This is a genomic window from Metabacillus sp. YM-086, from assembly GCF_048059995.1.
GTDB classification, from domain to species: domain Bacteria; phylum Bacillota; class Bacilli; order Bacillales; family Bacillaceae; genus Metabacillus; species Metabacillus litoralis_B.
This window is the reverse complement of record NZ_JBLUOI010000030.1, coordinates 1-41169: the sequence shown is the minus strand read 5'-3', so window position 1 is coordinate 41169 and position 41169 is coordinate 1. Positions and strand designations below refer to the sequence as shown.

At 34.9% G+C, this 41169-nt stretch carries 37 protein-coding genes and 1 pseudogene; 8 read left to right on the top strand and 30 right to left on the bottom strand.

The annotated features are described in order from the left end of the window. Window positions 1-317: 317 nt before the first annotated feature. On the bottom strand, window positions 318-2087 hold the full coding sequence (locus tag ACEWK1_RS14220; RefSeq protein ID WP_416636412.1) for a sensor histidine kinase: 1770 nt from the start codon (window positions 2085-2087) through the stop codon (window positions 318-320). Further along, window positions 2084-2806 carry a response regulator transcription factor gene (locus tag ACEWK1_RS14215; RefSeq protein ID WP_416636411.1) on the bottom strand — a complete coding sequence of 241 codons (723 nt, stop codon included), beginning with the start codon at window positions 2804-2806 and terminating at the stop codon, window positions 2084-2086. The genes ACEWK1_RS14220 and ACEWK1_RS14215 overlap by 4 nt, the downstream gene beginning before the upstream one ends. Window positions 2807-2965: 159 nt before the next feature. On the opposite strand from ACEWK1_RS14215, the gene ACEWK1_RS14210 reads away from it, so the two are divergent. Next, complete coding sequence (locus ACEWK1_RS14210; protein WP_416636410.1) at window positions 2966-4141, top strand: DUF418 domain-containing protein; 1176 nt, start codon at window positions 2966-2968, stop codon at window positions 4139-4141. A 44-nt stretch (window positions 4142-4185) separates the two neighbouring features. Here the strand turns inward: ACEWK1_RS14210 and ACEWK1_RS14205 are convergent, their stop codons facing one another. From ACEWK1_RS14205 to ACEWK1_RS14185, 5 genes are all read right to left on the bottom strand, one after another. Beyond that, window positions 4186-5697 (bottom strand): DEAD/DEAH box helicase, encoded by a 1512-nt coding sequence (locus ACEWK1_RS14205; RefSeq protein ID WP_416636409.1) that lies wholly within the window; start codon window positions 5695-5697, stop codon window positions 4186-4188. A 383-nt stretch (window positions 5698-6080) separates the two neighbouring features. Continuing rightward, window positions 6081-6794, bottom strand: a complete 714-nt coding sequence (locus ACEWK1_RS14200) for an alpha/beta hydrolase (protein WP_416636408.1) — start codon at window positions 6792-6794, stop codon at window positions 6081-6083. 63 nt (window positions 6795-6857) lie between these two features. After that, the gene (locus tag ACEWK1_RS14195; protein WP_416636407.1) at window positions 6858-8222 is read right to left on the bottom strand and encodes a UDP-N-acetylmuramoyl-tripeptide--D-alanyl-D-alanine ligase; all 1365 of its coding nucleotides are present in this window, start codon (window positions 8220-8222) and stop codon (window positions 6858-6860) included. 114 nt (window positions 8223-8336) lie between these two features. Further along, the gene (locus ACEWK1_RS14190) at window positions 8337-9419 is read right to left on the bottom strand and encodes a D-alanine--D-alanine ligase (RefSeq protein ID WP_416636406.1); all 1083 of its coding nucleotides are present in this window, start codon (window positions 9417-9419) and stop codon (window positions 8337-8339) included. A gap of 221 nt (window positions 9420-9640) precedes the next feature. Next, window positions 9641-10393 carry a hypothetical protein gene (locus ACEWK1_RS14185; RefSeq protein ID WP_416636405.1) on the bottom strand — a complete coding sequence of 251 codons (753 nt, stop codon included), beginning with the start codon at window positions 10391-10393 and terminating at the stop codon, window positions 9641-9643. A gap of 272 nt (window positions 10394-10665) precedes the next feature. Between ACEWK1_RS14185 and ACEWK1_RS14180 the strand changes: the two genes are divergently transcribed. Further along, window positions 10666-11247 (top strand): TIGR00730 family Rossman fold protein, encoded by a 582-nt coding sequence (locus ACEWK1_RS14180; protein WP_416636404.1) that lies wholly within the window; start codon window positions 10666-10668, stop codon window positions 11245-11247. 140 nt (window positions 11248-11387) lie between these two features. Further along, a complete protein-coding gene (locus ACEWK1_RS14175) occupies window positions 11388-11843 on the top strand; it encodes a divergent PAP2 family protein (protein WP_285842994.1) in 456 nt (151 codons plus the stop codon). Window positions 11844-11901: 58 nt separating this feature from the next. Here ACEWK1_RS14175 and ACEWK1_RS14170 read toward each other — a convergent pair whose 3' ends face one another. The 3 genes from ACEWK1_RS14170 to ACEWK1_RS14160 form a co-directional block, all read right to left on the bottom strand. Continuing rightward, entirely contained in the window at window positions 11902-12507 is a 606-nt protein-coding gene (locus ACEWK1_RS14170) for a class I SAM-dependent methyltransferase (protein WP_416636403.1), read from the bottom strand. Window positions 12508-12585: 78 nt separating this feature from the next. After that, the gene (locus ACEWK1_RS14165; RefSeq protein ID WP_416636402.1) at window positions 12586-13209 is read right to left on the bottom strand and encodes a LysE family transporter; all 624 of its coding nucleotides are present in this window, start codon (window positions 13207-13209) and stop codon (window positions 12586-12588) included. Between the two features lie 146 nt (window positions 13210-13355). Beyond that, entirely contained in the window at window positions 13356-13874 is a 519-nt protein-coding gene (locus ACEWK1_RS14160; RefSeq protein ID WP_416636401.1) for a YfiT family bacillithiol transferase, read from the bottom strand. 181 nt (window positions 13875-14055) lie between these two features. Between ACEWK1_RS14160 and ACEWK1_RS14155 the strand changes: the two genes are divergently transcribed. Next, window positions 14056-15039 (top strand): multidrug resistance efflux transporter family protein, encoded by a 984-nt coding sequence (locus ACEWK1_RS14155; RefSeq protein WP_416636400.1) that lies wholly within the window; start codon window positions 14056-14058, stop codon window positions 15037-15039. 107 nt (window positions 15040-15146) lie between these two features. Here ACEWK1_RS14155 and ACEWK1_RS14150 read toward each other — a convergent pair whose 3' ends face one another. The 4 genes from ACEWK1_RS14150 to ACEWK1_RS14135 form a co-directional block, all read right to left on the bottom strand. Beyond that, entirely contained in the window at window positions 15147-15632 is a 486-nt protein-coding gene (locus ACEWK1_RS14150; protein WP_416636399.1) for a GNAT family N-acetyltransferase, read from the bottom strand. A 232-nt stretch (window positions 15633-15864) separates the two neighbouring features. Next, on the bottom strand, window positions 15865-16641 hold the full coding sequence (locus ACEWK1_RS14145) for an alpha/beta hydrolase (protein WP_416636398.1): 777 nt from the start codon (window positions 16639-16641) through the stop codon (window positions 15865-15867). 158 nt (window positions 16642-16799) lie between these two features. Next, window positions 16800-17897 carry a bifunctional diaminohydroxyphosphoribosylaminopyrimidine deaminase/5-amino-6-(5-phosphoribosylamino)uracil reductase RibD gene (gene ribD / locus ACEWK1_RS14140; RefSeq protein ID WP_416636397.1) on the bottom strand — a complete coding sequence of 366 codons (1098 nt, stop codon included), beginning with the start codon at window positions 17895-17897 and terminating at the stop codon, window positions 16800-16802. Continuing rightward, on the bottom strand, window positions 17890-18645 hold the full coding sequence (locus ACEWK1_RS14135; protein WP_416636396.1) for a GTP cyclohydrolase II: 756 nt from the start codon (window positions 18643-18645) through the stop codon (window positions 17890-17892). The genes ribD and ACEWK1_RS14135 overlap by 8 nt, the downstream gene beginning before the upstream one ends. A gap of 253 nt (window positions 18646-18898) precedes the next feature. Between ACEWK1_RS14135 and ACEWK1_RS14130 the strand changes: the two genes are divergently transcribed. Then, complete coding sequence (locus ACEWK1_RS14130) at window positions 18899-19222, top strand: thioredoxin family protein (RefSeq protein WP_416636395.1); 324 nt, start codon at window positions 18899-18901, stop codon at window positions 19220-19222. 585 nt (window positions 19223-19807) lie between these two features. On the opposite strand, the gene ACEWK1_RS14125 is transcribed toward ACEWK1_RS14130, so the two are convergent. From ACEWK1_RS14125 to ACEWK1_RS14100, 6 genes are all read right to left on the bottom strand, one after another. Next, complete coding sequence (locus tag ACEWK1_RS14125; protein WP_416636417.1) at window positions 19808-20359, bottom strand: glycerol-3-phosphate responsive antiterminator; 552 nt, start codon at window positions 20357-20359, stop codon at window positions 19808-19810. Between the two features lie 15 nt (window positions 20360-20374). Continuing rightward, window positions 20375-22060, bottom strand: a complete 1686-nt coding sequence (locus ACEWK1_RS14120) for a glycerol-3-phosphate dehydrogenase/oxidase (protein WP_416636394.1) — start codon at window positions 22058-22060, stop codon at window positions 20375-20377. A 171-nt stretch (window positions 22061-22231) separates the two neighbouring features. Further along, window positions 22232-23755: a glycerol kinase GlpK gene (gene glpK / locus ACEWK1_RS14115; RefSeq protein WP_416636393.1), complete on the bottom strand. Its 1524-nt coding sequence runs from the start codon at window positions 23753-23755 to the stop codon at window positions 22232-22234. A 32-nt stretch (window positions 23756-23787) separates the two neighbouring features. After that, a complete protein-coding gene (locus tag ACEWK1_RS14110; RefSeq protein ID WP_416636392.1) occupies window positions 23788-24609 on the bottom strand; it encodes an MIP/aquaporin family protein in 822 nt (273 codons plus the stop codon). A 723-nt stretch (window positions 24610-25332) separates the two neighbouring features. Continuing rightward, on the bottom strand, window positions 25333-25788 hold the full coding sequence (locus ACEWK1_RS14105; protein WP_416636391.1) for a hypothetical protein: 456 nt from the start codon (window positions 25786-25788) through the stop codon (window positions 25333-25335). A 26-nt stretch (window positions 25789-25814) separates the two neighbouring features. Continuing rightward, the gene (locus tag ACEWK1_RS14100; protein WP_416636390.1) at window positions 25815-26819 is read right to left on the bottom strand and encodes a DUF3231 family protein; all 1005 of its coding nucleotides are present in this window, start codon (window positions 26817-26819) and stop codon (window positions 25815-25817) included. A gap of 324 nt (window positions 26820-27143) precedes the next feature. Between ACEWK1_RS14100 and ACEWK1_RS14095 the strand changes: the two genes are divergently transcribed. After that, window positions 27144-28154 (top strand): DUF3231 family protein, encoded by a 1011-nt coding sequence (locus ACEWK1_RS14095; protein ID WP_416636389.1) that lies wholly within the window; start codon window positions 27144-27146, stop codon window positions 28152-28154. Window positions 28155-28660: 506 nt separating this feature from the next. Here ACEWK1_RS14095 and ACEWK1_RS14090 read toward each other — a convergent pair. The 7 genes and pseudogenes from ACEWK1_RS14090 to recJ all read right to left on the bottom strand — a co-directional run bounded on the left by ACEWK1_RS14090 (window position 28661) and on the right by recJ (window position 37282). Further along, window positions 28661-28801 (bottom strand): hypothetical protein, encoded by a 141-nt coding sequence (locus ACEWK1_RS14090; protein WP_416636388.1) that lies wholly within the window; start codon window positions 28799-28801, stop codon window positions 28661-28663. 39 nt (window positions 28802-28840) lie between these two features. Beyond that, window positions 28841-30253: a TnsD family Tn7-like transposition protein gene (locus ACEWK1_RS14085; RefSeq protein ID WP_416636416.1), complete on the bottom strand. Its 1413-nt coding sequence runs from the start codon at window positions 30251-30253 to the stop codon at window positions 28841-28843. A gap of 36 nt (window positions 30254-30289) precedes the next feature. Continuing rightward, window positions 30290-30754, bottom strand: a pseudogene (locus ACEWK1_RS14080) (TniQ family protein); the annotation flags it as partial. 14 nt (window positions 30755-30768) lie between these two features. Further along, window positions 30769-32451 carry an ATP-binding protein gene (locus ACEWK1_RS14075; protein ID WP_416636387.1) on the bottom strand — a complete coding sequence of 561 codons (1683 nt, stop codon included), beginning with the start codon at window positions 32449-32451 and terminating at the stop codon, window positions 30769-30771. Next, entirely contained in the window at window positions 32432-34630 is a 2199-nt protein-coding gene (locus tag ACEWK1_RS14070) for a Mu transposase C-terminal domain-containing protein (RefSeq protein ID WP_416636386.1), read from the bottom strand. The genes ACEWK1_RS14075 and ACEWK1_RS14070 overlap by 20 nt, the downstream gene beginning before the upstream one ends. Beyond that, on the bottom strand, window positions 34627-35457 hold the full coding sequence (locus tag ACEWK1_RS14065) for a TnsA endonuclease N-terminal domain-containing protein (protein WP_416636385.1): 831 nt from the start codon (window positions 35455-35457) through the stop codon (window positions 34627-34629). Before ACEWK1_RS14065 ends, ACEWK1_RS14070 begins: the two co-directional genes overlap by 4 nt. Before the next feature lie 184 nt (window positions 35458-35641). Then, window positions 35642-37282 carry a single-stranded-DNA-specific exonuclease RecJ gene (gene recJ / locus ACEWK1_RS14060; protein WP_416636384.1) on the bottom strand — a complete coding sequence of 547 codons (1641 nt, stop codon included), beginning with the start codon at window positions 37280-37282 and terminating at the stop codon, window positions 35642-35644. A 129-nt stretch (window positions 37283-37411) separates the two neighbouring features. Between recJ and ACEWK1_RS14055 the strand changes: the two genes are divergently transcribed. Both ACEWK1_RS14055 and ACEWK1_RS14050 read left to right on the top strand, forming a co-directional pair. Further along, a complete protein-coding gene (locus tag ACEWK1_RS14055) occupies window positions 37412-37756 on the top strand; it encodes a helix-turn-helix domain-containing protein (protein WP_416636383.1) in 345 nt (114 codons plus the stop codon). Between the two features lie 200 nt (window positions 37757-37956). Continuing rightward, entirely contained in the window at window positions 37957-38163 is a 207-nt protein-coding gene (locus ACEWK1_RS14050; RefSeq protein WP_416636382.1) for a hypothetical protein, read from the top strand. Between the two features lie 249 nt (window positions 38164-38412). On the opposite strand, the gene ACEWK1_RS14045 is transcribed toward ACEWK1_RS14050, so the two are convergent. From ACEWK1_RS14045 to ACEWK1_RS14035, 3 genes are read right to left on the bottom strand one after another with little or no spacing between them, the layout of a single operon-like run. Then, window positions 38413-39420: a hypothetical protein gene (locus ACEWK1_RS14045; protein ID WP_416636381.1), complete on the bottom strand. Its 1008-nt coding sequence runs from the start codon at window positions 39418-39420 to the stop codon at window positions 38413-38415. After that, the gene (locus tag ACEWK1_RS14040; RefSeq protein WP_416636380.1) at window positions 39404-39865 is read right to left on the bottom strand and encodes a hypothetical protein; all 462 of its coding nucleotides are present in this window, start codon (window positions 39863-39865) and stop codon (window positions 39404-39406) included. The genes ACEWK1_RS14045 and ACEWK1_RS14040 overlap by 17 nt, the downstream gene beginning before the upstream one ends. A gap of 6 nt (window positions 39866-39871) precedes the next feature. Next, on the bottom strand, window positions 39872-41131 hold the full coding sequence (locus ACEWK1_RS14035) for a hypothetical protein (protein WP_416636379.1): 1260 nt from the start codon (window positions 41129-41131) through the stop codon (window positions 39872-39874). Window positions 41132-41169: the final 38 nt, after the last annotated feature.

The following is a 41169-nucleotide window of genomic DNA, read 5'->3' as shown; positions in this document are numbered from 1 at the left end:
GTTCATCCCCCTCATGAACGACACTACCCGCTCTTTCCTTACCTCTTTTGTCGTTCATCCCCCTCATGAACGACACTACCCGCTCTCTCCTTACCTCTTTTGTCGTTCATCCCCCTCATGAACGACACTACCCGCTCTTTCCTTACCCCCTTTGTCGTTCATCCCCCTCATGAACGACACTACCCGCTCTTTCCTTACCTCTTTTGTCGTTCATCCCCCTCATGAACGACACTACTCTCTCCCCACTTACCCACTTACCGCATATGTCGTTCATCAAACTCATACCATCCCAATTCCAGCCCAAACGAAACAATATACTACTCATCCTGCTCAACATGCTTAGCCTGAACAGGAAATCTAAGCTTAATAACCGTTCCTTCCCCAACGGCCGAGGTTACATGAATCTCACCATTGTGCAATTTGACGATTTCTTTTGCGATACTCATCCCTAGGCCTGCTCCATCGACTTTTTCCTCTGTGTTAGTTCCTCTAAAGTAACGGTCAAAAAGATTTTCTTGCATCTCTTCGTTCATACCAACACCCTGGTCTTCAACAGCTATTTCTACAAATTTTGGATCAATTGCTTTTTTGAGTGTCACAAAAATAGCTGTATCAGAAGGGTTATGTTTTATTGCATTCATAATTAAATTATCAAAAATACGTTCAAACCATTTTCTTGAAATCTCAAGTTCTATGTTTTTAACCTCTTCAACAAAAGAAATGTTAACATTCCCAAGCATTCGATCATTCTTATATTTCTGAACAACATCCTTAAGGAAGTCATTAAGCAGTATTCTTTCCTTTAAATAATATAGAGAATTGTTTTTTAATTGAAAGGCTAATGAAAAGTCCTCCACAAGCCCAAGCATATATTCCCCTTTTTCTCTGATGACCTTGCCCATATCTTTTATTTCTTCATTGGACCAATCATATTTATCACTTTCAAGTAAATGACCATAACCTTGAACAGATGCTAAAGGTGTTCTTAAATCATGAGATATTCCTGTCATCCACTCTTCCCTTGTTTGATCCAGTCGTTTTCTTTCTTTTTCTGTTGAACTTAGTGTTTCTGCCATATTGTAGAAGGCTTGAAAAACTTCCTGATAAAGACGATAACGCACCTTAACTTTTCCATTTTTACGAAAAATTCTTTTCCTTTCATCTTCTGTAAGAACTTCCTGATATTGACCATGTTCCATTCGTTCTAGCCAACTAGTAAAAATGATAATTGGGCGACCGTATCTAAACCCGTGCCACACAGCGATACTAATCGTAATTAGTAGTATAATGACCCCAACTATAATAAACGCAATTAAGATGTCACGATAAAATGTTTGTTCAGCATAAGCTTCTTTCATATTATTTTTGGAGTGAAGTACCCAAGTTCGATTTGTCTTCTGATCATGGATAACCGATACCCTTGTTTTATATAAACCTGGAGCCGTTTCTCTTGAGAGGATTTCAATTGGATTATAGTATTCAATGTTAAGATCTTTCCCAAAAGATTGGACTACTTTTCCTTCCTCATTCACTAAGTGAAGAGTATTGGATTTACCCATTTCCTTCTCTAATAAGCTTGCTTTGCTTATATCCACTTCTCCATTTTGACTGTATTTATCAATAAGAATCTGTAACTGTTCATATGTCATGTCCCTAAAACCTAATAAATAATAATAAGGCTCATTATAGCTAATCGTATCTAATTCAGTGTATACTGAGTATCCTTTAAAACGCTGGTCTTCTTCTATTTTTAATATTTCACTTAATGTATAGGAATCTTTTATATCAGGTGGTTTATTACTGGATGCAATTTCTTGTCCATTTTCATCAACAATTTGAAACCACATATCTTTCTTTTGCAGCTGTTCTTCCCACCCTTTACTAATGCTTGCTTTGCCATCAGTGATTGAAGTTTCAGTAGAAATTGATTCTAATGCTCCTGTGGGGAAGCTTCTTTTTAAATCTTCTGTGGAAATAAACCATATTAATAAGATTAATAGTGCCACGAAAATGGTGCTGATTAATAAGGTAATCCCTATATATTGCAGTAGAAAGTGAAAGGTCAGCCTTCGTTTTACAACTCTCACACATCTTTCTCCTTCACAAGCTTATAGCCTAATCCCCGAACAGTTTTTAAATATTTAGGATTGCTTGGATCTTCTTCAATTCGCTCTCTTAGCTTATGAATATGGACAGTAACTGTATTGTCATCAACAAATCGGTCGTAACCCCAAACTGTTTCAAGTAATTGTTGCTTAGAAATCACAATATTAGGATTTTGACAGAAATAGATTAATAGTAAAAAAGCCTGTGCTGGACACGGGACAACCTTTCCCTTTACAAGTAATTCCCCTGCATCTACATCCACTACAAAACCTTTATAGTCATAGCTATTACTTGACTTCACTTGATCATTAAACGAGGACCTTTCAGGTAAAGTTCTTCTTTTCAATGTTGCTTTTATTCTCGCTGCAATTTCAAGTGGATTAAATGGCTTCGTCACATAATCATCTCCACCAATTGCAAATCCTGTTAACACATCTAAATCAGACACTTTTGCGGTTAGAAATAAAATATAGGCATTAGAAATATCTCTTATTTTTGGACATAAATCGAAGCCTGAAAAGTCCGGAAGCATAACATCTAGAACGATATAATCAATATCTTGCTGCTGTACAATTTCAAGTGCTTCTCTGGCTGTATATGCTTTAAAAATATTTATAAACCCTTCTTTATATAGGACCATTTCAACCATTTTCACAATGGATGTTTCGTCATCTACCAATAAAATGTTCGCTTCTTGCATTCAATCTCACCTCAATTCGATCGTATCATACAAACATTACCAAAACATTAATTTCCTTTTTGAACAATTAAGTTATTGTTAATCTCTAGGTTTCTTTAAATTAAGAAAAAAGAACTATAGTGAAATTACATAAATAAACAAACGAAAAGGAGAAAAACCATGAACGAAAGCATAACTAGAATAGCATTTATCGATGCCTTGAGAGGAGCTAGTCTTTTTGGCATCTTACTTGCTAATATTCTAATTTTTCAATTTGGAATGTGGGGCAAAGATGAAATACATTTATATAACCTTTCCAACTCAAATACTGTTGCTTATCAGTTTATAAAAGTATTTATAGAGGGGAGCTTTATGCCAATCTTTACTTTTTTATTTGGATATTCCATGGTTAAAATGAAGGAAAAACTTGAGGCTCATTATCTTAAATATAAACGATTTTTTGTAAGAAGATTTCTTATGCTCCTTTTGCTTGGTATTTTACACAGTACCTTTTTATGGGAAGGGGATATACTAACTTTTTATGGTATGATGGGGTTTTTCTTATTACTCTTTATAAATCGTCGAATGAAAACCATCTTTATTTGGGCAATCATCTTATTGTGTTTAACACCATTAATTGGTTATGGACAATTAGAAGAAACAAAACAAGAACAAGCACAAATGGAAGAGTATGTTTCAGATACAATCCAAACCTATAGTTCGGGTTCATACACAGAAATTATGGATCATCGAAACAATGAATTTCCAATGGATGTTTCACCAGGCTTGCTAATTCTCATTTTGGCTTTTATTCCATTTATGTCTGCACCGCTTTTTTTATTTGGGATATACAGTGCAAAAATGGGTCTCTTTACACAGCCAGCACTCGAAAAAAGGCAATATATCCTTGGTTCGATCCTTGTTCCTATTGGCTTATTATTAAAAAGTTATAACACTTTCTTGCCCGACTCTAACTGGTCTGGGGTCCTTGGGATGCTAGGCGCTAACCTGCTATCTCTTGGTTATATCTTTTTATTCGCCTTTCTATTTCATATTTTAAAAGGAAATAAATTTCAGAATGCCTTCGCCAATGTCGGGAAGCTTTCTCTAACAAATTATTTAATGCAAACTATCATTTGCACAACCATTTATTACGGATATGGATTTGGTCTGTTCGGTCATACGAATTTGTTCATCGGCATCCTTTTTGCTCTTTGTATCTTTTGTTTACAAGTAATTGCCAGTACTTTTTATTTAAAACTATCATCGCAAGGACCTGTTGAAAGAACCCTTCGCATTGTTACAAATTTTTCCTTTAAGCCAAAACTTAAAAAGAAAGAAACCATTTCTTTTTAAACATGCAAAAAAGCCGATCCTTTAAGGACACGGCTTTTTCAATGTTATTTTGAGTTTGAGTTTGAGTATCGGCGTTTATTGTTTCCGCCTTGGCCACCTTTACCACCACGATCACGGTCACGGTCACGGTTACCGTATGATGAACGATTCTTTTGTCCACCACCACTACTGCGGTTGTAGTCACCTTTTCTTCTATTGCCAGAAGAACGACCACCTTTGTTTTTAGATCTTGAGTATGCCGGAGCTTCTTCTGTTAGTTTAACTTCAACAGCAGTTGGCTCTTTTGTCATGAACTTAATTGCAGCAGCTACTACATCTTGTGCATCGAACTCTTCAAGAAGCTCTTCTGCTGTACGTTTGTAGAAGGATAGGTTTTCACCTTCAATGATTGAGCGAATTTTTTCCACTGTCATTTGTTGTTGACTTTCAATTGCCTCATCAACAGTTGGTGGCTTCATACGATCCATTTTGCGTTTTGTTGTACGCTCAATGTTTTTAACAATGTCTAATTCTCTAGGTGTAACGAAAGTCATCGCCATACCTGTTTTACCTGCACGACCTGTACGTCCAATACGGTGAACATAGCTTTCTGGATCTTGAGGTACATCAAAATTATAAACATGTGTAACACCTGAAATATCAAGCCCACGTGCTGCAACGTCTGTTGCAACTAGTACTTCAATTGCACCTTCTTTAAATTTTCGTAGAGTAGACATACGTTTAGCCTGTGTTAAGTCTCCATGAATACCTTCAGCTGTATAACCTCTTAACGTTAATGCTTCAGATAATTCATCAACACGGCGTTTTGTACGACCAAAAACAATCGCAAGTTCAGGAGATTGAATATCAAGTAATCTTGTTAAAACATCGAATTTCTTTCTTTCGTGTGTTTCAAGGTAATATTGTGTAATATTTGGAACTGTCATTTCTTTTGCTTTTACTTTTACAAGCTCAGGGTCTCTCATAAATTTCTCTGCAATACGACGGATTGGATCCGGCATTGTTGCTGAGAAAAGTAATGTTTGACGATCCTCAGGTACATTAGAAAGAATGGATTCAATGTCCTCAATGAAGCCCATGTTTAACATTTCATCTGCTTCATCTAATACTATCGTATGAACGCCGCTTAAACGTAAAGTTTTACGATTAATATGGTCTAATAAGCGTCCAGGTGTTCCAACGATAATATGTGGATTTTTCTTTAATGAACGAATTTGTCTGTTAATATCTTGACCACCATAAATCGGAAGAACACGAGAGCGTTTGTGATAACCGATTTTGTAAAGTTCTTCTGATACCTGAATAGCAAGTTCACGTGTTGGAGCAACAACAACAGCTTGAATGTTGTTACTTTTCACATCAATCTTTTCAATAAGCGGAATACCAAATGCAGCTGTTTTACCAGTACCTGTTTGTGCCTGTCCGATTACATCCTTCTTTTGCAAGCCTAACGGGATTGTTTGTGCTTGAATTGGTGACGGCTCTTCAAACCCCATTTTACTTATTGATTCCATCAATGACGTACTTAAACCTAAATCTTGAAACGTTAATGTCAATGTATTCATACTCCTTCTATATCGTTTGCTGTAAATATTTACAGACCTTATAGGTAATCTATATCGTATTCATAATGAAACGATGTTTAAATGAATCCTATATGCTCGGGGATCAGCCAAGCTTAATGTAGATTATCAACTGTTGTGTCATCATGAAAAACAGTCAGATGTTTAAAAAACCGGCAACTATGTGCCTGCTCTTCTTATACTACCCACACTTAGAGGATAGTAAAACCGTTCTGATTATTTGCCAACAAAAAATACCCTTATTTCAACAAGGGCAGCAGTTTACCTTATTTAAAGCCCGCAAACACTTTAAATGTAATCATACCACTACCGGTTGCTTATTTCAACTTAATGTCAGAACAGCTTGTAAAACTAAACTAACGATAAATAGCACTTTCTTCATGTTGATTTTCTAAAAAGCGTTCAACATATTCCTTTAGATCTTCGTAATCCTCACCGTGACAAACGTGATGTTTAGAGCATGGGAGTAAGTGTAATTCTTTTTGTTTTGAGGGAATCGTATTGTACAAATAAAATGCACTTTTAACCGGAACAATACCATCACATTCACCTTGAACAATTAATACTGGCATGTTTAATTTTTGAATGTAAGGCTTTATTTTCTTCACTAACTTTCTAAATTCAAAAGTTGATGATATCGGTGTTTCGACTATCTTTTTCTTATATCGGTTAAATAGTTCATTATTAGTAATATTCCCACCGAATAAATCTTTTATCATATTTTTTACATCCACTGCTAATTGTTTAGGATTCACATAATAAACAGCAGCACTTAATAGGACCAACTTTTTCACTTCGTATTTAGCAGCTAAATACGAAGCAATAACCCCTCCCATTGAAAATCCAATAACATAGACCTCATCCACCTCTTTCATTAATAAAAGAAGTTCTTGTTCAGCATGAGAAATCCATTCTTTATATGTATGCCCTTTTAATGAAAGAGTTACTCCATGTCCAGGGAGAGTGGGAACTTTTACAACCCAACCAGTTTGCTTTTTTATATAGCTGGCAAGTGGTTCCACCTCATAAGGTGCTCCGGTGAAACCATGAATAAAGAGACATCCTTTCAAATGATAGAAACCTCCTTTACCGTTCAGCGGAAGGGATACACAACTTAATCCCTCCCTTCTCTCCTACACAAATGAATTTACGACTTCTTCAAGCTTCATTCCTCTTGAGGCTTTTACAAGTACGATATCTTTTTCTTTCACGATAGACTGTAGGTGCTTGATTAATTCACCCTTATTATCATAATGATGAACTGTATCAACCGGCTGATTTTCTTTTGCACCTTTTGCGATTTCTTTACCAAGTTTTCCATAAGTGAAGATGTGGGAAATATTATTTTGTTTTATTTCTCTTCCTACTTGTTGGTGATATTCTACTTCATCATCACCTAATTCAAGCATATCACCTAAAACGACAATCTTTTGATCAAAGTCTTTTAAATTTTCGATAAGATCAATTGCTGCTAACATTGAAGTAGGACTTGCATTATAAGCATCATTAATGATTGATGCTCCATTTTTAGCATGAATTAATTCCAAGCGCATCCCAGTCATTTTCATTGATGAGAATCCCTTTTTTATTGCATCCTTTTTAATACCAAAAGAATCAGCAACTGCATAGGCTGCTAAAGCATTCCACACATTATGTTTTCCAAGTACAGGAATAAAGTATTCCTCATTATTCACTTCAAATAATGTTCCTGTTGGTTCTTGAATAATTTTTGAAGGATAATAATGGTTAGAACTTGCTTCTCCAAAAGTAGCTGTTTTTAAAGACAGTCCTGGCACTCTCTCTTGTAAAAGTGGTTCATCGCCGTGATAAATAAATAATCCGTCTTTTTTTAAGCCTTTAGTAATCTCAAGCTTAGCTTCCGCAATTCCTTCTCTAGATCCTAAATCCATTAAATGTGCTTCACCGATATTTGTAATGACCGCAACATCCGGATGGGCAATTTCAGATAAAAGTTCAATTTCTCCTTTACCACTCATCCCCATCTCTAAAACGGCTATTTCTGTATCCTCACTCATACTTAAAACGGTTAATGGTAAACCTATATGATTATTAAAATTCCCTTGTGTTTTATGTACTTTATATGTTGTTTCTAAAACGGCTGCAACCATGTCCTTTGTTGTTGTTTTCCCGTTACTACCTGTAATACCGACAATTTTGAGGTTAGGTAATTCATTAATATATGCTGTTGCAAGAGCTTGTAGTGCTACTAAAGTATCTTCAACTAAAATTAATGGCACTTCTTTTGGAGGATTTTTTTCGGATTTCTGCCATATAACTGCTTTTGCTCCGTTACTTATTGCTTTGTCAACGAACTCATGCCCATTGAACACGTCACCAACAAGCGGAAAAAATAAGTTGTCATTTTCAACCTTACGTGAATCAGTTGTTACTCCTGAAATTTCAACGTGTTGATATTTTTCTTCTAGTCCTTCTCCATTCACCATGTTTTGTACATCAAGTAATGTTCTTGTAATCATTAAATCCTCTCCTATTTAAGGAATCTTTATGTGCTAAAAAGAAAAAAAGGAACTGATTTATGTTATATTCAGTTCCTTTTTAAATAAAATTAAGAATTTCGTAAGCTTAGTTGATTAAAAGGAATGCTTAATTTGTTGCTTTTGTTCATAACGCTCCAATGCAAGGTCAACAAGCTTTTCTATTAGTTGAGGATATTCAAGGCCTGAATGTTTCCACATTAGTGGGAACATACTATATGGAGTGAAACCAGGCATTGTATTAACCTCATTAATAAGAGCCCTGCCGTCTTCAGTTAAGAAAAAGTCAGCACGAACTAGGCCTGATCCATCTATTGCCTTGAATGATGTGATTGCCATTTCCTTAATCATTTCATATTCCTCTTTAGTTACGTTACCTGGAATGATTAAATCTGTTTCTCCATCTTCATACTTTGCTTTATAATCATAGAATTCAACTTTAGGAGCAATTTCACCGACTACAGAGCATTCCGGATGATCATTACCAATAACGGCAATTTCAATCTCTCTTCCTACAATTGCTTCTTCAATAATCACCTTACGATCGAACTCAAATGCTTCCTTAATAGCCGCTTCTAAGCTTACTCTATCTTTACATTTGTTAATGCCAACACTTGATCCTAAATTTGCAGGCTTTACAAAGCATGGATAACCCAATTCAGCTTCGATTTCCTCATATTTGGCAGCTGGTGATTGCACATAATCACTTTTTATAAAAGATACATATTTTGCTTGAGCTAAGCCAGCTTGTGCAAATAAATTCTTCATGACAACTTTATCCATACCAGCTGCAGAAGCTAATACACCATTCCCTACGTACGGAATATTCAGTAATTCAAGTAATCCTTGAACCGTTCCATCTTCACCATTTGGTCCATGTAGCAACGGAAAGATCACATCAATTTTTTCCTGCTCTTCAACCTTTGCAGGAAATAACTCAGTATTTAATGTAACGGGTGAAATAGAATCTCCGTTCTCCTGCAATCTTAATGTACTTACTTCTTTTACAGGAGCATCTAATGCCTTCCCTCTTACCCATTCTCCATTTTCTTTAATGTATATAGGATGTATGTCAAATTTACTCATATCCAGTGCATTGATAACGGCTAGGGCTGTTTGCAAAGAAACATTGTGCTCTGCAGATTTCCCACCATATATTAAGCCTAACTTCATTTTCATCCGGATTTTCCTCCTCAGCTCTTTCATCATTCTTATTTTATCACTTTAGGGCAAAATTGTTATTAACGATTCCTTATTTCTGTTATAAGTTTTCGAACATTTTCTGTTTTTTTTGCCCACTTGATCTATCATACGGTAGGATTTCAATTTCGTTTCTTTCATTTAAGAAGGATGATTTGCTTGAACTAAGGAGGAGTTCAGCATTTCTACTATGTAATTGTTTATTTTTCTCCTATAAATGTGAATACCTTTTTATCGGATGATTTAGTTGATTCTGTTGTTGAGTAGTTGCTATATATTTTGACATTAGTAAATCCAATTCTCTCCAAAATCAGCTTAAATTCTTTTATGCCATACCATATAAAGGGCTGTAATTTTTGCTCTTTTTCAATCATCTTTCCTTCTTTTATCTTTTCAACTGATAACAAATATGTTGTTGATTGTTCGAGCATATCTAGCTTGATTAGTTGTTTTTCACAAACATACAGATAACTCATAAATTCTTGAACCATACTATGCTTTTGCTGAACAAGAAATTCATCCTGTATAAAAAGATCAACAATAATGGTGCCCTTACTTTTTAGATGATCGTAGACATTTTTTAAAACTTTTATTGAATTAAGCCTTTCTTCTACAGTTAAGACAGACCCAAAAGGTATAATAATGGCGTCGTAACGAGTAGATTTTTTAAACTCAATTGGGCTCAATTGATAGATGGTCGCAGTCTGATTTACCTCCTCACATTTTTGCTTACAAGCCTCCTCTCCCTTCTTTGAATTCACCAGCCCCTCCATTTGGAGGCCATTATTCAAAAGATTAGGAAGAAGGAATAACTGACTTTGACCTATCTCAAGAATTTTGCCCTTTTTATTTATTAATTGTTGTTCATAAAAGTCTAAGGCACTTTTTAATTCATATTCTTGAATATATGCTTCTAGCTCCTCCATTACAAACCACCTGAGATCTAATTTCACTATCATCTCTCCTAAAATAATTCTGTACGTATCTAAGGTCCCACTTATACAAGAAATTTATGTAAATTCAAACTGAATTAAGAAGCTTAATTTCTTTTCGGTCATTATCACCAATGAACATAAGTCCTTTATAAAGATGTTGTAAATTCCATTACTTTTTATTTTCAAATAATGAAAAACCATCTAAACTAAAATAAGATGTATATTTTTCATTTAAAAGAATAGTCCTTTTTTACAACCCTTTTCACACACTTACTCAAGGAGGGGATAACATGAAAAGAATTTGTGTTTTTTGTGGATCTAGTCCAGGCGCTTCAGATTTATATTCAGAGGATGCAGCAAAACTTGGTACTCAATTAGCTAAAGAGGGAATTACACTTGTATACGGTGGATCTAAAGTAGGAATTATGGGTGTAGTAGCGAATGCAACTCTGCAAGCGGGCGGAGAAGTGATTGGCGTTATACCTAAAATGCTAATGGATCGGGAACTTGCCCACCCTGGTCTTTCTGAGCTTATTATTGTTCATTCCATGCATGAGCGTAAGGCAAAAATGGAAGAGCTATCAGATGGGTTTGTTGTTTTACCAGGTGGACCTGGGACAATGGAAGAATTTTTTGAAGTTTATACTTGGGCTCAATTAGGAGAGCATAGAAAGCCAATTGGAATGATGAACAGTAGCTCTTATTATGATAAACTTCTTGCTTTCTTTGACCATATGATTCAAGAACAATTTTTAAAGCCTGAATATCGATCAATGGTTATTGTAGATTCTGAACCCGAGCAATTAATCCAGAAATTTCGTTCTTATGAACCTCCACTTTTAACAAAATGGATTACTCCACAACAAACATAGAAGGCTTTTGTCTTCTATGTTTTTCTTCATTGAAACTTTTTAAGGTTCCTTTGATATAGATTCATTCAAATAACATTTTTTAAGCATCATTGTATATAGAATTTATTTTGTTAAAGACTATATACATAGAGGTGAGAGAAATGAATCGAGGAATCTGGACAGCTTTATCTGCCATTGGAATTGCACAAGGGCTTAAAATTTTTACACATAAAAAAGAAAACAATGTTTGGGACTGGCGTCCGATTTTTCAAACAGGCGGCATGCCAAGTTCTCACTCAGCCGGTGTATCTGCTTTGGCAACATATGTTGCAACAAAAAAGGGTTTTAATTCCACTGATACTGCATTAGCTGTTATCTTTGGAATTATTGTTATGTATGATGCACAAGGTATTCGTCGACATACAGGCGAAATCGCAAAGATTGTAAATGATATTGATGCAGACATTGAGGTATTATCCGGACATATGCCCGGTTTATTTCATGTAAAGCAGGAAAAGGAATTAAATGAGCTGCTAGGTCATCAACCTGCTGAAGTTGCTGGGGGAGCCCTTTTAGGTATACTAATCGGTATGGTTAGTAGCATGATGGAGAAATAAATTCTAGACTAAAACAAAATCATGAGTGAATGGCTTGCTTCCTTTCACTCATGATTTTTTATCCCTTCTTAATGGCTGTTACACAAACTGCTAATTCTGGGTGTATTCGCTTAAAAGAAATGTTTATTTCAGAAAACCCACAATCAGAAAGGTTCTTGTAGATTTGATTCGCAAACATCCTGGTCTTTACAGAACTGGCATTTTCTTCTCTAGGCTGCATTGTAATGGCAATTTCCCCTCCTATTTTCATTGCCTGATGGAGACGTTGTAACCCTCTTTCGGGATGGGACCAAATTGTATAATTGTTCACTGTGACAACTTGATCGTATTTTTCCTCATCCAACATTACTTTCTCAACATCACCTAGCATAAGAGTCACTTGTCCACTCTCAACATAATTTCCTAGTCTGTGTTCCGCCTGGGCTTTCATCGTTTTCGAAACATCAAGACCGTCAACCTTGATCGTTCTATTGGCTTTTAACATGTACTCTATACACTTTCCTGAACCATAGCCAACCTCAAGAATACGATCACTATTATCTATATGTAATTGAGATAGAGTCCATTTGTTTAACTTCTTATTTTCAATTGCCATAATGATTCCAGCCACTCTTCCAAGTAATCCGTTAGGAACGCTAAATTGTTTTTTAAACGAATTAATCATGTTTTGGCACCCCGGTATCGTTTTTCTCTATTTACCCTATTTTTCACAAATCAAACGAATCGGGACTTTTTCCAAATGTTAAATAAGTAACAGAAAGCCTTGATAGCCAAAATATAAGCCAAACAAAATTAAAGAAATGCCTGAAATCGTAGAGATAACAGCAAGAAGGGTTGTTGTTAAATATCTTCTTAATACGCTAGCAAACATTGCCATCGTTAAATCCCATAATAAAACTCCTGATAGGATGGCAGCACTACAAATAAGAAGTTGTGTTCCACCATTTCCAATTGTGGTGTTGGCCAGAATTGCCCCATAAATTCCTATCCAAAACAAAATACTTAGAGGGTTAAGTAAAGACATAAAAAAGCCAGAAAAATAGGACTTAGAATAGCGGAGATTTACTCTACTAGTTGTGAACGTATGTTTTTTAGCCGCCATTAAACTTTCAATACCCGTATACACTAAAACAAAAAAGCCAAAAAACCATAGAAACATTTTCACTGTCGGAATTTGCAAAAAGTTTACAAACCCTAAATACACTAACACCATATATACAACATCAGCAGTTGTTGCCCCTAAACCAAACAGCCAGGCATGAAGGAATCCTCCTTTTATGCCTCGATCAATTTGACCTGCGTTTACAGGGCCTATGGGTGCTGCTAGTGAAACCCCTAGAAGTACGTAGCTGAATAAGAAATTCAAATTCTTTACCCCCAATATCGATATATGCTTGTACATGATATTCAACTGGATAAAGAATTATGTGAAAGTAATACCTGTTTTCTATGATTTTGCACCTTTAAGCTTACTAAAAAAGCAGCCCTACATGATCAGGACTGCTGGCTCTTTTAATGAACTCTTACTAATTTTATATGTTCTATATGATGCTTTCCATGCCACGAGTATAATGCAACATTAGTAGATAAGGAGATTTCCTTATTTGTTTCAGGATGAATGAATGTTTTTTGAAAATCAGACATAGACATTGATTTTAATAAATATACCCATCGTTCGTGTAAAGATTCAAGGAGATTAATAGAGATTGCTAATGGCAATTTAGTATCAGGTAAAGCTGCCCATGTTTTTTCATCATATGCTTTAATAGTTGGACGATCTTCAGTTAGGGCTAATTTAAAGCGAATATAACTATTCATATGACTGTCTGCTAGATGATGAACCACTTGTCTAACCGTCCATCCACCTGGTCGGTATGATGTGTCTAGCAAAGGTTCTGAAAGACCTTCAAGAGCTAACTTCACTTGCTTAGGGGTATTTTCAATATCTTCTATCCATCCTTCGATGTCTTTCTGAGATACATGCTTAGGCTCCTTAAATTCACCAATAGGATATTGAAGGCTTTTCCTCATCTCTACACTCTCCCTTTATTTGACTTTGTTATTTTCATTATATGGGCGAAAGATCTTATGGACAATATCTTACGTAAAGAAAGGATTGAATTTTATAAAAAACACACTAAATTAAACAATTGTATGTTATATTATGTTAAACATACCTTTCCATTTAATGGAGATGATTGGAGGCTTCGCAATGCGGGCAATCTTATTAGGAGTTTGTTCTTCTTTCTTTTTTGCTTTTACGTTTGTGTTAAATCGGTCCATGGAGCTTTCCGGGGGTAGCTGGTTATGGAGTTCTTCTTTACGTTATTTTTTTATGCTTCCTTTTTTACTTCTTCTCGTTATGTGGAGAAAAAAGTGGCAGCCTCTTCTTATAGAGATGAAAAAAAACCCATTAAAATGGCTCTTATGGGGAACAGTGGGATTTGGGTTATTTTATGCACCTATTTGCTTTGCAGGAGCTTATGGACCAGGGTGGCTAATTGCGGCAACCTGGCAAATGACAATCCTTTCAGGTTCTCTACTTTCACCACTATTTTATGAAAAAGTCCAAACAGTCAACGGATCTGTAAAGGTGAGGGGTAAGATCCCGTTAAGAGGCTTAAGCATGTCTCTTATCATTATCTTTGGGATAGCATTTATGCAATTTGAACATGCAAGTCAGTTATCAATCATGCCTGTTTTATTAACAATCATTCCAGTTCTCATTGCCTCCTTTGCTTATCCCCTGGGCAATCGGAAAATGATGGAAGTTTGTGAGGGTAGATTGGATGTTTTTCAAAGGGTATTGGGGATGACAATTGGAAGCTTACCACTTTGGATTATTTTTGCTATTATTGCTATCTTTACGACAGGCCTTCCAAGTAAAACGCAGATAACCCAATCATTTTGGGTTGCAATTTGTTCGGGCTTAATTGCTACTCTACTTTTCTTTCAAGCAACAAATTTAGTTCAGCACAATATGGCTCAACTTGCAGCTGTAGAGGCAACTCAATCGATTCAGGTCCTTTTTGTACTTATTGGAGAAATTATTTTTCTCGCTTTACCTCTTCCTACAGGTTTATCTTTATTAGGAATGGCCTTTGTTATAATCGGCATGGTGTTGCATAGTTACATATCCAGAAGCAACCGCCCTGCTCAAACAATTAAACCAGACCCATCTAGGCAGCTTTCATAGCTGTTCTGCTAGTTTATATTCAGTGTCAAAGGGAGACTCTTTCTTGGTTACCGAAAAGACTCCCTGAGCACTGATACTTTTTTTAATCAATAATGATGTAAAATTCATCAAACCTCTAAGACCATTCTTACAGTTTGTAATATATGACCATCAAACAAATCCTCATATTCCGTTTCAATTCTAAACCCTTTAGATTTATAAAAATGGACACCAGCCAGATTTTCTTTTTCTACATTTACATATATTTTCCTAACATCGTTTAAGTGCTGTATCCCCGCTTTTAATAAGTCAGTACCAATTCCCTTTCCCTGGTGTTCTTCATAAAGATAAATAGCCCCTAATTCTACTTTTCTCTCATCTTTTAGAGGCGTAAAATTTGCAAAACCAATAACTTCATCATCTTCTTCTGCTACTAAAAAAAGTGTTTCTCTTAGTCTCTTGAGTAACATTTCAGAAGAATATGCAGTTGCAACAAAATTCTCTTGAGTGGAATCAGGTATAATTCCATTATATGTAGTCCGCCAACTAGATCTAGCAACACGTTGTACTTGTTCTATATCTCCTTCATTCATCTTTCGAATAGCTATCGTCATGTAATCTCCCTCTGCACTAATTTTTCACTTTATATAATTACAAATTATAGCATTTCTCTGTTAAAATTCGAACATTTTTGCAAACGTATACAACCTTTAATAGACAAGTATTTACTATCTCACGAAAGATAGTAAATTATTTAAAGCGTTCTCACAACTGTTAATAACTTTTTTAATATGTGGAAAAGTATGTGGATAACTCAAGAGTTATCCACTTTACCTTCACAAACCATTAGCTATTTACCAGCTCCGTTACTGGTATACCAGCATTTAAATTCTGAATATGGTGATTTATGTTATCCACAATAAGCTTTGCATCATAGTCCATTGATGCAACATGATATGAGTTTTTTAATTCTATTATCCTCTTATCAACTGAAGAAATTTGCTCATAAATATAATCAGAATTTGCTGGTGGAACGACATGATCAACTGATGATTTAAAAATCACAGTAGGGCTTGTGATATTTTTGACTTTATTTTTTGTATCATCCATTAAATCTAACAGCTGATGTACAGCCTCTAATGGAACAGATTCATACGTTATTTCATGGACAGCAGGCTTTTTTATGTCTGGCTCCCCTTCTTCAATCATTTTCGGCTTTGTTTCATCACGGTATTGTTTATAAGCAACATCTGTTACAGCCGCATTAATTAAGAAGATTCCATTCACTATTGTATTAGCTGCAAGTTGAATTGTTAAGGCACCGCCCATGGATTGGCCAACTGCAAAAACATGGTCACAGTTCTTTTTTAATTCTTCAAATGCTATCTGTAAATCTGAAATCCATTCGTTATAAATGCAATTTTTCATATCTTCAACATTTGTCCCATGACCTTTTAGACGAGGAATTGACACAGTATATCCTAGCTTAGCAAGTTGCTTCCCTATATACTCCATGCTTTGTGGTGTACCGTTAAATCCGTGACATAATAAGATTCCTGTACTATTACCAGAGAAATATAAACTATCTGCACCCTTTATAACTGGATATAATTCTTTTTTCATCTATAATCCCCCTTAGGCTACTGTGGATAAATTTATTTTTTATTATATACATTATAATTCATATAAGATTACTTGGTTTTATTGTAACCTATTCTTTTCATTTTCACAACAAAGATCAAGAAAACAAAATAGAATGAAAAAGCATGATGCGTATAACATCATGCTTCTTTATAGTGAGGATATCCTACAAACTTATAGTCTGGCCCAATTTTGATGATATCTAAATGCTGAAGATCAATGGCATCGGCCATCTTTTCAATTCCTTGTCCCCCGATAAAGCCTGGAGCTTGCTTGCCGCCGATTATTTTTGGAGCCATATAAACAACTAATTTATCAACTAACTGCTCTGCTAAAAAAGAAGCATTCACTTCTCCTCCGCCTTCAATTAATACAGAGGAAATAGAATTCTCCCCAAGTATTCTTAGCACTTCTTGAATGTTTACGCGCTCTTCACCGTTTGTTACAAAGATTTTTACATTATGGTCTTCAAGCGCCTTTTTTATTTCTTTATCAAATTTTTTTGAAGTGAAAATCCATGTTTCGGCTTTTTGATCTTTTACGACCTTTGAATGAAGTGGTGTTCTTAAATGACTATCCAAAATAATTCGAACTGGATTACGACCATGTTCAATTCTAGTCGTTAATTCAGGATCATCTTTTATCACCGTTTGGACCCCTACTAAAATTCCAGCATGCTCATGACGCAATTGATGAACATCTTTTCGGGCTTCCTCAGAGGTAATCCACTTACTATCCGATGTAAAAGATGAAATTTTACCATCTAACGTTGTAGCAGACTTTAACGTTACAAAAGGCATTTTTGAAACAATGAATTTATTAAACACTTCATTCATTTCACGTGACTCTTTTTCACAAATTCCTACTACCACTTCAATATTTGCTTCTTTTAGGATGTTTACTCCATTTCCTGCAACAATCGGGTTAGGATCAAGAGTAGCAACATAAACCTTCTTTATACCCGCTTCAACTATTGATACAGCACATGGTCCTGTACGGCCATAATGAGAACATGGTTCCAATGTTACATACATTGTGCCACCTCTTGCCTGTTCTCCTGCCATATTAAGGGCATGTATTTCTGCATGTGGTCCTCCAGCTTTTAAATGAGCTCCTACACCAACAATTCGATTATGATTTACAATGACAGCCCCTACCAATGGATTTGGATCTGTTTGACCCTTCATAGCAGCGGCATTCTCAATAGCTAACTTCATATAAAACTCATGTTCATTCAACGGTATAGCCTCCTCTAAAGTGGCCGGCCTTCTCCATTTTTGTTTCTAGGTAGTGTTGATTAAAGCTCGATATATCTCCCCATAAAGGAATACGGCCTGAGACATTTGCACCTGAATCTTGCAACGCTTTTAGTTTAAGTGGGTTATTCGTAATTAGTGTTACGGGTAATTGACGAAGAGTTTTCAATACACGAATCGCATCATCATAATTTCTTTGGTCATCCGAGAAGCCAAGTGCCTCATTTGCCTCCACTGTATCTAAGCCATCTTCTTGTAGGAGGTATGCAAGAGCTTTACTAAATAATCCAATACCTCTTCCTTCATGATCAGCAAGATAAAAAAGGGCTCCTGTACCATGTTCTGTTATCATTTTTAAAGATTGTTTCAGCTGATAGCCACAATCACATCTTTTACTTCCAAAGATATCGCCTGTATGACATATACTATGCATACGTATAAGCGCATCATCATTATGAGCAAAATCACCATAAACAAGCACACTTGATTGCTGATGTTTTGATAAGTCTGCACTAGGTAAATTTCTTAAGATTGATTCAAATGTTTCAGCTGAATCATGTTCAGCCTCAGCCTCCATCCAGCAATACCATTTGAAGAATTCTGTTTTGCCATCTAGTTGAATTGGGAGGTTTATTGGTCCCACAACATACGTAGCTCCTTGATTATGAGGAACAATCTTTACTTTTTCTTTTATTATATTTAGAGGGATATCTTTTATTGTTTCTACCATTAGGTTTCTCCCCTTTATTGGCTATCTATTCTTTAAACTTACTTATTGTAAGTGAGTATAAGGTTGAAATGGAATGTCGTCAACTAACTTGAACTGAGCATCCTTTGTGTCATCAATACTTTATACCCTACTTTCTAAAGAATCAAGCTATGATAGGTGGATGACCATCTAGTTTTTTCCTATAATTAGTTTAAGTAAGCAAATTACTGTTTTTTGACCGAGTATTGGATAAAATAAGGGTAGAGGTGATAGCATGGAACACGTAAAAACAGAAAATCAATTTCAAGAGCTTATTAATGGTAATGAACCAGTAGTCCTTAAATTTTTTACAGATTGGTGCCCAGACTGTAAAAGAATGGACATGTTTCTACCAACTGTATTTGAAGAGGTAGGAAATGTATCAATGTATGAAATAAACAAAGATGACCTTCCCGAAATTGCAGAAAAATATGATGTAATGGGTATTCCAAGTTTATTAGTATTTAAAAATGGTGAAAAACAAGCACACTTACATAGTGCAAATGCAAAAACCCCAGATCAAGTGATTGAGTTTTTATCGGAATCTCTAAATAAATAATCATTAATTAAGAACTTTTGATGTTGTCTGTATTAGAGGTTTATTGAAGAGGTATGATTTTTTTAAATACAGAAAGCTGTCCCGGCTGTGCTTGTATCGGGACAGCTTTTTGCTTATTTGCTGCTTTTGGGTCTCGATTTCGCTTGTATCGGGACATATCTTTGCTGCTTTGCTGCTCTTGGGTCCCGATTCCGCTTGTATCGGGACAGATCTTAGCTTGGTTGCTGCTTTTGTGTCCCGATTTCGCTTGTATCGGGACATATCTTAGCTGTTTTGCTGCTTTTGGGTCCCGATTCCACTTGTATCGGGACACATCTTAGCTTGGTTACTGCTTTTGGGTCCCGATTCTCCTTGTATCGGGACATATCTTAGCTGTTTTGCTGCTTTTGGGCCCCGATTCTCCTTGTATCGGGACACATCTTAGCTTGGTTACTACTTTTAAGTCCCGATTCTCCTTGTATCGGGACAGCTTTCAGCCTATTTACTGCATTTTTGTCCCATTTCCCCTTGTATCGGGGCAGTCTTCAGTCTATTTTTAACTATCATTGTTCCAATAAAACCGGAACAAATCTTCCTTCTTACAAATTATATCCTCCACAATTCCTTTCGGGACGTTGTTACAGCATGTGCACCTGCTTTTAACACACTAGTTACTTCTTCATGATTTGTTATTAAACCGCCTGCTATTACAGGAATATTTGTTTCCTGACTTACTTTTTGAATCAAATGTGGCACACAGCCTGGTAGAACTTCTATAAAGTCAGGTTGAACCTTTTGAGCTAAGCTGTAACTTGTATCAATTGCCAACGTATCGAGCAAAAATAGTCGCTGAATCGATAAAATGCCATTTTTCTTAGCTGTCTTTAATACACTTGCTCGTGTTGAAATCACTCCATCAGGCTTTATTTTTTGACATAAAAACTCTGCTGAGTACTCATCGTTCTTTAAACCTTGTATTAAATCTGCATGTAAGAGGATTTTTTTATGATTTGCTTTTGCTAGCTTCATAATATTATCTAATTGTGCAATATGCACTTCAAGCATTACGATAAACTCTACATTTTTAGTAGAAAGGACCTGCTCAAAATCCTTCATTGATTTGGTCGCAGGTAGCACCTGTTGTTTTTCAAACATCAGTGAACCACACCCTTTCTATACACTTTTAGCATGAGGATGTTCATCATACTCTACAGGAACAGTGGCATCATATATGTGTTTCTCTAACTCATCGCGGAAACGTTGTTCTTCTTCAGCTGACCAAGAAAAAATGGTTGCCATGTATTTTGTAACAGGTTCTTTCCACTTGTTCACCCAATTTATATCAAAGAAAAGGGCACTAGTTCTTCTAATGAAGAAATCACATAGTGTTCCTACCATTTCTTGTTCAATTCCATAAATAAGGGATGCATATACTTCTAACGAAAGTCCAGCAGCCTCCGCTTCATGTCCACTATGTTTGATTACTTCATAGAGGGCAGAAATATTTGATCCATATCGTTTCACTAGCTTCGTTGCTTCTTCCTCTGTTAAACCTAAATTTATACCTTTTTGAACCTGTTCTTTCACGAAATTAGGGTACTGATTGGAACCACCAACATCTCCACCCGAAAGAACAATCTGATCTGTCGTACATGCAGGATAATTTTTTCCTCTTAGTTCTTCTAGTACAAGGTTTACAACACCTTCTGCCATTTTGCGATAACCTGTTAGCTTCCCTCCAGCAATTGTCACTAAGCCGGAAGGTGAAACAAAGATTTCATCTTTTCTAGAAATCTCTGAAGGATCTTTTCCTTCTTCGTGAATAAGAGGACGTAAGCCTACCCAGCTTGATTCAACATCATTCGTTGTTAAGTTTAGGTTTGGAAACATATAATTAGTAGCTTTTAAAATATAATCTCTGTCCTCTACTGTCATTCTTGGATGGCTAATTGAGCCTTTGTAATTTGTATCAGTTGTGCCTACATATGCTTTGTTATCACGTGGTATAGCAAACATCATTCTACCGTCTTTAAAAGGAGTGTCAAAATACACTGCTTCTTTTAGAGGAAAACGTGACGAATCAATCACAAGGTGAACACCTTTTGTTAAGTGCAAATATTTCCCTTTCTTTGATTTGTCTTTCTCTCTTAACGTATCAACCCATGGACCTGCAGCATTTACAATTTTCTTTGCATAAATTTTCCGCTTCTCACCAGTTAGTAAATCATGAATTTGAACTCCAATAACTTTTCCATTGTTATAAATAAATTCTTCTGCTTTTGTATAATTTGAGGCCAAAACACCTCTGTTTACCGCTTCTTTCATTACTTCTAATGTTAATCGTGCATCATCTGTTCGATACTCAACATACACCCCAGATCCTTTTAATCCTTCTTCACGTAATAGAGGCTCACGATCGATTGAATTTGTTTTGTTCAGCATTTTTCTTCTTTCGACTTTCTTAACTCCAGCTAAATAATCATATACTTTTAAGCCGATAGAAGTAGAAAACTTACCAAATGTTCCATTCTCAATGATTGGCAACATCATCCAGACAGGTGTTGTGACATGTGGGGCATTTTCATAGACAATCGCCCGCTCTTTTCCAACCTCTGCTACTAGCTTTACCTCGAATTGCTTTAAATAGCGTAAGCCTCCATGTACAAGTTTTGTAGATCGGCTAGAGGTACCTGCAGCAAAATCCTGCATTTCAATCAATCCGGTTTTTAAACCACGAACCTGGGCATCTAAAGCAATTCCTGTTCCTGTAATTCCACCACCGATAACTAGTAGATCTAAAGTGCTCGCTTCCATTTCTTCTAAATATTTTGAACGATTTATGCTAGAAAACTGTGTCATTGTTTATCATCCTTTCAAATTGTAGGTAAAACAACAAAAAAGGGGACCACAACATGAACTGTAAAGAAATCCTTTTACAGCTTTGTTGTGGTCCCCTCAAAACGTCTCAAGACCAATTTTTTATTAACTTTTAGATATATACATTATAGCAGCTTTTTTCTTAATTTTCAATTAAGTTGTTTGCTTTTTACCCTTTTTATTTGGCTTAAAGCTCATTGTTGCCTTTACTGCATCCTGCCAGCCTTCATATAGCTCATTTCTTTGACCCTCATCCATTGTAGGATCAAATGATTGATCTACCTTCCATTGTGAAGCAATTTCTTCACGGTCCTTCCAGAAGCCTACCGCTAATCCTGCTAAATATGCTGCTCCTAAAGCTGTTGTTTCATTTATAACTGGACGCTCCACAGGAACATTGAGAAGATCACTTTGGAAATGCATAAGCATATTGTTTTTCACTGCTCCACCATCTACGCGTAGTTTTTTCAGTTCAATTCCAGAGTCTGCTTCCATTGCTGTTAATACATCCTTTGTTTGATAAGCTAGAGATTCAAGGGTTGCACGTACAAAATGTTCTTTCGTTGTTCCACGAGTTAAACCAAACACCGCACCTCGTGCATCACTATCCCAATAAGGCGTACCTAATCCTACGAAAGCAGGAACAACGTATACGCCATCAGTTGAATCGACTTTTGAAGCATAGTCTTCTGATTGTGGGGCACTCTCGATCATCTTAATTCCATCACGTAACCATTGAATCGCAGACCCTGCAACAAAAATACTTCCTTCTAGAGCATACTCAACTTTCCCATCAATGCCCCAAGCAATTGTTGTTAACAAACCATTTGCTGATGGAACTGCTTTTTCACCTGTATTCATTAACATAAAGCAACCTGTTCCATATGTGTTTTTTGCCATTCCTTTTTCATAACATGCCTGCCCAAACAATGCAGCCTGCTGATCACCTGCCACCCCTGCAATTGGAACAGCTTCACCAAAAAAGTGATAATCAACTGTTTCTGCATAAACTTCTGATGAAGAACAAACTTCTGGTAGCATCGATTGTGGAATATCTAGAATGTCTAGGATTTCTTTATCCCACTCTAAATTGTATATATTATACATAAGTGTTCTTGACGCATTTGTATAGTCAGTAACATGCTTCTGCCCACCTGATAGTTTCCAAATCAACCATGTATCAATTGTTCCAAATAAAAGTTTCCCTTCGTTCGCTTTTTGTCTTGCACCTTCAACATGGTCAAGAATCCATTTAACCTTTGTCCCTGAAAAATAGGCATCTATTAATAATCCTGTTTTTTCACGAAAAAGATCATTATATCCTTTTTCTTTTAACTCTTCGCAAATGTCCGCCGTTTGTCTTGATTGCCAGACAATAGCATTGTAAACAGGCTTTCCAGTTTCACGGTCCCATACAACAGCTGTTTCCCGTTGATTGGTAATTCCAATGCTAGCGATTTCTTTTGGCGAAATATCCTTTTTAGCAAGAACTTCTGCAATAACTGCTAAGATTGAGCTCCAAATTTCTTGTGGATTATGTTCAACCCAGCCTGGTTTTGGAAAATACTGAGGAAACTCTCTTTGAGCTACTTCAACAATTTCACCCTTTTTATTAAATAAAATCGCTCTAGAGCTTGTTGTACCTTGATCTAACGCTAAAATATATTTCTTTTCCATGTGATTACCTCCGATATTCGTAGATTATATATTTAGATTACTTCTTGTTTTTTTGCTTCAAATCCTTTATTTGAGTGAGATACTTTTACAACTACTGCAATAACTGCTAATAATCCTATTAAAATATATAGAGCATTAATAGATCCACCAACAAACACAGCGTGATGAAATTGAGCACCAAGAACACCACCAACGATTGGTCCGATAACAGGAATCCAAGCATATTTCCAGTTAGAAGAACCTTTTCCTGCAATAGGAAGTAAAAAGTGAGCAATACGTGGACCTAGGTCACGTGCAGGATTAATCGCATAACCTGTTGTACCACCTAGTGATAATCCAATGGCTGTGATAAAGAAACCAACAATGATTGGATTTAACCCTTCTGTAAACGCGTTAGCACCAATTGATAAGAGACCAAAAATTAAAACAGCTGTACCTAACACTTCACTTATAAAGTTAGAAGGTGTATGCGCAATGGCAGGATCTGTAGAAAACACCGCTAATTTTGCAGCTTTATCTTCTGTTGCCTGCCAGTGTGGGTAATAGTATAACCATACAATAGTAGCACCGAGGAATGCCCCGATCATTTGACCCGCGATATATGATGGAACATCTGCCCATGGGAACTCACCAACAGAGGCGAAACCAATTGTAACTGCTGGATTTAAATGTGCACCGCTTACACTTCCAACAGCGTAAGCTCCAAATGCTACTGCAAACCCCCAGCCTAATGTAATAACAATCCAACCAGAGTCCTGTGCTTTTGATTTATTAAGCACAACACCACCTACTACACCACCACCGAAAATAATCAAAATCATCGTTCCTATAATTTCCCCTAAAAATGCTGACACTGTTAATCCCCCTTTATTTTTCTTTCTTGAAAATCTTGAATGCAATGTGCTGAAAAAGAAAAAGACAGCCACCTGCTTTAATAGGGAATATAATCCCCCTATTAAAACAAATGGCTGTCTCTCAATAACTCATCAGCACGATTCTTAACTTGTTAACATTATTATAAGTGTAATGGTTTGTTTTGTAAACGCTTTTTTACAAAAAAAAATAAACTACTAGATTGCTTGAATAGAATGTATTAGTTTTATTCTAGTAAATAGAACTGAAAAATAGATCATACATTGTTTACTAGGTCTCTCTTGTTATTGTGATAAAGGTAAAAATGAGTCTTTTCTCGGTAAGTAACCAAAGGGAGCCGGCTACATACATAGCAAAAACCCAGTTTTAATAAAACTGGGTTTGTTCATTAAAAACATTTTCGGGTACTACTAACTCCTGAAATCATTGTTTATACTGACCAACATATTATATTTAATAAATATATTCGGGAACTGATCTTTTCGGGGGAGTAAAAACAATTTTGGGTACTACCCCTTCGCAAAAATTTATGGGATATATAGTCCCTTTGTATACTGTGGATCAAGTTTATCCAGTGTACTATTATAATAACTTCTTTAGCTATTGATATTTCGAAAGAACCTTCACGTTACTTGCAGAGGCAGCTAACTGTCAGATTAGTGGAATAAACAAAAACCATCCTTTTTTTATGAAGGGATGGTTTTTTAAAGAAAGTTATTTATAATTTTCTTAATAATAATTCCAAATGCTACCCCAGGAAAAACAAACAACATTGGAAGCCAAACAGGACCCAACAATACTCCAAAAATCACTATGTTTGATGAAAAAATTAATCCAACAGTTACAAAAAACGCAGTTAATACATACGGAAGAAAAGAATAAGGGTCTTTGCCTCCGCCTGCATCTTTCACGGCATCCCACATAGAAAAAAAGTACAAACAAGGATAAAACATCAACCACTGATAATCTGCATGTTTTATGGCATTGGCAATTTCCCCGTGAAAACTCATAAGTATAATCTGATTGAAATTGGATTGTACATTAATCAGAAATTCAAGTATTAATAACACTGTGCCTTTAAAATACTTTCCGTTTAAATACTGTCCAAACCCAGGAAGTGCAATGCTCCACATTAGTTTTTCAAATGTACTCTTATTCACTTAAAAATACCCTAATAATTGTTTTACTACACTTCTTTTGCAATTTCTTTTCTATTAGGAGCAAGTGGAGGCTGTTCTAACCATTTATTTTGTACCATCAAATTAAACCATTTCTTCGTTACCCAAAGATTTTTTAGAATTGTTGCCTCATATGTCGTCACAAGATCTGTTCGCATGGCTGATGCTAGACCTGCCCCATGATAGTTTTGTGCAGCTTGAAACAAGAATCCAATATGATACAACATTAACTTATCGGAAAAAGGAGAGTCCGTTGAAGTTGTCACTTCTGTTTCCCAAGACTTCGGAACGGGTAAGTTATCCGCTTGCATGATTTTGGAAAATGTTTTTATTTGACCATCAGCCGTGTTCTGAGAATCCGTTAAGAACTTTCTTACTTCTTTTGTTTGAGCGACTTGACCGAAAGCAATCGAAAGGGTTTTAGCCATGATGCTTTTTTTAAGGTTGAAAGATATGCTAATGATTTCTGTCGCTGCTAACTTTCTACCCTTTCCGAAAAAGCCATCTGTGAAATCTTGGCTTGAAATATATTGAGGGTTTTGAGATGGATAAAATAAAGGGTCTCTCTGAAAACTTCCTTTCTCCAACAATAATTCAATTGTTTTATGATACATCTTTTTCGCATCGTTATCGCATGAATCGTAAAAATCCCTTAAGTCTTTTCTAACCGAAACAGCTAATGCAGTGCTGTGTCCTAGCAAACCATGTAATGTCATGATATGTAAATAATTTAGGCAAAATATATCCGTGAACAATCTCGGTTTACCTTTAAAGAGGTCAGAATCAGTAAATCCAATTGGAATTGGAAATCCCTCGTTCTCCATAAAAGATACGATTTGTTGTTTTTGTTTTCCGAACGTCTTAATAGCATCCTTAAAAATGGTTTTTATTGACTCGTCTTCAATAATAGAGACCATATATCGATTTACCACATCTGTCATTGTTCCGTTTACATACTCTCCCCATAATGTGCCTATCTCGGAAGATGTAAGTCTTAATTTATTTTCATCCACAATATCACCTCTTGGATATTATTTACCAATTAAGTAAGTGTTATGAATTCAATTAAGCAATATGAAGAAGATTTAATTAACTAAAAAAGGCAAGCACAATTCTATGCTTACCTTTTTTACAATAATGCGGATAGACAATACTTGTGAAATACTCAATACTAAAGTTAAAGACGGTATTATCTTAAGTAACCTGCTCTACTTCAATAAGGGGTTAAAGTAGTTGAAGAAGAATAAGTGGAATATTTAACCTTAAAAAACAACTGAATTACTATCTTATTTTATGGTCAACCTAAAATAAGATATTTTTTAGGGAGGTTCTACTTTATGCCAGAAAGATCAGCAATTACTTCATCTGAATTAGGTGTATTATGGCTTACATATCAGGAAAAGACAATGATTTTACGAATATTAGAATACTTAATAGAGAAAGCCGATGATGAAAAAGCCAAGGAGATTATGACTAATTTATATGGGGAGATTGACAACTATGTTGGTAAAATCACAGAAACTTTACAAAATGAAGGTGCTGTAATACCAGTTGGATTTACTGCTCAAGATGTTAACAAAGATGTGCCAAAGTTATATGATAATGGTTTTGACATCATGTTTGTTCGCCTACTGAAAGAAATTAGTATGGGGCTTCACTCATTAAATATAACTATGAGTTATCGAGAAGATATTGTACTGATTTTTAAAGATCTAACTGCCATTACTCAAAAGTATTACAACCTTTGCACACAATATTTGCTTAAAAAGGGGTTGCTTGTTAAATCTCCTCATGTTTCAATGCCAAAGTCAGTTGAATTTGTTAAAGATAACAGCTACTTGGGTGGACTCCCCATTAATCCGTTTAGCGAAAAACGTTCATTAAATACAGTGGAAGTTGCTCAACTTCATCATTCAATTGAATCAAATGTCTCAGGACTTCAAATGATTATAGGTTTTGCTCAATGTGCAAATGAAGCAGAGGTTAAAAACTACTTTAATGATGGAGCTGAACTTGCTAAAAGTATTGTAAAGGAATTAAGTGAAACCTTACTTCAAGGTGGTATACAAACTCCTCAAACATCAGGTGGTAATGCAACCCGTTCAACAATAGCACCATTTTCTGATAAATTGATGATGTATTGTACAAGTCTTTTTTGCAGTTTTTCTATGGGAAGTGGCTCACTAGGTACCGCCTTTAGTTTGCGAAATGATTTACCAGCTAAAATGACTATTTTTATGAAAGATATATTTGAATATGCTCATAAAGGTGCAAAAATAATGATTAAAAATGGTTGGATGGAAGAACCACCTCAAATGGAAGAACGAAAGCAATTAATTAAAAAGTAATGTCCTAAGACACTTGTGATATATTTTTTCTACAAATGATTTTAATCTAGTAAATTATGATGGAATCAGACAAGACCGAATGTTGTTTCTAAAAACACTCTAAAATACAAAACAGTGGGAAACGAATGCATCCCACTGTTTATTACGTTATTTAGTTGGTCCTTTCGGTGGTCGTTTTGGAAATAAGATTGCTTTATTTCCGCTAACAAATGTTGAGCCTAAAAGCAATATACCACCTAGCATTTGAACAACCATTTAGTAATTGATGCAATTCAATTAGCTAAAGGAAAAGGGTATAACTGGATTAGATGATTTAATTGGGATTGGCTATGATTTCACCATTCGTCTATTCCTTCGAATCTGAGAAACAGCTTATATTTATTTTCCTTTAGCCTTTTTGCAAGGTCATTTAACTCTTTGTTTACCAAGAGTTCACTGAAGATGTCTTCCATTCCTTTTTTCATTTAAAACATATACTTCAGAATCTCCATGAATTTTTAAAATAATTAATCAAGCATATAATCCCAATTAGGACTAATTATTTCATGATTATTTTCTTTGTTTCTAGTTTCATTTATCATGCGAATAAAAGAGTCAACAACATTCACTACTCCAATTAAAACAGTATCATTATTTCTAACACTCATATAGGCTCACTCCAATTTGTATATAAGGAAGAAAATTTTTTAACCAGAGTGTTCATAATCCGTATTATTTACACATGTAGAAATAAATCTTTTCACTTTAAATGAAGCATTAGGTCGTAAACCAGCTTGCCGATAGATTTTCCACTCTAAGACTTCCTCACCATTTGGTATTAACTGTTCAACCACCCATTGAATACGACGGATTTGAAAATCCTCAATCTTTTCTTCAACACTTTGTATATACTCAATCGTTCTAGGTATTTTATCTTTGCAATTTTCCAATAAAGAAAGTTCATTAATTTTACATCCAACAGCCCTCAATGTAATTCTTTTAGGTTTTTCATTTTGATGATCCCATGCGTTAATAACCTTCTTAATTTCTGCTAAAAGTTTTTCATCTCTTTCTTCCCAATTTACCCTTTCTTGCTTGACTTCAGGTGATTTTTTATTTGGAGAATTCCCATCTAACCATACCCTGTCATGGCGATACAACCACATATACACATCAGGTCTGATTTTCCTTAGTTCTGTTTTTGAATGAGCGGGGTATTGGGTTAATAATTCTGTCCATGCTAAACGATATTTTTCATAATGTAAAAGTTCCAGATCTTCTTTTTTAAACTTTTGCAAATTACTCTTAACAGCAACTTCCTCCAATGATGCCCCTTCCCATGAGTAAGGGATTCCTAGCAAGGTTGCTTGCCTTTTAACAGTATTGGGATCACATTTCAATTCTCGTGCAATCGACCGTAACCTTCTTCCTTCATTCATAAGAGTGAGTAATTTTTCTTCCCATACATGTCCGAATTTTTTTATGCGACCTATTTTGTATTGATCATTTTCATTCTGATCTGGACCTCTACGGGAATAAACAAATCCACAATCACATCTAAATGTGCCAACTGGTCTTTTTGTATCAGAACATCTTGTTATCACTAAATCATTAACAACCCTTTGTTCATAATGTGATGCAGCAGGATTTAGGCAATTCCACAGACCTTTTCCAAAAGGATGATAAGAACTTTGATTATCAAAATAATAATCAAGAGGTTCTCCTAGCATGTTCATCACCAATAAATGTCGAATCGGATGAAATACTTTTCTGTGTTTTTGAACAATCATAGTAACCCAATTACTTTCCTCATCAATCGAAATATCTGATTCTAATAGTTTGAGAAAATCATGCCCATAAAACCCCAAAAATGCTTGAACCCACTGTCTTCGGTCCACTCTTCCTTTGTAGTTGGCTAATCCCAATTTCTTTAATAAAGCCAAATAATGTTCACGATATTGGTTACTATCCCTAGCCTGTAATGGGTGATTCATTACCCACTCAATATTTTGTGCCAGTTGTAATAATTGTGATTTAATGGTTTCCTCATACACTGGTGGAAAGCAATTATTTTTTGGAAGGTTTTCAGAAGCGATTAAATACTCATGTTGATTAACCATTTTTGTTGAAATTTCAGTCGAACATAAGGAAATGCCATGTTTAGGACATAAAAGAACTCCTGGCACTTGGTGAATTCTATGCCAATAGGCTTCACAGAATTCATTTATATCTTCTTCGTAACATTTTGTGCAATATTTTAAGTAAGGATTGATTGAAATGTTACTTGCAGCAATACCAATCCTTGTATGAATCGAACCACCTTTATTTTCTTCCATGGAAGTTCGAATTAGATCTGCTCTTTCTGGCGAGATAAAGGGGCGTTAATAAGGAAAAAGGGTATATTGCTCAATAATTTGATCTAAGGTTAAGGTAGAATAAGGAAGCTGGTTTAAAAAGGCACCCAAATTCCCTTGCAAGTCTACTACCGCTCTTGTATTACGAGTACCAAATAACTCCTCGGTTGTCTGTTTAGGACTTAAATTTCCCGACCGAACATGATAACGAGCAAATATGCTATACAACAACTCATCTGGATACGGTGTAGGAAAGTCGACTATCATTCGTTCACCATCTTTCAAATAATTTCTATCAACGGATTTCTAATAAAATCTGCCTTTTCCAACGATTCATAAGCAGACATCTTTTCCTTTTTCCCATCTTGAACTATTAGACGTAAGTCTAACGGTCTGATTATTTTATCGCTTTCTATTTTCTTAGTCCGTCTTTGTTTTGGTTTGGTTTTCTTTTCATCTTCCAAAGAAAGTGCCAACTTCATTGATTCTTTCAATGCGAAAGTAACCTCAATCATTTCCCCATGTTCTTTTATGACTTGTTCTGCACAACGTTTAGCTAACTTTGGCTCAATATCCATTTGAAGGAGCTTCAACACAACTTCCTCTATAATGGAATTTTGCTGCTTATTTCTTTTTAACTCTTCTACCTTTTTTTGAATACGAATTTTTTCATTTAAATCAATTGAGGCTTTATATTTTTCGAAGTATTCCTCCATATCAATTGGTCGGATATCTTCATATTTCATGACTTCACTTTCAATACCTGACTTTAAAGCATCTAACATAGGACGCACTAGTCTTAAGCTATCCTTTGCTACTTGAACAATTAGGCGAGGAGTAATTTCTTCTTTCCCTGTGGCAATAGCTCTAAGTTGAGAAATCATGAAAAGTTTTACAGCAATATCCAGTATTCCTTGGCTTTCCACATATAAAATATTGTTTAATTCTTCAGTTAAAGGTGTGTACCGCTTTGTCCACTGATACTCCCACATGCCTTCGATTAATAAATCCCACATCTCATCCTTTTCCCACTGGTCCCAAACCATATCACCTTGTCCACTTCCACGCCTTGCTTGACGAAATTCGCTTTGCAGTACAGAAACGGCTTTGTTTGTCCCAATTAATATCACTGGGATGCCGATTGTATTTACCAAAGTGGTAAAAAAGTTAAGCATTTTGTCTGAGCCGCCACTTTTCGCTTCATTTAGATGTTGAATTTCATCTATTATCAATACCCCAATAGAATGCAAACTTGCAATATGGGACATATGTTGAAGCATTGTTTCAGTAGAATTTGATCTATTTCCGAACTTTTTAAAGTATTTAGTCCCCAGTAATTTATCGATTACTGAAAAAAATTGAATAGGAAGTCCTTTTATTGACCCATCAAAAGGACAATCTAGTTTTAACCAAGATAACTGAATGGTATTTAGCGGTGTATCCTTATAGTTGGAATGTACAATAATTTGGGGATAGTGATTAAGGACACGTTTAACACCACTCGATTTCCCTATCCCAGAAAGACCAAGTATTGTGAAACCTTGAGCGCTCTGCTCTAGGTTTTCACCCAAGGATGTTAGGACTTCCCCCTTTTTAATGGCTTCATAACTTTTCTGTATGAGAACAGCACGTTCCTTAGATAATGGATTTCTGGACAAATATCCCTGTCGAATGGTGCGAGAGATTCTATTTTCCAAATCCAAATGTTTATTCAGAGGCTGAAAGTACTGATAGAGACGAGGAATGCAATGATACCGATAATAAGCATCCAATTCCTTTTCACCAGAATCATAGGTTGGAAAGTTTGTTAGCTTCTCAACTGCTTGATCTGTGGAAAGAATAGGAGGAAGTGCTTCTATCAGTGGATTACCTTTATAATCGGAAATAACCTGTTCTGAATAGATTGCCTTGACACCGTACTCACCTTTTGGGAACTGAATAATATTAGTATTTTCTTGTTGCATTCAACAACTTCTCCTTCTGTTTTTTCTTTAACAAATCAATTGTTGTAGGAAATTTATAATCTTGATCTTCTTGCTCCTTATTTTGCATATTGAAAATTTTAGGGGCATCATTTCCTTGTCTCTCTTCCTTTGTTTCAGCTACACCCAACTTAAACACTTCAACTTCACGCCGTCTTTCTTTCTCGACAGCACGGTTTTCTTTAATATTACTCAATCGCTCTTTTTTGCTCATTGGAACATAATCGTTTTTAGCCTCTTCTTCCGCATTTTCTACGATATGTTTAATGTCACTATTGAGATCTACCTTACTTTGTAGTTCTATTTCTTGTTTATGTTTTTTCTTTTTGAATTCTTCATTTTCTAAAAAATACATAACATCATAAATAGATTTATCCAAATACTTTTCTTGGTGATCTAATAGGTTACACACTTCATATCCCATGCCATCATCATTCCGAACATAAATATTTGACATATTACGAGGATCATAAGAAACATTTATTTTCCAACTACCCTTTAAACTTGCTTCTTCAAACCAGTGTTCTTTTAATGCTCTTTCACAACTATAAAAACACTTTTTATTAAATTTAATACCACTTGATGTTACTGTTGCTTTTTTTGTCGGCATTAGATTTAATTTAACAATATCTTCAGGGTAACTTCGTAATTTACCTGAACGATGTTTAATTCCCCAGTTCCATAATTCACGAGGGATTAATGGCACTTCTTCATTGATCATCATTTCATCTGGATTATAATTTTCAAGGAAATGCTTATTGTTATGGTATAGAGCACATTTGATCATAATTTTTGTAAATTCCTTTAAAGTAAGTTTCCCGTCTAAACGATAATCCTTGCCTCCACGGACTAACCCTTCCTTGTCTACCGTTCCTGGAAGGAAAGGTTTTACTTTCAAATTGATTGTTCGGAAATGTTGCTCTATAATACCTTTCCAATCAGCACGATATGGCGGAGTATTTTCAACTGTCACATTGAAAGTATTAATTAATTGTTCAGGATTATACCCTTCAAACTCACCACGGTCAGCGAGTATTGTCTGCGGAAAATGACGGCAGCTCCAATCTTCTTCATTAATCTCAATGCCGTATTTCTTACAATACTGTACTTTTTCTATCCCTGTATTCGCCATTGCCATCATAGCTCCCACCCAGGATGGTCCCTCTAATCCTACGTATAAACCTGCTACCTCACGACTAAACACATCCATAACCGTGTACACAACAGGACGACCAATAATCCAATTACGATTAAATTCGCAAACAAGGTAAACATCTGCAACAGTCGCATCTACTTGAAATCTCCACCCTGGTCCATATACGTTAAAATCAGAACGTCCAAGGGTTGGTCTATCCTCAAGTTGATATTTCCTTTTCCCTTTTTTCTTTATTTGTTTAGATTCAGGGTTCAATATTTTATCAAAGTGATAACGAAATTGTTCAATAGAAGGAAGTTCATCGTTTGGTTTCAAGATTGGTTTTTTAACTCCATCGTCATATCTGAAATCAATCGCAAAAAATTTTTGAAGCATTTCCTCATAAACTACTGTGATAGGTGTTTTATTGTTATAAAACATTTTTATGCTCACTTCAAAAATTTTTTTAATTTCTTCAGTAACATTAATCCCATTCCCTAAAGAATTACCAAATTTACGGGGACGACCTGTTTTCTTTTCACTTAATTTTCTTTCCTTACCTTTTGCTCCCTGTTTATGATGATCAGGTAACAAAGCATTCTTTGCCTTCCCCCTTTGCCAATATTGCCTAAGATATTTGTAAATTAAACGCTTTGTTTTCCCCGAATTATCCATAGCTTCTTTTATCAGTGGTCCTCTAGTAAAACGTTCAAATATTTCTGGTTCTTTGTTTACAATAATAGAAATTGATTCCCATCGTTTATCTCTTTTTTTGATATGATTTGGTTTAAGTTCTTCTTCATTAAAAAAGATTTTATATGGCTCGTCTGAAACAAAACTTAAAGTTTTATTTTCTAGCATTTCTTCAAGATATTTAATTGATCGTTTTACTGGAAAAGCATTTTCATCATTAAGATCAATGACATAACAAATTACGTATCCATCATCAATCCAAAGTATTCGTTCTGTAACTTGATCACCTCCTGGAGTTTGAAAGCTAATTATTTCTCGCTCAGAGAATATCATGTTATTACCACCAACCTTTTATCTTGAACGGATTTAATCGAATCTCCGATATAATGATGAGTCTGAAAACGCTTACTTATATCAATACCAATTTCTTTATGCGCAATTAGGTATTTTAAAATGCCCAAACTCATCCCATCGTCTAAATGGAGTTCTAGATCCATTTCAGACAATACCTCAATAACGCTTCGATTCTCTTGTCTAATTCTTTTTTTAAGTTCAGAAGATAAACTTGTTAAAGATGAAGAAGTAAATTCTCCATGATAATAATAAGACTGATGAATCCACTCCATATTTCGAGTAAATTCTTTGTTAAACTGCTTCTCGGTAACAATTCCCCAGTCAATCTCTTGATGTTCCCAATAAGTCCGTTCTATCTCTAACTTTTCTAGCTTTCTTTTATCCTCTAATGCTTCTGATGGAATTATTGTTCGAGCTAAAGTTTCCGTTTTCCCTTGTTTTTTAACTGTTATTAAAAAGTCAGTAGTCATAACAGTAGGCACTTTATTCACAGGATCAATAGGATGATTTATTCCAATCTGTTCAGATATTTCATAAGTAAGGTCTCTATACAATGGAAAATGTTCGCGAATATCAGTAACATAATCAGACCACTCACAAATATAAAAGTAGGATCGCTCCAAGTTAGACATAAAGTGATGTATTCTATTAGTCTTCCACCCCTTCTCCCTTGTAGCAAGTCCCTCAGATGGTACATCTTGAATGGTCAACCATGGTTTATAATCCAGTCCACTTCCTTGACCTCGACCCTCTTTGATATACCTTTCAATTTTTTCTTCTGTCCAACCAGTTCTTCGCTTTGCCATGAAATATCACCTCACATTTTTATTATGATTATCAGCCTAGCACGAGCGCATGTTCCTTCTCAACAAGTAGTTTTTACCAACCTATTGATTTTTATTTATGAAAGATATATAATTATATATTTTGCTAAAAACATATTTTTTTATAAAAATATAATTTTCTTTCAAAATATTTATTTTTACTTTTTTATAATTTAAAGTCGTGAATTAAAAACTGGCGATTGTTTAATGACTGAGGGGAATAAAAACACTCTAAATTTAGCTTTTGATTTTTAAATGATTTAACCTCATTTCCCCTGAAAAATAAAATTGCTTCCTTATCTCCAATCTGAAATTTTGCATGTTGGTTCTTATTACCAAAGTAAATCACTCTTTCAACCATCTCACTGCAATAAAAAATTGGTGGTAAATTACCTTTACCAAAAGGTTCAAGATACCTTAACTGATCATGCAATTCTTTTGGAAATTCTAATATAGGTAGTGTTTTCTCATACTTAAAGCCAACTTCATCAACTATATTTTGAGTATTGTTTTGAAGTGTTTGACGAAACTGGTGATAACGGTCAAGATGTATGTTAAGTTCGACAGCTGCTTGATGACCATTATAAGATTTAATAAAATCTGAACATTTACTGATAGCTTGAATAAATGAGAACGCAGACCCACTAAAACTTCTTCCTGCCCCTTTCCCGCTACTTGCAATAACAATACTTGGCTTTCTATATTTTTCAGAGATTTTGGTAGCTAATAATCCTGTAATCCCTTCGTGGAAATTACCCGCCACCACAATTACTTTCTGCTTATTGATTTCATTTAAATTGATTAGTAATTCCGCTTGTAATAATTGTTCATGAAGCAGGTTCTTCCTAAGATCATTTAACCGAATTAGCTTTCTCCAACATTCCTCAATTTTTTCTTCGCAAGCATTACTCGTCAAAACTTTCACTGCAAAGTTAGGATCGCTCAATCTTCCAATTGAATTAATAATTGGAACAATTGAATATGCAATTGAGGTGCTTGTTATATGCCTCATTTGCAAGAGATTTAAAAGTGCTCTTACTCCCTTTGATGGATCATTAACCATCTTTTCAATACCCAGCTGAACGATTAATCGATTCTCATCCTTTAAAGGAACTGCATCCCCTATCGTTCCTAAAGCAGCTAATTCAAAAAACTCCATTTTACATTTATTCCAATAACCTCTTTCAAGTAATAAAGCCTGAACTAGCTTTAAAGCCACTCCTACACCCGATAGGTAAGGAAATCTAAGATTATTATCACTTCTCTTTGGATTGATAAATGCATAACAATCTGGATATTTTCCCAAAACATCATGATGATCAGTAACAATTACATCAATTCCCCTTTTCCCCGCTCTGCCGATTGCATCATGTGCCGTAGTCCCGTTATCAACAGTTATAATAAGTGCGACATCCTCATCTGCAAATTTATCTACACCATCAATAGATAATCCGTACCCCTCCGTCCTTTTAGGAATGTAAAACGTAACATCAGCTTTAAACATTCGTAAGGCTTTATATAAAATCGAAGTTGCCGTTACTCCATCAACATCATAATCCCCAAAGATAGCTATTTTTTCTTTCCTTTTGATTGCAAACAAAATTCTATCTACTGCTTTTTTCATATCTACTAGACAATATGGTTCAAACAAATTTGAATAGTCTGGCTTTAAAAACTGATCTATTGAATTGTAATCACGGTAACCCCTTTCAAAAATTAATTTCATTACAAGGGGTTCTAAAGAAAACTCTTTTGCAAAGTACTCTATTTTAGCCTTGTCTTTTAAACTTTCCAACGATTCATTCATCTTCCAGCTCTGACTCACTTTTTTACTACCTCCATAAAATAAATTTCACTATACTCGTTTTAAGCTTGGTATAATTTAGTTAAGATGCAAATTTAAATAAATCAGCTACTAAATTGCGAGGTGATACAGATGATATTAGAAATCGGACATAAAATTAGAACTCTACGAACCAAGCGCGGGATGAGTCTAAGTGAACTAGCTCAAAAATTAGATGTTTCTGTTGGATACTTAAGTAATCTCGAAACTGGGAAGAGTGAAACAATTCAACTCTCATTTTTAGAAAAGCTACAAAAAGAATTGACTCTTTTTACACCACAAGCACTTGAGTTCTTAGAGTTAGATTCTGACTTTGAACATCGTTTAGTTCATGCCTGCAATACTCTTAGGGAATTAAATACTATTAACCCCGAACAATCAGAATATCTATTATCAATAGTAGAAAAAGGCGCTGAACTCTTTACATCAGATAACTAATAGTCACCTTTATTACCAATAAGTTAATATTTTATTCACTTAATTGAAATATTTTGTTCATTTAAATGAAAACACAAAAATAAAAAAACCTTAAATGGCGAAATCGTTCTCCATTTAAGGTTTTTTATGAAAAGATTATCTAGTTATTGACTTTATTCAAGTTCATCTTGGAAATTTGAATCTTTTAACATTTGGTATACATGTTCTCCCATGTAGGAGAAGATAAACAATATTTTGACCTTAGTGAAGTTAATATTAGACAGTTTAACCCTATTGAAAGAAAAGGTTACCTGTTAATAAGGTATGGAGAAAAAATCTTATTGGCTGATTTACAGCATTTTATTAACGAACTTATCGATGAAAGAAGCAAAGCACCATATGACCGATATGCTTCTAACAAAGAATAACGATGGAAGTTTAAAATAATAAAAGATGGATGTTATCAAATCCAAAGGATTAAAGAGAAAAAACTATTCGTTATTAACAATTTCAGTAGAGAAGAAGTCATAGATATTTTTAGAAATCAATTCTGAAATCGTTCCACCATTTGAATTGGCTTTTTTAGATATGAAAAAGCATCGGTTCAACTAACCGACGCCACTAAGCATTAAGCTAATTATCGCAATACAAAAGTGATTATTTCTTAAGCGATATTCTTAATATTGTTTATCAACATATATTATTTTTTTGTTATTTTCAAATTCCGCTTTTATTTCTGTTGGTAAACTTACTGGACTCCTTATATCTTGTATATTGATTTTGTATAATTCACCTTGTCTTTCAATTATACAAGTAAAGTAATAATATCGATTATTTACTAATATAATGTGAGATACTCTGATTTGGTTTGTGGGAACATTTAGAAAAAACCTTTGTAAATCAACTCTTTCTTGCTCTGATAGTTCAAAATTATTTTCTTTGGGTAACTGCAAATCATTACCTAAGACTAAAGGCGAACTTAGATAAATATCATATCCTGTCGCTTCCATATATATAAGTGAAGAACAATTAAAAATTCCATATTTATTTATTAATTTTATTTGTGTGTACGGCTCCGTTCCTGTTATTAAGAAGTTCCAATTGATATTATTCAATTTCATTAATTTTGTAATATCAAAATTCTTATCTGATAGATTAATTGCATTAAATAAATCGGTCGGGGTTAAAATTTTTACTCCGTTATCTTCTGGGCTACTTAACTTCGACAATATATGTGCTAGTGATATTGAAAAGAAAATAAAAAGACCCGTAACTACAAATGTCAGAATTAAGGATAAGTAATGGGTTTCCCCCTTACTCTCAAGGATTACCATAAACTTTGAAGCACCAGCAATAAGCCATACTGGAGTTAAGAACCATAAAACTATTATACTTACCCGTACTGCCTTTAATAAAACTTTAGGTGTTTTACTTAAATATTCAAAATCAATAACATTCTGTTCAAATTCTGCTTCATTCTCTTTTTCAACATTCTTCTTCATGTTATAAATCAACTTCATCATTTCTGATGTGTGGTTTTGATATTGATGGGACAAAAATATCGTAAAAACCCCTAAAACAGAGAATATACTAGCTGTTAGCCAACTAGTATATTCAACAGTTTCTTCGGAATGGATTAGTTGTGTTTTAATTTCAGTAAGAGCTGCTTTAAGTATTTCTTTCAATTCTATCACCGTCTAATAGTTTTTCTATTACTTCAATTCGTTCTGCATCTGTTTTTATTAAGGAAGTAACAACCCTATTGGAACTGCTTGAATTATATAAACTTGTGATGACGCTTTTGCCATCTTCAAGTAAAAAAGACTGTATTCCTAAATCAATTGGAATACACATCCATTGAAACTTTTCATTCAACACTTTAAAAACGTAATATAGTAACTCTTTATTACGGCAAAAAACGATAAGTAAGCTCCGATTCTCATCGATCCAAACGTTCGTTTCATCGAAATCAATAAATAGCTTATTTGTAAGATAATATGAAAATGAATAACAATGAAAACTATTGACGGACTTTATAAATGTCCATCTATAAGTAAAATGAATAGACTCATCGATTATTTGCTCAAGTGGTTTTATATGGAATAGATAAAAACCATTACTATACCTCACTGATCATCACTCCCCGATAAGGTAGCGATTTATTACTTCCAGTACAACAGTTTTATCTGTCTGTTCAATTGACAATTCATAAACATCATCCTTAATTTTCCCAAGCACATTGGCAAGAAAAGCGGAGTCCCTTACTTTTGCTATTGCAATAATCTCATTTAGATCAGCCTGCACTTCTTGTTCTTTATATAATTTATTTAAAGAATTGGTTAATGTGGCTATTAAATGTCGGTTAATGGGACAAATGTTTAAGGTGTTTTGAAGGTTCGAATACTGAATTTTTAATGTAGCTTGAAAATCAATATATACCGTAACAATCTCATATGCATCGCTTTCTGTTTTAAATCGCAGTTGGAATCGAACGGATTTAATTTGATCACCAAGTCTAACTCGATCGCCAACTTCATAGCTTTCCAATAAGTTATTTCCACTTAGCCTAACTGAGCGAACCTTTTTTTCTTGGTTTTTGTTTGCAAATGCCACACTAAGATAGTCATTGATTTCATGATTATGTACATTGATGCTTTTTTGCATGAAATCAAGCAAAATAATAGTTTGTTTATCAAGTGCATATTCATTTTCAACTACGGTCTCCCGCTTCTTTCTGCTAACTGAAAAAGGATGAAAAGTCTTAAATGTTCTTGTTACATGTTTTTGAATGACTTTGTGTACAGCAGTTGATTGGTTTCTATCTCCACATTGTATGTAGCAAAGTCTTGTAACAGAATCAAATATCACATCAAAAGTAGATCGGCTTTCAGATTCGCCTTTTGTTTTTACTCCACCAAAATCCACTTGTTCCTTAAACTTTTCATAGGTTACAGGGAATTTTAAAATTGACCCATCTAAAATTGTAACAATGCCTATCCTTTTAATAAAAATAAAAACGTCATCCTTATAAGATTTCTCTTCCATGGAGGGCAAACATTGTTCAATTTTATCTTTTAAATTATTTAGAGTAACTTCTTCATCTAATTGAAACTCAAAAATAAAATTCGGATACCCTCTGGAAAATGTTTGGTCAAGTACATCGTAAATGCCAATAAGCATATCAACATCTACTTCTTCTGTTCTTAAATATGTAGCAAGTCCATGCTTGTCCATAAAGGAAGTTCTTACGCCATGGTGCATAAGTAAGTAAAGCCTAATAACCTCTAGTTTTTTATCTTCTTCTTTATCAAGTAATTGGAATACTCTTTCAATTTCTTTATCAATGTTTATTTCTTGTGTTAAATTAGAATAAAGTTTGCAGAAGCGAGGAAGCACGTTCAGCCCTTATCTAATCTGACTTCAATGGGGTTATC

Excerpts from the sequence above, each read along its gene's own strand:
- ACEWK1_RS14215 (WP_416636411.1), bottom strand. The coding sequence starts at position 2,806 with ATGCAAGAAGCGAACATTTTATTGGTAGATGACGAAACATCCATTGTG.
- ACEWK1_RS14210 (WP_416636410.1), top strand. The coding sequence starts at position 2,966 with ATGAACGAAAGCATAACTAGAATAGCATTTATCGATGCCTTGAGAGGA.
- ACEWK1_RS14195 (WP_416636407.1), bottom strand. The coding sequence starts at position 8,222 with ATGATTACAAGAACATTACTTGATGTACAAAACATGGTGAATGGAGAA.
- ACEWK1_RS14190 (WP_416636406.1), bottom strand. The coding sequence starts at position 9,419 with ATGAAAATGAAGTTAGGCTTAATATATGGTGGGAAATCTGCAGAGCAC.
- ACEWK1_RS14180 (WP_416636404.1), top strand. The coding sequence starts at position 10,666 with ATGAAAAGAATTTGTGTTTTTTGTGGATCTAGTCCAGGCGCTTCAGAT.
- ACEWK1_RS14175 (WP_285842994.1), top strand. The coding sequence starts at position 11,388 with ATGAATCGAGGAATCTGGACAGCTTTATCTGCCATTGGAATTGCACAA.
- ACEWK1_RS14170 (WP_416636403.1), bottom strand. The coding sequence starts at position 12,507 with ATGATTAATTCGTTTAAAAAACAATTTAGCGTTCCTAACGGATTACTT.
- ACEWK1_RS14160 (WP_416636401.1), bottom strand. The coding sequence starts at position 13,874 with ATGAGGAAAAGCCTTCAATATCCTATTGGTGAATTTAAGGAGCCTAAG.
- ACEWK1_RS14155 (WP_416636400.1), top strand. The coding sequence starts at position 14,056 with ATGCGGGCAATCTTATTAGGAGTTTGTTCTTCTTTCTTTTTTGCTTTT.
- ACEWK1_RS14150 (WP_416636399.1), bottom strand. The coding sequence starts at position 15,632 with ATGACGATAGCTATTCGAAAGATGAATGAAGGAGATATAGAACAAGTA.
- ACEWK1_RS14145 (WP_416636398.1), bottom strand. The coding sequence starts at position 16,641 with ATGAAAAAAGAATTATATCCAGTTATAAAGGGTGCAGATAGTTTATAT.
- ACEWK1_RS14135 (WP_416636396.1), bottom strand. The coding sequence starts at position 18,645 with ATGGTAGAAACAATAAAAGATATCCCTCTAAATATAATAAAAGAAAAA.
- ACEWK1_RS14130 (WP_416636395.1), top strand. The coding sequence starts at position 18,899 with ATGGAACACGTAAAAACAGAAAATCAATTTCAAGAGCTTATTAATGGT.
- ACEWK1_RS14120 (WP_416636394.1), bottom strand. The coding sequence starts at position 22,060 with ATGACACAGTTTTCTAGCATAAATCGTTCAAAATATTTAGAAGAAATG.
- glpK (WP_416636393.1), bottom strand. The coding sequence starts at position 23,755 with ATGGAAAAGAAATATATTTTAGCGTTAGATCAAGGTACAACAAGCTCT.
- ACEWK1_RS14095 (WP_416636389.1), top strand. The coding sequence starts at position 27,144 with ATGCCAGAAAGATCAGCAATTACTTCATCTGAATTAGGTGTATTATGG.
- ACEWK1_RS14090 (WP_416636388.1), bottom strand. The coding sequence starts at position 28,801 with ATGAGTGTTAGAAATAATGATACTGTTTTAATTGGAGTAGTGAATGTT.
- ACEWK1_RS14085 (WP_416636416.1), bottom strand. The coding sequence starts at position 30,253 with ATGGTTAATCAACATGAGTATTTAATCGCTTCTGAAAACCTTCCAAAA.
- ACEWK1_RS14075 (WP_416636387.1), bottom strand. The coding sequence starts at position 32,451 with ATGCAACAAGAAAATACTAATATTATTCAGTTCCCAAAAGGTGAGTAC.
- ACEWK1_RS14070 (WP_416636386.1), bottom strand. The coding sequence starts at position 34,630 with ATGATATTCTCTGAGCGAGAAATAATTAGCTTTCAAACTCCAGGAGGT.
- ACEWK1_RS14065 (WP_416636385.1), bottom strand. The coding sequence starts at position 35,457 with ATGGCAAAGCGAAGAACTGGTTGGACAGAAGAAAAAATTGAAAGGTAT.
- recJ (WP_416636384.1), bottom strand. The coding sequence starts at position 37,282 with ATGAATGAATCGTTGGAAAGTTTAAAAGACAAGGCTAAAATAGAGTAC.
- ACEWK1_RS14055 (WP_416636383.1), top strand. The coding sequence starts at position 37,412 with ATGATATTAGAAATCGGACATAAAATTAGAACTCTACGAACCAAGCGC.
- ACEWK1_RS14050 (WP_416636382.1), top strand. The coding sequence starts at position 37,957 with ATGTTCTCCCATGTAGGAGAAGATAAACAATATTTTGACCTTAGTGAA.